This is a genomic window from Paenibacillus ehimensis NBRC 15659, assembly GCF_004000785.1.
In the GTDB taxonomy this organism is placed as follows: domain Bacteria; phylum Bacillota; class Bacilli; order Paenibacillales; family NBRC-103111; genus Paenibacillus_G; species Paenibacillus_G ehimensis.
The window spans coordinates 1-40,836 of record NZ_BILX01000060.1; the positions used below are offsets into that span (position 1 = coordinate 1).

Sequence of the window (40,836 nt, forward strand, 5' to 3'; positions counted from 1 at the left end):
CAATCGACAAAAGCCGCGCCGTTAGGCCATTCAACTTTGTCGGTTGTTGTCACCTCGTTTAGCGGCGACTTTTATAATATATCACATTCGCCCAGTAGAGTGCAAGCATTTTTTTAGACTAATTTTTGGAGCCGGGGGTTACACCCCAACGACCCACAATTTCAGAGCCGCCAAAGCGGCAAGTCCGGGCAAGCCCAAAACGCTTACGGTCCCAACCGTCACAACGTTCAAAGGCAGCTCCAAATGCGTGTACGAACTGAACAGATTTAGAATATACAACAAAATCGAAGCAAATGCAATATGCAGGCAAATCATACCTAACCATTGGAACGCATACCGATTGCGCAGCATGACCAATCCTAACAATAAACCGGACCCGACAAGCACGCTCCACAACAAGTACGATTTCACGAAGACACCTCCATCGAACGGGCGGCGCAGGCTTCTCTGGCCGAGATATTCAGGTTTTTGGCCTGCTTCAGCAGCATTTCGAACCGCTTCTCCGCCGCTTCGAGGGCAAAGATGGCATAATCGATCTGTTCTTTTTCGACGACGTAATCAAAGCGTCTCTGCGCCACTTCCCATTCCATATGGGCTTTACGGATTTCTTCCACCAGCAGCAGACGGTCCAGCTCGACGGCTTCGCGCTGCCGGCGGTCTTTCTTATTTCCGATTTCCCAATTCCAAAGCTTCATTCCCGTCAACCTCCCGATTCAAGTCACCAGGGTTTGTCCTGCTACTTAAATATGTATAGGGAGCTTAGCCAGGTTAGAACCAAAAAGAAGCCTTCTCAAAGCATCCTCGCGGCGAACCGCGCAAACTATGCTTCGAGAGCTTACAGCCCCATTTGCGTAACCGCAAAATGGACGACTGCAAGCCGGCTTCTTGATGGTATGAAATCTATTTTATGATCATAGCTCTCTTCTGCCTTCCAGCGCCTTGGTTAAGGTTACCTCGTCCGCATACTCGAGATCTCCTCCGACAGGCAATCCGTGAGCAATCCGGGTCACCTTGAGGCCGAACGGGCGAACAAGCCTGGATAAATACATCGCTGTCGCTTCGCCTTCGATATTCGGGTTCGTTGCCAGAATCAGCTCCTGCACCCGCTCGTCGCTCAGCCGCTTCAGAAGATCGGCAATCCGGATTTCGTCCGGCCCGATGCCTTCCATCGGGGAAATCGCCCCGTGGAGAACATGATAGTACCCGTTAAATTCCTTGGTCCGCTCCATGGCAACCAGGTCTTTGGGCTCCTGGACGACGCAAATCACGGAAGCGTCCCGGCTTTTATCCTGACAGATGCGGCAGGGATCGGTATCGGTGATATTGCAGCATACCGAGCAATAGTGCAGATTGCGTTTGACATTCACCAGAGCTTTGGCAAAGTCGATGACATCGTCTTCCTTCATGCGCAGCACATGAAAAGCAAGACGCCCCGCCGTTTTGGGTCCGATCCCCGGCAGGCGGGAGAAGGAATCGATCAGTTTGGCTAGCGGTTCCGGATAAAACAAGCGATTGGCTCCTCACGCATTAAAGTTGAAAACCCCAGAGAAGGTTCTGGGGCTTGATCCGGCTTCGATTAGAACAATCCCGGGATATTCATACCGCCGGTTAATTTGGACATCTCTTTGCCGGCCATTTCTTCGGCTTTGGTCATCGCGTCGTTGATGGCGCTAAGCACCAGATCCTGCAGCATTTCCACGTCGTCCGGATCGACCGCTTCCGGCTTGATCACAACGGCCGTCACTTTCTTTTGGCCGTTCACCGTTACGCTGACGACGCCGCCTCCGGACGTACCTTCTACGGTCCGGTTCGCAAGATCCTCCTGAGCTTTGAGCATTTGCTCCTGCATTTTTTTCACTTGCTTCATCATCTGGTTCATGTTGTTCATGAATGACACGCTCCTCGTCAGCTTAATCTTCTTTAATTTTAACCAAATCTTCCCCAAACAATTGAATGGCCTCGTTGATCCATTCTTCCTTCACGCCGCCGGATGCCCCTTCGTCCTCCGGTACGAGCTGCAGCTCCTCCTTCGGTCCGTCGCCGGGCTTCGCTTGGTCGGCGGCAGCCTTCCAATCCTTCAGCATCATGGTAACGAGACGGTAGGGCTGACCGTAAACTTCGGCCAACGCCTGTTCGATCAGCTGCTTGTTGGCCGGCTTCTCGGTCGTCTCCCGGTGCATGGCGCTCTTGAAGGCTACGAGCACGTTGCCGTCGTGGACCGAAACGGGCTCCCCGTCCACAAGCCACGCATGAACGGTGATCTTCAGCTCTTTTACCCGCCCAAGCACCTGGCTCCACTGCTGGACGACGTTGCGGAAGGCCGGATCTTCCCTGCCCTGCAGGTAAGCGTCCAGCTTCTCGATCTTCTTGGTGACGGCGGGAGCAGGCGCCGGACGCGCGCTCGAACCGGATACAGGGCCCGCAGCTGCGGGGGCGACGCCCTGCTTCAGCAGCTGTGACAGCTGCTCCTCCAACCGTTGAATGCGGTTCATCAGCTGTCCGACTACCCCGTCCTGACGTTCCGAAACCGGTGAACCGCCTGCGCTCGTTCCGCCTGCCGGAGCGGACGACGCGCCCGCCTGACTGCAGAGCTTCATGAGCGCGACTTCCAGCAGCGTCTGCGGCTGAACGGAATATTTCATCTCCGTCTGATAATAGTTCAACGTATCGATCATGGCAATCAACGCCTCGGACGAAAACCGCTGCGCCACCTCGGCAAACCGTTTTACGTCGAGAATGCGCTCGGTGAGCGCCTGCGAGCCGGGAACCATTTTGACCATCAGCAGGTCGCGGAAATAATAGATCAGGCTCTCCATGCACTTGTCGGCGCTTTTGCCTTCCTGCATGAACGTATCGATTAACCGCAAAGCGGCGCCTACGTCCCGATCCTGGATAGCCCCCACCAGCCGCTCGAATTGATCCGAAGCCATCCCGCCCGTAATCGACAGGACATCGTCATACGTCACCCGGGCGCCTGAAAAAGCGATGATCTGATCGAGCAGGCTGAGCGCATCGCGCATGCCGCCATCGGATAGCCGCGCGATGAACGCCAGCGCGTCATCATCGCACTCGATCCGTTCGTCGGCGCACACTTGACGGAGCCGCTCCACCTGCTCCTCAAGCGACACACGGCGAAAATCGAACCGCTGACAGCGCGAAATAATGGTGGCAGGCAGCTTATGAGGCTCCGTCGTAGCCAAAATAAACATGACATGGGCCGGGGGCTCCTCCAACGTCTTAAGCAGCGCGTTGAACGCCTCCGTCGTCAGCATATGCACCTCGTCGATGATATACACCTTCTGGCGCACTTCGGTCGGCGCATACTTCACTTTATCCCGGATATCGCGGATTTCGTCCACGCCGCGGTTGGAGGCGGCATCAATCTCGACGACATCCATCACCGTGCCTTCGGTAATGCGCACGCATGCATCGCATTCATTGCAGGGTTCGACGCCCGGCCCGTTCAAGCAGTTGACGGCTTTGGCCAAAATTTTGGCCGTGGTCGTTTTCCCGGTCCCGCGGGGACCGCTGAATAAATAGGCGTGGCTGAATCGCCCTTCGCGAAGCGAGTTTTGTAAGGTTTGGACAATATGCTTTTGGCCGACCATATCGTGGAACGACTGCGGCCGCCACGTTCGATATAAGGCGATATGTGCCATCTTGCCCTCTCCAATGATTGTTTGTCGTCTATTATACTACACTTGGAGGGAGGATTGAAGCCGCGCCGCTTTAAGGAAACGGAATGCTGACGGTAAAGGTCGTGCCGTACCCTTTGGACGAGACCCGGATGTGCCCTCCGATATCGTGAATGATCCGCTGGCAAACCGACAGGCCCAGACCCGTTCCTTCGGCCTTCGTCGTAAAAAATGGATCGAAAATTTTATCGATCACATAGGCGGGGATGCCCGGACCGGTATCATGGATCTCGATATTGACCAAGCGTTCCTCCAAATCGACTTTCTCGCTTACCGTCAAAATACCCCCTTCTCCCATGGCTTCGATTCCGTTTTTGCTGATATTCAGAAACACCTGCTTCAGCATCTCACGGTCCGCTACCACATGCGGCAGTCCGTAGAGCGATTCATATTGAACGACGACCCGGTGAAGGATCGCTTCGTTATTGATAATAGGCAGAATGTCGCGCAGTACTTCGGAGATGTCCACTTCATCGTAGGTAACGTTCTTCGGCTTACCGAGCAGCAAAAATTCATTGACCAGCTCGTTGATCCGATTGATTTCTTTCAGCATGACCACGGTATACCCGTCTTCGCGTTCCATGCCCTGCTCCTGAAAGGTTTTGCGCAGAACCTGCAAAAAGCCCTTGATCGACGTGAGCGGGTTGCGGATTTCGTGGGCCGTGCCTGCGGCAATTTGGCCGATCATCGCCAGTCGGTCGCTGCGCTGCACCTGCTCCTCCAGGGACCGCAGGTTGGTGACGTCCTTGAAAATAAGATAAGCTCCGACGATCCGCTCATCTTCGTCCCGAAGCACACTGGAATCGACCAGCAGCTCGTATCGCTCCTGGTTATTGGTCCAAGACAAGGCATGGTTGCGTACGACCATCCCGTCCAATATGCTCCGCTGTACCAACCAGTGCTCGGCAGGCAGATCGGCAAAAATGGCATCCAACGATTGGTGGAGAACCTTTTCTCTTTCTAACCCCAGCACCCGGCAAGCCATGTCGCTGATATCGATCAGCTCAAATTCGGTATTGATCAGCATCACTCCCAGATTGACGTCCCTAAGGAATATGCCGGCAAAGCGTTGAAGCAAGGTCAGTTCGTGCCGCATCGTCTTCCTCCCCCCATTCATCAGCGGATAGCCGTGCGCAATGGGTGTATGATTATGGTTTACTTAGCCTGGTTAACTTTAGTATACAATTCTCCTATTTTTTTCATTTTCCTTCTTATCAAATACAAAAAAACACCAAGTTCGACAAGCTTTAAAAGCTCTTGATCTTGGTGTTCTTATTTTTATTATAAGGAAACCGCGCACCTACCTTGATATTACGATCCAAGTGGAATTTTTATCGTCAGCTCAAGTTAGGCCACCCTCCGGCACATGAAACTTCCTGCTTATGGCTGCTTCCTTCCGGACCTGACCAGATTCACAGGCATCCATTGCGGAGGACCCGACTCTCAACACCAACTTTAAAACCCAAACCTTACATCGCAATACCGCGAATAGGCGTTCGACCCCGCTGCAGCGGATTGCGGGTTACAGGGCACCGCTACCTCCCCGTCTAGCACGGCATACATAAGTATAGTCGATTCGTGTCCAAATAGCAACCTCAAGGGGTTATTTAGCAGTAACGGTAACGATAGCATTGTATCTGGGCGCGGCCGCGGCCAAACCTTCGGCGGCTCCCTGCCGGATTCGTTCCATTTCTTCCGGTGAAGTTTGGGCGGGAGCATTCAAACGAACGTAGGCGGTCGGTCCGTTCAAGCTGATGCTTGTGATGCCGACATTCGGAAACCGCTGGCTAATCGCATTCTGCATGACGCGCAGATCGTCGGGATACGTGCGGAAGCTGGCACTGAGCGGCATATTCGGGTTCGTCCCGGTAATCCCGAGTACGCCGTCCCGGGTATGCGTCGCGGAATTTTTGGTGAACTTCTGCTGCTGACAAGCCGCAAGCCCGGACAACGCCAAAGCTGCGCTCAGCAGAACGGCAAGCGATCTTAACAAATGAAAACACCTCCTGCGGCTCTAAGATCGGATGATCTTAGGATAGCCACAGGAGGCGCGCTTATGCCGTTATGCTGCTGGCAACAAATTACATGCCGTATTTCTTTTTGAATTTATCGACGCGACCGCCGGCATCCACAAATTTTTGCTTCCCGGTAAAGAACGGGTGGCAAGCGGAGCAAATCTCTACACGAAGATTTTGCTTAATGGATCCCGTTTCAAACGTGTTACCGCATGCGCAAGTAACCGTCGTTTGATGATAAGTCGGATGAATCGCTTCTTTCATTGCCCTTTCACCTCTTTTGCCCTGAAACACCATGTGAATCAGAGTTGTCATTTAAACACACATGAGCGATTATATCACGTTCATTAGCCGCGCTGCAACTGTTTCTTGCGCCGCTCCGCCAGCTCGTCCGGAATATGCGTATACGATCCGAGCACGACATCCGGCAGCTCCTCCCGGAATATGTCCAGCATCTGCTTCATGCCGTACCGTTCCCCCCGGGCCGCAGGAATGAGGCTCAAATAGCTCTCCGGATCGATGTTCAGGTTCCGCAGCTGGATCAGCTTCAAATCGGTCCGGCGGGCAAATTCGATCATCGCTTCGATCTCTTCTTCCCGATCGGTGACACCCGGGAAAATAAGATAGTTAATCGATGTGACAACCCCTTTGTCGGCCGCGTAGCGCAGCGATTTCTCGACATTGCGCAGCGTATAGCCGCGCGGCTTGTAATAGGCGTTGTAATGGTCGTCCAGCGCGCTGATCGTACTGACGCGCATCAAGTCGAGGCCGGCGTCCACGATGCCGCGGATATGATCGGTCAAGCCGGCGTTCGTGTTGATGTTAATGTAGCCCAAGTCGGTCCGGCGGCGCACTTCGCGGATCGCTTCGATGATCGTCTTGGCTTGGGTAGAGGGCTCGCCTTCGCAGCCTTGCCCGAAGCTGATGATGCTCTCGGGCGTCTTCAAATGCTCCAGCATCACCTGCACGACTTCTTCCGTCGAGGGCTTAAAGTTCATCCGGGTCTGCGGCGCCGGAAAGCCGCTATCGTCCGGTTGCTCGGAGATACAGCCGAAGCAGCCGGCATTACACGAAAATGAGACCGGAACCGCACCTTCCCAACGGTTCAAAAAGGTATTGGAGGCCGTCAGGCACTCGTATCCGAGGGCACAATTCGACAAATGCTGAAAGAGCCGGTTGTCCTTGTATTCCCCAAGAATCCGCTTTACGCCAAGCTCCAATTCGTCGGGATCGCAGTTTCGCGGGTTCCAGCGCTCCGGATCGTCGCAAGCCTCGGCTGCGACATAGAAGCCGCCGTCTTTCCAAACCACCGTGGTATAGCCAAATAAAGGCAGCACTTTGGATTTATCGGCCTTCACGTAACCGGGCAGCAGCAGGCGGGTAAAGCTCTGCGGAAGCAGGGCTCCGACCGCGGTGACGTCCCCCGGCACCACCTGCATCTCGCCCGTACGCTTATGAACGCCGACCGGCCGCGTATCCGGCAGGCTGACGAGAGTGGCTCCTTCGGGCAGCGGAATCAGCTCGTCTTCCATGATTTCCGTTACCATCTCGCCGCTGCGGCCAAGGCCCGTGTAGTCCGGATGGTCGAACAGGTTGCCGTCACGGTCCGCATAAACCAGATTCATAAGTGCCTCCTTCTACGAGACGGAGTGCTTGACCCGACGGGATGCGCCGCCGCTTCCGCCCGATTGCGGGCTGCCGCCGTTCGGATCGAGGGTGTCCAGAAACTCTTGGTTCGTTTTCGTCTCGGCAAATTTTTTGAGGAACGCATCGATATAATCGTGCGAATCGTTCATTCCTTTGCGGATCGCCCATACCTTGTCGAGCTCTTCTTTTGTCAGGAGCATCTCTTCGCGGCGCGTGCCCGAGCGGCGAATATCGATAGCCGGGAAAATGCGGCGTTCCGCAAGCTTGCGGTCCAGATGCAGCTCCAGGTTCCCGGTTCCTTTAAATTCTTCGTAGATGACGTCGTCCATCCGCGAGCCGGTTTCGATCAAGGCTGTGGCGAGAATCGTCAGGCTGCCGCCTTCTTCGATATTGCGCGCGGCGCCGAAGAAACGTTTCGGCCGATGGAAGGCCCCGGGATCGATCCCCCCGGACAGCGTCCGGCCCGTCGGCGGTACGACGAGGTTGTAAGCCCGCGCCAGACGCGTAATGCTGTCCAGCAAAATGACAACGTCCTTCTTATGCTCCACGAGACGCTGTGCGCGTTCCAGCACAAGCTCCGCCACCTTGATATGATTTTCCGGCACCTCGTCGAAGGTGGAAGCGATCACTTCCCCGTTGACGGAGCGCTGCATGTCGGTAACCTCCTCCGGACGTTCGTCGATTAAGAGAACGAACAGCTTGACATCCGGGTGATTGGTCGAGATGCTGTTGGCGATTTCCTTGAGCAGCAGCGTTTTTCCCGCTTTCGGCGGGGCTACGATCAAGCCGCGTTGGCCAAAGCCTACAGGAGCCAGAAGATCCATCAAGCGGGTGGACAGTTTCGTAGGAGAGGTTTCCAGAACCAGTTTCCTTTGCGGATAAAGAGGAGTAAGCGCTGCGAAGTGCAGCCGTTCCGAGGCCGTTTCCGGGTCTTCGCCGTTGACGGCTTCCACATGCAACAGCCCGAAGTAACGTTCGTTCTCCTTGGGAGGCCGGCATTTTCCGGAAACAACGTCGCCGGAACGCAGATCGAATCGGCGAATTTGCGAAGCGGAGATGTAAATGTCCTCCGAGCTCGGCAAATAGTTGATCGGCCGCAGAAAGCCGAAGCCCTCCTGCAGAACGTCCAGCACGCCCTCCATGAACATCAAGCCGCTCTGTTCGGCCTGGGCACGTAGAATGGCAAAGATGAGTTCCTTTTTCTTCATTTGGCCGTAGTACGGGATTTGATGTTTTTTAGCCAGCTTGTAAAGCTCTGTGAGCTTAAGCGCTTCAAGCTGAGCGAGATGCATATCCATAAATTTTCAACCACCAAACTATTAAATTTTCAAGCCAGCGCAAAATATACTCTAGCCTTACCCAATTTCGGAGCAATCTATACCGTTCTCAGTCATTCTTCCGCCAAACTTCCGCTCCTAAGTTCGATAGATTGGTTACCAGATGATCGTAGCCTCTGTCGATATATTCAACGCCGGTAATTTCCGTAACGCCATCGGCAACCGTCAGTCCGGCGATTACCAGAGATGCGCCTGCGCGAAGATCGGTCGCTTTGACCTTGGCCGCGCTAAGCGGGCTGCCTTCGATGATGGCGGAACGGCCTTCGACTTTGATCTTGGCCCCCATACGCGTCAGCTCCGGGACATGCTTGAACCGGTTGCTGTACACGTAGTCGCTCAAAATGCTGACTCCGCGGGTCTGCGTAAGCAGGCTGCTCATCGGAGACTGCAGATCGGTCGCAAATCCGGGATATACGAGCGCTTTCACGTCCACGCTTTCGTATTCCGGCTGGCCGACCACGCGGATCGATTCGTCCATTTCGTAAATATGTACACCCATTTCCTGCAATTTGGCGGTCAGGGCTTCCATATGCTTCGGGATGACATTATCGACAATGACGTCGCCGCGCGTCGCCGCTGCGGCAATCATATAAGTACCTGCTTGAATGCGGTCCGGTATGATCGAATGACGGCAGCCGTGCAGCGCATCGACGCCCTCGATCCGGATCGTTTCGGTTCCTGCGCCCTTGATTTTGGCGCCCATGGAGTTCAAAAGTGTGGCTACATCTATAATTTCAGGCTCTTTTGCCGCATTTTCAATGGTCGTGACGCCTTTGGCCCGCGAGGCCGCCAGCATGATGTTAATCGTCGCCCCTACGCTGACGACGTCCAGATAGATTTTCGCTCCGCGCAATTCCTTCGCTTGGATGTGAAGGGCGCCGTTTTCGTTCGTGATCCGTGCCCCCAATGCCTCAAAACCTTTGATATGCTGATCGATCGGCCGCGGTTCGAAGTTGCAGCCGCCGGGCAATCCTATCGTCGCTTCGCCGAAACGCCCGAGCAGGGCCCCCATCAAATAATAGGAAGCTCTGAGCTTCTTCACGTTCCCGTTAGGCATCGGCCGGGATAGCAGCCGGCTCGGATCGATCATCATCTGATCTTTGCTCCATTCTACCGAAGCGCCGAGTTCCTGAAGCAGCTCGGTATAAATCGCCACGTCGCTAAGCGCGGGCAAATTATCGAGCGTTACAGCCGTTTCCGATAAAATGGCGGCCGGAATAAGCGCAATCGCGCTATTCTTGGCCCCGCTGATTTGAACTGTTCCCCGCAGCGGGCGCCCACCGGCGATCATCAATTTCTCCATTCGTTGTTCTTCCTCCCACTTCACTGCTTTAACGCATTACCAGTCAGGTGCAAACTCGTCTAAGTTGGGTTCCGTGCCTACGTTTACAAAAGAAGAGAGGGAAATACACCGAAATCCGGTGTATTTCCCGCTGTGGTCGATTAAGCTTGGTTGGCGCTTCCGAACAGCTGGATTTTGGATTTCACCACTTCAACCATGGCTTTGCGGGCAGGAGTGAGGTATTTGCGAGGATCGTACACTTTCGCGTCTTTGTTAAGAACTTCGCGGATCGTTTGCGTACAAGCCACTTGATTCTCGGTGTTCACGTTGATTTTGCCTACGCCGGCTTCTATGGACTTGCGGATCATTTCGTCCGGTACGCCGGAGCCGCCATGCAGTACGACCGGAACCGGAATCGCTTTGGACACCTTCTCGATAATATCGAAACGGATGTTCGGTTCGCCGGCATACATGCCGTGTGCCGTACCTACGGCAATGGCCAAGCAGTCCACGCCTGTCTCTTCGTAGAAGCGGATCGCTTCTTCCGGCTTCGCCAGGCTGGCATCGGCCTCATCTACACTAATGTCGTCTTCCACGCCGCCGATCGTTCCAAGCTCGCCTTCGACGGATACACCCATCGCATGCGCAGTTTTCACGACCTCTTTCGTCAGACGAATATTTTCTTCAAAGGAATAATGGGAGCCGTCGAACATGACGGAGCTGAAGCCTGCGCGGATACATTTCATCGCGACTTCGAAGCTGCTGCCGTGGTCGAGATGCAAGGCGATCGGAAGGCCGGATTTCTTAGCGGCCGCTTCCGCGATCGCTACCGTAAACTCGATGCCCATATATTTCAGCGCGCCTTCGGATACGCCGAAAATAAACGGCGATTTTAATTCTTCCGCCGCTTCCGTAATGGCTTGGGCAAACTCCAGGTTATTCATATTAAACTGACCTACGGCGAACTTGTTCGCTTTTGCTTTAGGCAAAAATTCGTTCATCGAAACGAGTGGCATGGTGGTTCTCTCCTCCTATGTCGTTAATGACCGTGCCAGAGTGCTTGTACTGTACTCTTTTGTCATACTGGCCCATTATACCATAGATCACGACAAACGTTAATAATCTATCGCACACCCTGCCAAAGACGTAAAACCTCGGGAAACGCCCAGAAAAAAGAGGACCCTCGTCAGGATCCTACGGCGTAAGAGTTATTGTTAGGAGTTCGCAACTGCTGGTTGACGGCTTGGCGCAGCTCGTCGATGTCGAACGGCTTCGTGAAGTGCATGATCGCGCCCAGATCGGTCGCTTCCTTGATCATGTCCAGCTCGCCGTACGCCGTCATCATGATGACCTTGATCGACGCATCGATGCTTTTAATGTGCTTGAGGATATCGAGACCGTCCATGCCCGGTATCTTCATATCGAGCAAAACCAGATCGGGCGATACGTTTCTTACAATCTCGAGTGCGAGTTTTCCATTGGAAGCCTGATAGGTTTCGTAACCTTCGCTGCTGAAAACCTCCATCAACAGGATGCGGATGCCGTTTTGATCGTCAACTATGAGCAGCTTCTTTTTCATCGAGGTATCCTCCTATTCCGTTTCCCTGAGGTTGAGAATTCCGTTCTGCTATGCCCGCAATTACAGTATTCGCTGCCGTCCCCGCGATTCCTGCCGTATCTCCAAAAAAAGTTGAAAACTTTTACAAATTAAGCAGACATGCACAAACCCATTTGCTTATCGGGATGCAAAAAGCAGGAGGCGCGTCCGGTTCATACCGGATACGGCTCCTGCTCCAAGGGCTGCGCGGCTGCGGTTCGGCAACCGGGCTCGCACAGCGATTTATTTGGAATGATTGTATGCCGCTTGTACGAAATGCTTGAACAGCGGCTGCGGACGGTTCGGTCTCGAGGTGAATTCCGGGTGGAACTGCACGGCCAGGAACCACGGATGGTCCGGGCATTCGATAATCTCGACCAAACGGCCGTCCGGGCTTGTGCCGGAAATCTGCAAGCCGGCCGCTTCGATGCGGTCGCGGTATTCGTTGTTGAACTCGTACCGGTGGCGATGGCGCTCGTAAACGAGCTCGTCGTCGTAGCAGCGCATCGCGAGCGATCCTTCCTTGAGCTTGCAAGGATACAGGCCAAGGCGCATCGTTCCGCCGAGGTCTTCGATATCCTTCTGCTCCGGAAGCAGATCGATGACCGGATAAGGCGTCGTCGGATGGATCTCCGAGCTGTTCGCGCCTTCGAGTCCCACCACCGAGCGGGCGTATTCGACAACAGCCACCTGCATGCCGAGGCAAATGCCGAAGAACGGGATTCTATTCTCGCGCGCATAACGGATCGCCGTCACCTTGCCTTCGATGCCGCGGTCGCCGAAGCCGCCCGGCACCAGAATGCCCTGAACGCCGGAGAGCAGCTCGTCCACGTTATCGCCGGATACTTCCTCTGCGTTGACCCAACGGATTTTGACTTCGGTATTGCAGTCGATTCCGGCGTGTCCAAGCGCTTCGACAATGCTGAGATAAGCGTCGTGCAGGGCGACGTATTTGCCGACAATCGCAATTTCGGTCGTCGTCTTAAGCGACTTCACCCGGTGCACCAGGTTTTCCCACTCCGTCATGTCCGGCTCGTTCGTGGACAGCTTCAGGTGGTTGACGACGATGTCGTCAAGTCCCTGCTCGCGGAGCATCATCGGAACCTCGTAAAGCGTTTCGGCGTCGCGCGCTTCGATCACCGCGCCCGGATCGACGTCGCAGAATTGCGCCAGCTTGCGCTTCATGTCTTCGGCCAGCGGGTGCTCCGTCCGGCAAACGATGACATGCGGCTGGATGCCGATGCTGCGCAGCTCCTTGACGCTGTGCTGGGTCGGCTTCGTTTTCACTTCGCCGGCCGCTTTCAAATAAGGAATGAGCGTGACGTGAATATACATGACGTTTTCACGGCCGATGTCGCTCTTGATCTGACGAATCGCTTCAAGGAAAGGCAAACTCTCGATATCGCCCACGGTTCCGCCGATTTCGGTAATGACGACGTCCGAATGCGCTTCGCGTCCGGCGCGGAATACCCGCTCCTTGATTTCGTTCGTAATGTGCGGAATGACTTGAACGGTCCCGCCCAAATATTCGCCGCGGCGCTCTTTGGCAATGACGGAGGAGTACACTTTCCCCGTTGTGACATTGCTGTTTTTCGACAGGTTGATGTCGATAAAACGTTCGTAGTGTCCGAGGTCAAGATCCGTTTCCGCGCCGTCGTCGGTGACGAACACTTCCCCATGCTGGTAAGGGCTCATCGTTCCCGGGTCCACGTTAATGTAAGGATCGAACTTCTGGATCGTGACCTTCAGTCCGCGGTTTTTGAGCAGTCTTCCCAGCGATGCGGCCGTGATGCCTTTGCCTAAGGAGGAAACGACGCCCCCGGTCACGAAAATGTACTTTGTCATCTGTAATACCTCCCAAAAGTTTTGCATCCCGATCCAGGATAAACGGCTCCGGTGTCTCTATCTTAAAAGGATAAGCACGTTTATCAAGGTTGATACGAAGTGATAAGTTACGAAAACTTATAAAATTTTTCCAACAAAAAAAAGAAAAAGCCCCCCGTAAAATACGGGGCACTTTTTATCAAAAATCATCAAGGTTCGTAACGTTCCATCTAAAGCCCAGAAAATAGTTTACTCTGAACGATCCCGGCTGTCAAGGACAAGCCTGTTTTATTTCTTGTCGTCCTCGTCGTCCGCGCTGTCGTCGTCATCGCCCAAATCTTCCAGTTCGTCTCCGGACTCTTCCTCATCCAACACTTCGTCCAGTTCCTCGTCTTCGAGCTCTTCGTCTTCGAAAAACTCGGTTTCTTCCTCGACTTCTTCTTCCGCGTCAAAATCGTCGTCGCGAGGCGCATCGAACGAATCGTATTCTTCTTCTTCGATAAATACGTCTTCTTCCTCGGCGTACAGATCCTCGTCGTCCAGATCGTCGTCCTCGTCGTTGATGATGCGCGGACGCTTGCCGCTGCCCACCGAATCCTCGGACTTCTCGACAGGATACCAGCGTTTCAATCCCCACAGATTGGTGCCGACGCACGCAAAGCGGCCGTCGATATTAATCTCCGTATATAATTGCGCAATGACCTGCATGACTTCGTCATCGGACAGACCTTTGATTTTGGCAATCTCCGCCATCAAATCCCGATAGTAATACGGCGTATTGGCCGCTTTCAGAAGCTCAAAGGCGAGGTCAACCATAGGCATTTCCTTGGCTTGCTCTGCGCCGATTTTAAGCAGTAAGTTTTGAGCACTCATTTCGGGGCACATCCCTTCCAACGTCTTTAACTACCACTAAACTATCCACTATCACCAATAAGTAAACCTTATTTTATGTAAAAAAGCAACTGGCCGCACGGCATTTCCCCGAAATGGAAACAAGGACCGCACCGGCAGCTCCTTCGCGCTTGGCGCCGTCCGCTGCAGGCGTGATCCTTGTTCCGACTGTACCCGCAAAAGACAAGGAACCGACGCCCGCTGTCTTTTGCCCCTGCTGAATGAAAGACGGAGGAGTGCCAGACCCTCCCCTAATTATGGTATGTGCCCGCTTTCGCTTTGACACGGTCACGCACCTAATTATTTTGAATAAGGCTATGCGCTCATACGGAAGCTTTCGGTCCCTCATACGATACAAAAAGGAATTTCCGAGCCTGTGGGAGGGAACGACATGAATCCGTCGACGTTCGTGTCATGGCTTCACGAAGCCATGGAAGGCTCCGAGGATACCGACAAGCGGCATATTATCCGTTTTTTGAACGACCGGGATTACGCCGCTTTCGCCCGGCAAATCGGCCGGCAGCGGAAATCGCTGCCCCGGCTGCACCAGATTCAGCCGCTCCGTCTCATCCGCGCCATCTCCTGCACGCTTCGGACCGGCAGCGAAGCGGTTTCAGCCCCTTTTATCCGTTCGATCGAGCCGGACACGCGCATCAAGCTGCATGCCCTGGGTCATGCTTCGTCCGCTCTGCCGTCCGGCGAGGAAAAAAAATCACCCGTCAAGGCCGTCATCCCTTGGGGGATCCGCCATATTCGCGCTCCGCAAGCCTGGAGCAAATCGCGCGGGGAACGGGTCCGCATCGGCGTCATCGATACGGGCGCGGATTATACGCACCCCGACCTTCGCCATTGTTTGTCGCGGGGTATCAATATTTTGAACCGTCAGCTGCCCCCGATTGACGACAACGGCCACGGCACGCATATCGCGGGAACGATCGCGGCGTATACCAGGCACCGGGGCATTATCGGCGTGGCGCCGCAGGCCATTCTTCATCCGGTGAAGGCTTTCGATCAGCACGGCGGCGCGTTCGTCTCCGATATTATCGGAGGCATTGACTGGTGCGTCTCCAGCGGCGTCGATATCATCAATATGAGCTTCGGCATGAAAACGTACAGCAAAGCGCTGGAGGCGGCCGTGCTCAGCGCCTACCGGAGCGGCATCATCGTCGTAGCCTCCTCGGGGAACGAAGGCAATCAGGCCGAGGTCGACTATCCCGCCCGGCTGCGGCAAGTGATCGCCGTCGGTGCGACGACCCGCAAAGGCCGGATCGCCCCCTTCAGCAATATCGGGAAACAGATCAATATTTACGCGCCCGGGGAAAAGGTATACTCCACTTGGCTGCGGGGCAAATATCACGAGCTCAGCGGCACGTCCATGGCAACCTCCCACGTCACGGGGGTTATCGCGCTGATGCTTGCGAGAAAGCCCGGACTCAAGCCGCTGCGCATTAAAAATCTGCTGCGCAAGCATGCCCGCTACATCATAAAGTCCCGCAAAACGATGACCGGCGCCAAGGAAATCCACGCCTTTCGAAGCGTATCCGCCGTATCCAAATAACTGTTCAATCCGACACGGGCACGGCGGTCAGGCATATGCTGCAGCTCTCGGGCGTTTGTCCCATCACCGACAGCTCATAGCTCCAACGGACGGCAAGCGGCGCACCCGGTCCATCCGCGGCAACGTCCAGCGTTCGGGTGAACGTCTCGAGTTCAAGCCGCCCTTGAGAGGTTTGAAGATAGCCGTAATGCCGCCGGCCCGGAACGAACGTCTGCTCGAAGGAGACGTCTCCGTGCCGGACAATCCGCACTTCCCCCTGCTCCACCCGGACGGTCGTTACCGTACGGCCCATCTCCGCTTCCGGAGGCTCCGCATACCGAAGGTACGCGTGCCGTCCCTTCGAGAACCATTCGCCTGTCATCTGCCGCACGATCCGCTCCCCGCCGCTATCGCTTTCCAGCATAATGCGTACGGCCCGCTTCCCGGCGCCGGATTGCTGCTTTTCCGTCATCTTGCGTTCTCTCCCGTCCTGCTGTGATTCTCCTATTGTACAAAAAAAAGAAGTCCGCGGACAGGGCTTCTTCCGCTCCCGGACAAGCCCGGACTCGACGGGAGGCGGCGGTTTGCAAGACTGCTTATTCTTGTTAAGATGGGGTAGGAATAACAGGTTTCCCATATATGGAAACCAAATGAAGTCTTCATACGTCTGTTATAGTAAGCTTCGGCAGCTGTGAGAGAGCGCCTGCCAATCCATCCCGAGGAGATCGCTTATTCACATGGATTCCAACGAAAGCAACCGCAATCGAAAATTGTCGAGAAGATCATTTCTCAAAGCATTGTCGTTAACCGCTGCCGGACTCGTTGCCCTGCCCGGGGCCGCCTACGGATATGCCCGTTACACCGAGCCGAAATGGTTGGAAGTCATGGAATATACGCTGTCCTTCGCAAGGCTGCCCCAACAGATGGACGGAATAAAAATAGTGCAATTCAGCGACTTGCACCTCGGCTTTAATTTTGATACGAAGGACTTGTCGGAACTGGTCGGACTCATCCATCGAATCCAACCGGATATCGTCTGCTTTACCGGGGATCTGGTGGACGATGCCGTCGGTCCCGACGGCGACGCCTATACCCGCGTACTCTCGGAGCTTAGACCTCCATTGGGAAAATATGCGGTGCTGGGCAATCACGATTATAAAGACGCCCGGCAAGTCGGAGCTTTATTGAAAAACGCCGCGTTCGAGCTCCTGACCAATAAGATGGTCCGGATTCAACACCAGGGGAGCAGCTTCGTCATGGCGGGCGTAGACGATCAATGGAAAGGAAACCCCGATATCGACAAGGCGCTGGCCCGCGTTCAACCGGAGGACTTCGTCCTTTTGCTGTCGCATTGCCCCGATTTTGCCGATATCGCCGTACAGCATCCGGTTGACTTTCAACTGTCGGGACACAGCCACGGCGGTCAAGTGCGACTGCCGTTCTACGGGCATGTCGTTACGCCGAAATTCGGAAAGAAATATGTCCTCGGGCATTACGTACTGGGCGGCGGCAAGCTGCAATTGTACGTCAACCGGGGAATCGGCGTTTCGACGCACCCCGTCCGCTTTCTATGCCGTCCGGAGCTGACGGTATTCACTTTGCGAAAAGGTTGAGACGGCGCAGCAAAGCCCCAAGCCCCAAAACCGCCACAGCCCCGAACAGCTCGAGCTTCATATCGTGCTGCGCGTCCCACGGATCGCCTTGCGCTCCGAGAAACATGGTGCCCATCTCCGGGGCAACCAGCCCGGCGACCCACATCTCGATCAATTCGTAAAAAGCGCCGGTGGCCAGCACGACGGCGACGGCAAGCGCATCCGCCGCAAACCCTCTCAAGCCTGCAAGCCTCATGAGCGCCTCCCGGATCGGTCCGGCGAGCAGCACACCGTAAGCCAAATGCACCAGCCGGTCGTACGGCAGACGCCCCCCGCCGAACAGCAGCTGCAGCAGCGGATCGATCGGCGTCGCGCCGTAGGAGCCATGCGCCCCGTACGTATGAAGCGCCAAAAACAAAGCAAGCCCTACATATGAACCGTGGCTGAGCGAAAATAACCGGTAGGTTCCGATCAGCACCCCCACGCACAGAAAGATCAGCAAATTTTCCAGCAGCCAGTCGAACCGGTTTACCGGCGCTATCGCCATCCATGCCCAGAACACCCCATACGCCAGCAGGACCAAAACCGGAAACGCAGGTCTTCTGGTTGTTGCCAGTGATTTTGCCATATTCAAACGCAGGACCCCCTCTCTTTATGGCTCTATTGTAGAGTGCCTCTCACAGAGGGATAAGTACTAACTTCGCGTAGTACCGGGCGGGCGGCCAACGCAAAGAGCCGCCACGTCCCTATGAGAGGGAACATGGCGGCGGGTATTCCGCGCTATATGCTTATTTCACCAAGCCGAGCAGCATTTCGCGAATCAGCTTGCTGGCGACAATCTGGGTCTGCTCCGTCGGGTCGTAGGCCGGGGCCACTTCGACGAGATCGGCGCCGACGAAATTCAATTCGGAAGCGGCCATCGCATGAATCGCTGCAAGCAATTCCTTGGACGTGATGCCGCCCGCCTCGGCGGTACCGGTGCCCGGAGCGCACATCGGATCGAGCACGTCGATGTCGATCGTCAAATAAACCGGGCGTCCGGCCAGCTCCGGCAGCACCTTCTTGAGCGGCTCCAGCACTTCGAACGGGTAGAAGTTGATGTTCTCGCGTCCGAACTTGAACTCCTCGCGGGAGCCGGAACGGATGCCGAATTGGTACACGTTCTTGCCGCCCATGAGCAGCGCCGCTTTGCGGACCGGCGTCGAGTGGGACAGCGGCTCGCCTTCGTACTGCTCGCGCAGATCGGCATGCGCGTCGATGTGGATCAATGCCAGATCCGGGTATTTCTTGTATACCTCCTGGATAACCGGCCACGATACGAGATGCTCGCCGCCAAGACCCAATGGGAACTTGCCGTCGGCCAGCAGGCCACGCACGTATTCGCCGATGATGTCGAGGCTGCGGCCCGGGTTGCCGAACGGCAGCAGCAGATCGCCTGCGTCGAAATAGGTGATGTCTTCCAGGCTTTTATCCAAGTACGGGCTGTATTCCTCCAGACCGATCGACACCTCGCGGATGCGCGAAGGGCCGAACCGCGAGCCGGGACGGAAGCTGACGGTATAATCCATCGGCATGCCGTAAATGACGGCGCGGGACGCCGCATAGTCGTCCGAGCTCAGAATGAACACATTGCCGGAATATTTTTGATCGAGTTTCATCTGTCGTTGGTCTCCTCCGCTTACTTCGTCAAATCTTCCACGAATTTCGGCAGTACGAAAGCCGCCTTATGCAGACGCGGCGAGTAGTACTTCGTGTCGATCTCCGGAATTTTCGTTTCGTCGACGGCGAGCGGATCGTGCTTTTTGCTGCCCATGGTGAAGGTCCAGAGGCCGCTCGGATACGTCGGAATGTTCGCGCAGTAGACGCGGACGATCGGGAAAATTTGCTTCACGTCACGGTTGACGTTTTGGATCAGGTCCGCTTTGAACCACGGGTTGTCCGTTTGGGCCACGAAAATGCCGTCTTCCTTCAGCGCGTCGTAGATGCCTTTATAGAAGCCCTGCGTGAACAGGTTCACCGCCGGACCGACCGGTTCGGTGGAATCGACCATGATCACGTCGTACGTGTTCTTATGATCGTGGATATGCATGTAGCCGTCGTTCACGAGCACTTCCACGCGCGGGTTGTCCAGTTCGCCTGCGATGGTCGGCAAGTACTTTTTGGAGTATTCGATGACTTTGCCGTCGATGTCGACCAGCACCGCTTTTTCCACTTCCGGGTGCTTCATGACTTCGCGGATCACGCCGCCGTCGCCGCCGCCGACCACGAGCACGTGCTTCGGATTCGGGTGCGTATACAGCGCCGGATGCGCCACCATCTCATGATAGACGAACTCGTCCTTTACGGTCGTCATGACCATACCGTCGAGCACGAGCATCGTGCCCCATTCTTCCGTCTCGATCATCGCGAGATCCTGGAAGTCGGTTTTTTCGGTGACGTACGTTTTGCTGATTTTTGCCGTAATGCCGAAGTTATCGGTCTGTTTCTCCGTGTACCACAATTCCATATGTAATTCCACCTTTCGTTCGGTTCGTTAGGGCCGGCCGCACAAGGGCCGGAAGACGGGCGGACATCTGCTTTTTTCCAAGGATTCAGCTTGTCTCTGGCATGTCAAATTGTATTATAGAGTATCTCCCCGAAATTGCAAATACAAAGAGGGTCGTTCCGTCCGTTTTTCAAAAAAAATTAACGTTTCCGTCTGTCCCGCGTGAATAGGCGATGCTATGTTTTTCCATACTGGGAATAGAGAGAGAAAGGATCGGCGGAAGGAGCTGACGGAACGTGTCGGACATGCCCAAAAAACAGCCTGCGCCGGAAGACGGGGGAGCGCTCCGCTTCGCCCGGCGGCTCAAAGCGTGGCTGTCGTTTTCGTTGACGTGCCTGCTGCTTGGCGCCGGGATTATGATCGTGCTGCTGCTGTTCATGCGCTCGCAGGCGCTTCCCGTGTCCAAGACGGAGGCGGCGTCGGAGATGTACGACGTGCACGGCGAGCTGATCGAAGCGTACGGCGCGGTGAAAAACCGGCAGAGCGTATCGCTGCGGGACATTTCCCCGAAGCTGCTCGAAGCGACGCTGGCGGTGGAGGACCGCACGTTCTACCAGCACTACGGGTTCGATCCGAAGGGGATCGTCCGGGCGGCCTGGGTCAACCTGCAGCATATGTCCAAAGTGCAGGGGGCCGGCACGATCACGCAGCAGCTCGCGCGCAACCTGTATTTGTCGCACGAGCGGACGTGGAGCCGCAAAATCAAGGAAACGTATTACGCCGTGCAGATGGAATTGCAAATGAGTAAGGACCAGATTCTGGAGCAGTATTTGAATCAAATTTATTACGGGCATTCGACGTACGGCATCGGGGCGGCGGCGAAGCTCTTCTTCGGGAAAGAGGCCCGGGACCTGACGCTGGCCGAAAGCGCGCTGCTCGCCGGCATCCCGAAAGGACCGCGTTATTATTCGCCTTATTACGATATGGACAATGCGCTCGATCGGCAAAAGACGGTGCTGCAGACCATGGTGGAAGCCGGCTACATCTCGCAAAGCGAGGCAGACCAGGCAGCGAGGGAAAAGCTGCACATTTTGCCGCTGGAGGAGCACAAAAAAGCGGTAACGGCCCCCTACTTTCGCGATTATGTACGGGGCGCGGCGGCCGATCTGCTCGGCCTCGAAGACAAGGAATTCGTCGAAAGCGGCCTGCGGATTTATACGACGCTGGACTTAAAAGCGCAGGCCGTCGCCGAGGAGGTCGTGGCGAAGGAGCTGGAAAAATATCCGGAGCTGCAGGCGGCGCTCGTCGCCATCGATCCGCGTAACGGTTACGTCAAAGCGATGGTCGGCGGACGCAATTACGCCCAGAACCAGTACAACCGCGCGCTGTCCAGCACGCGGCAGCCGGGATCGTCGTTCAAGCCGATCGTGTATTTGACGGCGCTGAAGGAAAAGGGCTTCACTCCGCTCACCCGCTACAAAAGCGAGCCGACGACGTTCACCTACGATCAGGGGCGGCAAACCTATACGCCGAACAACTTCGGCAACGCCTATTTCGACTGGATCGATATGCGGACGGCCATCGCCAAGTCGGACAACATCTACGCCGTGCATACGGTGCTGGAAACCGGGCCGGACCGCGTCATTGAAATGGCCCGCCGGATGGGCATCACGAGCCCGATGAAGCCGCTGCCTTCGCTCGCGCTGGGCACGTACCCCGTCAGCCCTTACGAGATGGCTTCGGCCTTCGGCATCCTCGCCAATCAGGGCGTGCGGGTCGAGCCGACAGCCATCGTGCGCATCGAGGACCGCCGCGGACGGGTGCTGTACGAGGCGAACCCGAAGCAGGAAACGGTCATCGAGCCGGCGTACACCTACGTGCTGACGCAGCTGATGGAAAGCGTCTTCGACCAAGGCGGCACGGGCAGCCGCGTGTCCAGCGTGATCAAGCGTCCCGTAGCGGGCAAAACCGGCACGACGGACACGGACGCCTGGCTCGTCGGTTACACGCCCGAGCTGTCGACCGCCGTATGGGTCGGCTATGACAAAGGGCGCGGCATCGGCAACGTCGAATCGCACCTGGCCGCTCCGCTCTTCGCGGAGTTTACGGAGCGGACGCTGGAATCGGTACCCCCGAAGCTGTTCCCGGTACCGGACGGCGTCGTGAGCGTCTATATCGACCCGGCGACCGGCAAGCTGGCGAACGACGACTGCCCGGGCTCGCGGCTGGAAACGTTCATTCAAGGGACGGAGCCGGCGGAATACTGCACGCAGCAGCCCGGGAAGAACGACGCGGGCAAAGCCGGCAAAGGAAAGCAGAACCGCTCCTGGTGGGAAGATCTGAAGCGCTGGTGGAGCAGCTAAGCAGGGGATGAAAAGGAAGCCACGGGGAGAAAAGCGCATTGATAGCGGAAACACAAAAAGGCAGACCTATGGTCTGCCTTTTTGCTGTCCTAGTATATGATGCATATACTAGCCATTAGTATACATCGTTAAGGCTAACGGTACAAGACCGTCACATAATGTACAAAAAATGTACAAAAATTTAATCGGCCAGCGCTTCATGCAGCGCAGCCTCGGAACGCTGCCACATGTCCGGGTCATTGTCGACCAGCAATTGCTTTAGCGCCGCCTTTTGCTCCGGCCCGAGATTATCCAGCATAATGCGGCGTTTGAGCGCATAATCCATCCGGTTCACATGGTCGGCGAGCAGCTTCCAGCCCTTGCGCGCTTCGGTATCGATCCGCATCTCGCAGGAGGTAACGCCGGCATAATATTTGCCTTCTTCTTTAAAATCGACCGCAACCCATACGATCCAGCACGGACGGCCGTTGGGCACTTCCTCCGCGTTGACGGTAAACTTGATGCCTTTCTCCACCTTGCTCTTCGCGTGCAGCGCGCCCAGATCGAGATACGCCTCCGTTCCGTCGATAATGACGCTGGAGAGCTGGCTCAAATCGATGGAGCCCTGCCCGAAGCCGCGGTGCTTCGTCTCCTTGGCGTTGACGATGTTCAAGGTCGGCAGCTTCTTCTTCGTTTCCCCCGCCTGCGCGTTTTGTTCATTTATATCCATCCGGCACCACCTATTTCACGTGATAACAAGCTGTTTCAACAAACTCCCGATCCGCTGCAGCCAAGCGGCAGCCTGAAACTGCGGATATCAAAATTGTACTAAAAAGCGGCTCCCCGGGCAAGTTCGGCGCATGCGGAAAGCCGCCGATTCTTTTTCGGAACGGTAGAAATAATCCTCGTCCCCCCCACATATACATGCTGTAGATGCTTGTCAACGGGGTGAATATTGGATGAAAATACGACTCGGCTACCGAACCGCAACATGGGGCTCGATCTTTGCTCTTACCTTCACGGCCACGCTGCTGACGAACGTCCTGCCGGAATCCGGTCCGCAGCCGGCAACATCGGCCGCAGGGTGGATGCTGCCTGCAGATGCCGCCATTCCTTCCGTTTTTCCTGTAGACGAACCGGCGAACCCGCTGACGATGCTCAAGCCCGTCCCCTCGACGACGGGGCGCGCCGTCGTCGCCGCGCCCCGCTGGCCTGCCGCCAAAGGACAAGCGGACGGCTCGTCTACGGGGATCTTCCTGCCTTCCGGCGGGGCGCGCCCGGCCAGCGCGCGTCTGAACGAACCGGCCGCGCCTCCGCCCGCGCCGCCCAGCCTGCCGGCACGCCCGGCGGAGAAGCCGGCTCCGAAGCCGCTTAGCGAGCGAATCGTGGAATATCATCTGAGCGCGGAGCTGGACGCGCAGGGCAAATCGATTCGCGGCACGTCGGCGCTCACCTGGAAAAACCCTGGAAGCGTGCCCGTTCAGGAATTGTATTTTCATTTATATCCGAACGCCTTCGAATCGAAGAAAACGACCTTCATGAAGGAGTCCGGCGGGAAGCTGCGGCAGGACGCGAGCAAGGATGGCAGCTTCGGAGGCATGACCGTCAGCTCGATCAAGACGCTCGACGGCAACGAAATCGAGCTCGGCGACCGGATTGAATACGTCCAGCCGGACGACGGAAACAAGGATGACCGAACGCTGATCAAGGTGCCGCTGCCCAAAGCGGTCGGACCCGGCGAGCGGGTAACGCTTCGCACCGATTTTTCGGTCAAGCTGCCGCAGGTGTTCGCCCGGATGGGGTATGCCGGAGATTTTGTCATGGCCGGCCAATGGTTTCCAAAGGTTGCCGTCTATGAGCCCAAAGGGGTCCGCGGGCGGGCGGACGAAGGCTGGAACCTGCACCAGTATCACGGCAACTCGGAATTTTATTCGGACTTCGGCATCTTCGACGTCAAGCTGAAGGTTCCCTCCACTTATACCGTAGCGGCCACCGGCTTTCCCACCAAACCGGTCGCCGACGACGGCAAAACCAGAACCTACACCTTCTACGCCGACGACGTGCATGATTTCGCCTGGTCGGCCTCGCCGCATTTCGTTTATTTCGAAGAGCCTTACGCGACTCCCCATCTGCCGGGCGTCCGCATCAAGCTGTATCTCGATCCGAAGCACGAGCCTCTCAAGGCCCGCTACATGACCGCCGCCAAAAAAGCGCTGGCCCGCTATTCCCAGTGGTACGGCAGCTACCCGTACTCGACCTTGTCGATCGTCGTGCCGCCAGCTGAGGGCAACGGCGCCGGAGGCATGGAATATCCGACGCTCATTACCGCCTGGGGCGCTAATGAAGAGAATCCTACGCTGGAGCTTGAACGGGTCGTCGTGCATGAGATCGGCCATCAGTTCTGGTACGGCATGGTGGCCAGCAACGAATTCGAGGAAGCCTGGCTCGACGAAGGCTTCACCTCGTATGCCGAGGACCGGATCATGGAGGCGGAATACGGCGTTCGCCCGAACCTGCTCGTCGAATCGAGCTACATTACGAATCCGGCGGCGCTCAAGCTGAACTCGTGGAGCTACGGCGGACACAATCAATACGCCGAGAACGTCTATACCCGCGCCAAGCTCGTGCTCAAGGCGATGGAACGACAGGCCGGAGTGGAGACGATGGATAAAATCATGCGCACCTATTTCCAGCGCTGGAAGTTCAAGCATCCGGGCACGGCCGATTTTCAAAGGACGGTCGAGGACGTGACGAAAACAAGCTGGCAGGATTTTTTCAATCAATACATCTATAACGGCATGATGGTCGACTATGCGGTAACCGGAATCAAGGTCCGGAGAGCGGCCGAAAACGGGCAGCCCGTCTATGAGAACAGCGTGCAGCTGCGCAAGCTGGGCGGGACCTACCACAATGTGCCGATCCGCTTTCGCTTCGCCGACGGCTCGGAGCTTGAGAAGACGTGGGACGGCGTCGACAGCGAAGTGATCATGAAGCTGAATCACGCCTCGCCGCTCGCTTGGGTATCGCTTGATCCGCAGCATTCGATCGTTCTGGAAAACAAGCGGATCAACAGCTTTATGAAAACGGAGGTCGATACCAAGCTGTCCATTCGATGGAACATGGGGATCGTCAAATTTTTGGAGACCTTGTTCGGCTGGGTCGTCTGGTGAGGTGAAGAACATGTGGAATCGGATCAAAAAGGGCTGGGCAATCGCCTGGCATCAGCCGTTCGCCGTCTTCGCGCTATTCTTCTACAATCTGCTCTGGGGCGTCGTCTTGTATAAGCTCGTTCAGTCGGTCGTGCTCCCCCTCCTTCACCGGTATCCCGGCGGAGCGCTTTCCGGCGAGTCGGTACGGCTGTTTTGGGTGGAGGGCCAGTTTCAGCTGATGAAAACCGACCTGCTCGTACCGTACCTATGGACGGGGCTCGGGCTGCTCGGGCTCCGGATGCTGCTGCATCCCGCGCTGAACGCTGGGGTCTTCTACTCCCTTCGGCACCGGGAGCTGAATGCAGGCTACCGGTTTGTGGCCGGCGCCCGCAAGCTGTTCTTCCCGTTCCTCGGGCTGTATGCGCTCCAGCTCGTCCTGTCGCTTGGCCCGCTTTACTGGCTTGCGCCTCACGCCGCGAAGCAATTCGCCGTACAGGCCTCCTACGCTTCGCTGGGGCAAGCGCTGCTGCCCGCCTTGGCCTTGTACGCCGTCTACCTGTTTCTGCTGCAGCTGCTGTTTCTGTTCCTGCAGATCGGCAAAACCGACGGAAGGTCCACGCTGTACACGCTGCTGTTCGCCTTCCGGCATCTGCCGGCCATCGCGCTGGCGGCGCTGGCCGTCGCCGCTCTGTCGCTTGTGCTGTCCGCCGCCGTGGTCGTGTCGTCTTTCTGGTGGGCGGGTTTCGCAGCGCTCGTTCTCATGCAGGCGTACCGGCTGGTGCAGATGTTCTTCAAGGTATGGGCGATCGGCACGCAGTATGCGCTTTGGGCGGAAAAGGCCTAACCCGGAGCTTCACTTCAACGTAAAAATAATGCCAAAATACGAGAACGCCGTCTTCCGGAACTGCCGGGAGATGACGTTCTTTTTGGCTTCTAAACAAAAAGTTTCATAAATAAACATTGATTTTGTGACAATTATGTGACAAAGGGAGGAAAACGTCATGTTTGCTCGAATATATGTACTCGGATTAAAAAAAGAAAATTTTGCCGAATTTCTGTTCGCAGAAAACGGGGGATCCATTTTTGGGTGAATTGATCTCGCAGTAGAGTGATCATAGGGTACCTTCAACCGAACCCTCAAGCTAACCTCGTAGGCACCGGAAGGGGAAACTTCTTTGAAAAAGCTTGTAGGTTTTGCATTTTCTTTGACCCTGTTTTGCAGCATTTCGGTCGGTAGCGTCTTTGCTGAAACCCCACTAAGCTCAGCGGTTAACGAGGCTATGGGTACGCCCTACAAGTACGCGGGCACCACGACCAAAGGCTTCGATTGCTCGGGCTATACTTCGTGGGTATTCGACAAATTCGGCGTCGATCTGCCGCATACGTCCAAAGGCCAAGCCGAGCTTGGTACCGAGGTGGCCAAAGACCAGCTTCGTCCCGGCGACCTGGTGTTCTTCAACACCGACGGTAAAGGGATCTCCCACGTAGGCGTATACGTAGGCGAAGGCAAGTTCTATCACTCCGCTACGGATCAAGGCGTCACCGTCACGAAACTCAGTGACTCCTACTACGCCAAGCGTTACGTCACGGCGCGGCGCGTCCTGTCGGACGAGCAGTACAAGCAAGTGATGACGGACAAGTAAATTTGCTATCTCAACGGAAGTTTCCCGTACCTTCGAAAGCCCTCAGCGTTTGTCTGCTCTGCGTTCGTTCCAACGAACAGCCGGCCGGACAAGCCTGCAGGGCTTTCTGTCTTTTAGCGGATGAAAGCGCTCCTCCCTTGGTACGGCAGTTGGGCCGGTGGTTCACGGAGCGACATCGCGGGTAAACAAGGGTGAGGTGATGGACATGGAAAATCCATTGGTGAAATGCAGCATTGCCAACTGCGAATATTGGGAGCAGGGCAATAACTGCAGTGCGGAGGTCATTATGATTGAAGTGAACAAGCATGCGGATAGGCCGCAGCCTCAGACGAAGGACGGCGCAGCCTACGATTCCCGCCATCAGGATTCGGCCTCGGGCATCACGGACACCTGTTGTCAGACGTTTGCGGAACGAAAACATTGAATGAACGCCAAAAAAACAGAGCTGCCTGACGTCATTCGACGGAGACAGCTCTGTTCGGGTCATACGCCTGCCGGCAGCCCGCTCCAGGTTGCCTACGATTACGGCAAATTAGAGAGTATAGCTGCGAGGCGCTTCCTCATAGGGCGTGGCATAATTCTGGTTCTTCAATTCCTCATAGAAAGCAGCCACCGCCGCATAGATGTACGGATGCACCCAAAGCAAGCCGATGCCGAACGGAATCATCCCGAGCAGAATCCACCCGATAAAGCTCAAGTAAAGCATGAACAGCCGGCTCTTGTGTCCCCTCATCATTTCCTTGCTTTGACGCAGGGCTTCGAGGGCCGGCATTCCCGGATTATCGCGCATAATGAAATACGCCAGCGAATAGCTCAGAGCCGCAATAATCCCCGGTACAAAAAGAAGCAGCGACCACAAAAAAATGAAGATGCTCGATACGATGTTTAAAACTAAGGCATTTCCGAACTGGTTGTTATTGAACCCGTCGAACAAATTGCTGACCGACGTCAATTCGCCGCGAACCGTGCCCAGGAAATAACCGTACAGGCCGAACGTCAAGGGTCCGGTAATCACAATAGCGCCGATCCATCCGATCAACGGAATGTTAACCAGCACGGAAAGAATCACCCCATAAATGAAAAAGCCAAGAACCGCGTTCACCCAGTTCCCTTGCAAGCTTTCCCTCGCCATCCGGCGAAGCTCTGAATTTGTCAGCATACCAAAACTTCCTCTCCCGTTAAAAAATATATACGCGCATACAACGGTTTTCCCGTCCATTCGGCATGTACTCTATGATATCTGGTAAAAGCAGGGCATTTCAATGTGATTTTCGACACAATTTGTCAAAATTTCTGGTAAATTAGACCTATTTCTTCTTCGCCTTGCCAGCGCCTTTCCCCCGGTTGCAGGCCTCCGTTCGCTATTTTCCGAAGAGGACCCAAAAGATTTCCGGATATCGTCCATGGCTCTGCAGAGGGGCCGTGCTTTATAATTTGGGACATGATCGTCCTTGGCGGGAAATTTTATTGAATCCGAAATGTAGAATCAGGGAGGAAGGAATACGGTGGTCGACCAAACAAGGGAATCATCCGCCACAGAGGGAAAGACTGCCGCCGGAGGCTTAGTGACCCTTCCTCGAACAGAACAGCGCATGATGCGCTCGCGGGCGGAAAATCGCGAGTATCGCATTTTCGTAGCCAAGCCGGACGTCGAGCCGCCTCCTTCGGGATACCCGGTCATCTATTTGCTCGATGCGAATTCCGTATTCGGTACGATGGCCGAGGCGATCCGATTGCAGTCGAGACGGCCGGAGAAGACCGGAGTCGCACCTGCCGTAATCGTCGGCATCGGCTACGATACGGAAGGGCCGTTTTCGAACGCCCGCTATTACGATTTCACGATGCCCGTACCCGCAGCGGAGCTGCCTCAAAGTCCGCGCGGAACGGCATGGCCGGAGCTGGGCGGAGCGGAGGCTTTCTTGAATTTCATCGAAGAGGACCTGAAGCCGGAGATCGAACGCGAGTTCAGCATCGACCGCGGCAGGCAAACGATTTTCGGCCATTCGCTTGGCGGCCTCTTCGCGCTGCATGCGCTTTTTACAAGGCCGGGGACGTTCCAGACGTACGTCGCAGGAAGTCCTTCCATTCATTGGGGCAAAAGCGCCCTGCTGGAAGAAGAAAGGCAGTTCGCCTCCCGCATGGAGAGCGAGCCCTGCAGTGTCGGTGTGCTGCTGGCGGTTGGGGAACACGAGAAACATCATCACAGCCATATGAACGACAATGCGAAGGAGCTGGCGGAACGGCTGTCTGCGCTGGCGAGCCGGGGAGTGCGCGTGAAGTTCCATGAGTTCGAGGGCGAGGGGCATGTCTCGGTGCTCCCGGTGCTGATCAGCCGCGCCCTGCGGTTCGCCTCGGAAGGCAGGTCGGGGGCTGGGCATCCGTAATCCTGTAATTTGTCGCTATGGGAGCCAGGAATAAGTGCCGGAAAAAAGAGCTGCGCAGACGCCCGACGGCAGCCTGCTGCAGCTCTTCAATCCGCGTCACCCGCGGATTTTCCCCATGTCTCTTAGCTCTCGATAACGATGCTGTTTAATTTAAGACTGACCGGGTTGGCGATGGTATCTCCGACCGGACATTTGCTCTCGATGAATCGGATAAATTCCTCCACCTTGTCCTTCGGCGAATCGGTTTTAATCCGAAACGTATAGCGGATTTCGGAGTAACCCGGACGAACGTCCGACCGGTTGAAAAAACCGTCGAGATCAAGATCGCCCTCCACCTCTACTTGGAAATCGTCGAGCTTGACTCCAAACTTGGGCGCATAGACTCTGGCTACGATCGATTGGCAAGCCCCTAACGAGGCCAAGAGCGCCTCTACCGGATTCATTCCGGTATCCGTTCCGCCCAAGCTTTTTGGCTCGTCGATGGTCAGCTCGAACTGTCTGGAACGGGCCTTTACTTTCACTCCGTCTTGCAAATGTGCTGTTGCTTTGAAGGTTTGAACCGCGGCCATGGAATACTCTCCTTTGATTATCGGGTGCGTTCCGCTTTCCCCTTAAAACCAACTTATTAACTAGGTATTGTGGGTATTATAGGATGATTTTGGCATTCTGTCAATGCTGCCCGTCAGCGATTGTCCCCGGAACGAGCGTGTTTTGGGATGCATCCCAGCGCCATGGGATCGAACGGCCCTGCAGATGTACGCCGCCGTACCATTCGTCGATTCCGTTTAAAGCAATCCAATCCTCTTCCCCGTCCAGTACTTTTCTGCCCGCTTCCGTCAATGCAACCGTACTCTGACGTAATGGCGACGCCGGGTCCTTATAGCCTGGAAATGCGCTCAAGCCTTCGAGCTTCAACAAGGAGTGCGGACCTTGCGATAGTTTAGCCAAGCGATGCCAATATTGAAGATCCCCCATGCCCAGCCCATGAAGCTGATTTCCTATATGTCCGAACAAATCCAGCGGCGAAGTCGTCCCGTCGCGAACCATCTCCAGCGTGGTTTGTTCTACAATGCCAAGTCCGTTCCGGGTCGAGGGAAACCGCGATAAATGAAGCCGAAAAGCGTCGCGCACATAGGGCAGCCCGGAGGTATCGCCCTCTTCAAGCAGTTGAACTAACTTGCCCGGGTCCGGAGCGCAGTAAGCCTCCCAGACGATTGTGCCCAATTCGAGCTGCTCCTTGCCGATCGCTTGCCAGGTGCCGGACAAGGTCGCCATTTGATTCACAGACAGCTGCCCCAATCCCCGAAAAAGCTCAATTCCCGGGAAGGCCCCGATGCACAGCAAGCTTAGCTTTGTTGCGCCTAACGACTGCTGCGCGAACCAATGAAGCAAACAGCACAGCATCGTCTGATCGAACAGATCATGCTCGAACCACAGCACAATTTCCTCGTATTTCCGAAAGTCTGCGCGAACCTTCTCCTGCTCTTCGCTTAGACGTACAAATTCCGCACTCGGAATTCCCATCGCCTGCTCCAAATAACGCGCCCGAACCGAACGATTGGTTTCCTCGGCAGAATCGATAAATACCGGTCCTTCGGGATATACCTCTCTCCAGACAAGAATGTCGCCTTGGACAACGCCCTGCCGCAGCTTCTCCGCGACGGTATCGCCATTGACAATGTGCAGCATTCGTTTCCCTCCTTCGTACAATTGATGAAACACGGAGACGAAATCGGCCACGGGAAGCTTTCCTTTCAGCTTCGCGCGGGCGTCGAAGAGCCGCTTTTTCAACACCGGAACAGGCGTACCCAAATAAGCGGAAATCTCTGGCAGAGAGTAGCCGTGAAAATAAAACAGTTGGACCGTGACGCGCAAGTTGGACGATAAAGCGGCTATGGAATCATGAAGGCATTGCTGCATTTCTTTTCTTTCGACAATCTCCGGTACGCTTGGCTGTCTCCCGATCGTTTGGGCCAATTGATCGAACGGCACCGTTGGATGCCGCTTCCTCCGCACAAGACGATGACATTGACGAATCACGATCGTTTTGAACCATCCGGGAAAAGCATCCGCTTCCTTGAGCTTGCGCAAATGGATAAAAGCTTCCGCAAACGCCTCCTGCACGGCATCCTCCGCCAAATGGGAATCACGCAGCCTCTCGTACGCAACCGCATAAGCCATCGCTTCGAAACGCCGGACGATCAGGTCAAAAGCTTCCCGGTTTCCCTGTTTTGCCCGTTCAATCCACTGCTGCATGGGAGTTTCGCCCCCTTTCATCACCACTCCAGGATAAGGTGCCGAAGGAGCGCACAAAGGTTACAAAAACTTAAGCCCTGCCTCCCGGAATTTCTTGAATGCGGCAATTGTGGAACGCTGTAATTTTCCACACTCCGTTTCGTTTGACCACCACGTTCGTATTGATGGATCCCCGGTCCATGGAGTCCTGCGCCGGATCAGCCAATTTCGCCTCCCCGATTCCATGGACAATCGCCACGTCCGGGGTGACAAACCGCGGCCGTAATTCGGCGGCAGCACTGGATTCCAAGGTTGACCCTTGGAGCGGACCGTTAAATAACCACTGATGGACCTCCGCGATCTGCTTCCTCCCTTTTAAATGCTGCCCCATAAACGTCACGTAATCCGCGTCCTCCGTGAAGCATTCGCCAAATGCGGCTCCGTCGCCCCGATTCCAGGCATCGCTTAACGCCGTAAATAATTCCTGCATCGCTTGTATATCTTTTTGGTGATTATCCATTTCCGGTTCCGTCCTCTCGATCATTGGATTTTTGGCTGCGCCTTCCGATTGTGATATACTGTTGACCAGATAAATACTTAATGTATAAATTTTCTTAATAAAATTTATATCTTAATCAATTAAGATATTTTCATCTTATACCGGAGGTCTCCTTATGTCAAGCGATCAACGCAATCATGCTGTCCCGCAGCTTACTCCCTTGCAGCAGGAACTGCTCCTCGAATTGCGCCAAAATAGCGCGCGGGCCGTCATGTTCCACCAGCTCATCTCCGAGAAGCTCGGACTGAACGCCACGGATCACAAGTGCCTCGACTTTCTGAACAGCGCCGGACCGGTAACCGCCGGGCGATTGGCCGAGTTAACCGGTTTGACCACGGGGGCGGTCACGAACGTCATCGACCGGCTGGAACAGGCGGGATATGTAGTGAGGGACAAGGACCCGAACGACCGCAGGCGCGTTGTCGTCAAGCCTACCGGCCGGGAATCCGAAACGATTCCCCCGCTATTCGACTCGGTCTTTCAGGCAACGCACAACATTTTATTGGGCTATAGCGAACAGGAGCTGCGCGTGATCCTCGATTTTATCAAACAGTGCAACGCGATGACTCTGGAAGAGATGAACAAGCTGAAGCAGGATTAATTAACTTTGGGAAAAAAGAAAAAGCCAGCCCATGCCGGTCTTATAAAACTTTCAAGCCGTCTTCTATATCTGAACCTCTGTCAAGAAAGTAGACACAATGGGTATGAGAGCTCAACATACGAAGGTTGCTGGCATATTTGGCAGCCACGCTTAAGGAACGGGTACGATAGCTCCTAGAGAACAGGCTGCCGCAAAATCAGCAGCCTGTTCCGTAATTATAATAGCGAGGTTACGAACTTCACCTCCGGAAAGCGGCTATCCGGTCCTTTCATTAAGTTTCCGCCTTGATTTTTCAAATACATATCGAAGAAATCCAGCATATAGGAATTGATAACGGAGTTCGCTCTTTCGGGCGCAATCTTTCCTGTCATGCCGAGCATTTTGAAAATCGGAGAAATGAACTGTACGTCGGCAAAATTCAAATGCTCCGTATTGTCGATATAGAGGACTTGTCCGCCTGCAGCAACCGTTTCGCGCATCCGTTCAAGCTCCAACTTTTTGTCTTCCGTTTCTTGATCCACCCACTCTCTTGTTACGCCCATACGTTTAAGCTCTGCATCCGTGTAGACCCGGTTATCCATCACCATTTTTAATCTTTCGAATCCGCTTTCCGAGTTCATGAACAAAAACGGCTTTCGCAGACCCTCTCTGTCACGCAGTCGATAAAGCCCTCCATCAATGTCGATTCCAACCGCGATTCGCGGATCGTAAGCAGCGTCATAGGCCGTCGCTCCGCCGATGGAATGACCGAACACCCCGACATGGCCGAGATCAATCCTCCCTTTTAGCTGGCTTGGAATGTGCCCCGATTGGATGAGCTCGAATTGGTCCAGCGCAAACGACACATCGACGGTTAACACTTTTCCCAACTTGTCGCGGTTTCCGATTTCCGTCCGGTAATCATGGTCGGGCGAGAATAAGTCGTTGGTTGTGCTGGTCGTGATTCGACCGTCCGGAAACTCGGTTGCAAATGTATTGTAGGCGTGGTCGATCACGGCCACGATATATCCGTGACTCGCGAGATTTTCGGCTTGCGACGTGTGAAGGAACCTGGAGGAACCGAAGCCGGGATTGCCAAGGATCAGCGGGTATGAAGTCTGTGCCGAAGAGACTTCGGCCCCCGAATAAGCATGACTGGATATGTACTTCAGGTGTTGAAAAGTAAACCCGGGAAGGCCATAGTTCGCCGCCATATAACGTAAAATCCGGGTATCGGGGATAAAGGGAGCGTACTTGCCGGTGCCAGCTTGAGCCGGATACCATACCTGAACCATCAATTCTCTCTTGCCTGTCGCGGTTTTGCCAAATGTCTCCTCCCGGCTTGGATCGACGAAATGAAAGACTTGCGTGCCTACCTTCAACTCGCCGACTGGCGCCGGAAGGTCGAATACAGGAAACACATAAAGGAAGCACGCCGTTGCGATTAGCCCAATCACGATAAAAAGGCGGCCCAGCACCTTACGGATTCGCGAGGCAGTCCGAACGGCTTCCTGCGTTAGGAAAACGTCTATAAGCGAAAGTATAAGCATCAGGATCGTAAATCCGTATAAAAATAAAAGCTGAACCCTGTATCCTTCGACAAGCAAATGTATCACTAAAAAAATGGAGCCGGCTCCGCTTGTCAGGAGCAAAGCTGACCTTCGGATACGTTGATTGAAAACGAACAGGATCGCCAACAAACAAGCGCTTGAAAAGAATAGCAGCATTTCAAAAAGCCTCACGCCAACTCCCCCTAAAAACTAATCCCATCGATGGATAGGATTAGTTTACAGGAGCAACTAGATTGATACCATTGATCTAGATGACATTGCCTTACACTCTTGTAAGGTTGCGCGACGATGGCGCGAAAAACGGCATGTGATGTGCTGGCTCCTGCCCTTCGGCCGGGGTTGTTTGTTTCACAATTGAGAAGACAGCTCGAGTCTTTGCGAAATATCATAGACGGACCCTCCTGGCTCGCTTAGAAAGTTTCCAGTTGGGCATGCTATCCTGCCGGACTGTGGTTGGCTCAAGGCCGCTTGCGGCTTCTCTTTTTGTAAGCTGTTGAACGAGAATGCCAAAGAGGGCCGCAACAGGTCACTTACTCATAACCTGTCACAGCCCTCCACCCCGCGTCGGACGCGGTCTTTCGGCTCTTACTCTTCTCCCGTCGCGATCGGATTCTCGCTATACGAAATCCAGTCGCTCCAGCTTCCGGGGTACAGCTTCACATTGTTCAGCCCCGCTTCGCTCAGCGCGATCACATTCGGGCAGGCCGTAACGCCGGAGCCGCAGTAGACGATGATCTCCTCCGCCTGACGGAGCCCGTCGAAACGCTCGGCCAGCGCAGCTTCGTTCTTCCAAGCGCCGGTCTCGTCCAAGGCGTCCTTCCAAAAATACGACTTCGCGCCGGGAATATGTCCGGCTATCCGGTCGATCGGCTCCTCAATGCCGAGGTAGCGCTTCGTTTCGCGGGAGTCGATCAAAGTCACACCGGGCTTACTCAGCCGTTCCTTGACCTGCTCGACGCTGACAGCCATGTCTTCACGCACGCGGGGCGTAAATACGGCCTCTCGCAGCAACGGCGGCTCGTCGGTGACGGGGTAGCCCGCTTCCTTCCACTTGCTGTAGCCTCCGTCCAAAAGATACACCTTGTCGTGGCCAAGGTAGGTGAGCAGCCACCACAAGCGCGAAGCCATCGCTCCGCCTTGATCGTCGTAAGCGACGACGGTGGAGCCGGCATGGATGCCCGCTTGCCCCAGCTTCGCCGCAAGCTCCTGCACGTCAGGGAGCGGATGGCGCCCGCCGTGCTTCGTGATGGGACCCGACAGGTCGCGCTCCAGATCAAAATAAACCGCGCCGGGAATGTGATCGATGTCGTAGCTTTGCTTCCCCGATTCCGGCTTCCCCAGCGTGAACCGGCAGTCCGCGATGACGATGTGATCGTCCGTTCCATGCTCGAAGAGCCACGGTTGACTTACAATATGCTTCAAACCAATCACTTCCTTAGATGGGATGAAATACGGTATAGTTATCAGTATACAACGGAAAAATGCCCGGCGGAAGCGCAATCGTCGGCGCAAAACAGGAGGAACGATGCATAACGAAACGAAAAGCTTCCGTCTCGTTCCGATGCGGGAAGATCACGGACGCGACATCTGTACGTGGAGGTATCCTTCCCCTTACGATTTGTACCATTGGGACCCGTGGGAGCAGATGGTAGCGCGCGGCGAGGAATTCGGCGATCCGCGCATCCGCGAGGCGCAGTACCGGGCCGTGCTTGACGAATCCGGCGAGCTGTGCGGCTTTGTGCAGTTTTTTCCGATGGTCGGCGTCACGCGTCTGGGGCTCGGACTGCGGCCGGACTTGTGCGGCCAAGGCAGCGGCGCGGCGTTTGTCCGCGCCATCGTTCAAGAGGCCAGGCGCAGCGCACCGGGCAACGAAATCGATCTGGAAGTGCTCACGTGGAATCAACGGGCCATCCGGACTTACGAGCGGGCCGGCTTTGTCATCACGGATACGTATGAACGCCCGACGCCGGAAGGGTCCGGAGAGTTTCACTGCATGGTATGGACGGGCACGATTGACGAGGAGGAGAAGATTGTGGGGAATAACGAACGATCGAAGGCCGAGCTGCTTCCCGAGTTTCGCGGGCTGCTCGCTTTTGCGGAAGAAATCCGCAGCGTGGATGCGCGGACGTGGGACGAGCCTCTGGGGCCCGGCAAGTGGACGATGAAGGAAGTGGTCGGGCACCTGCTGCTGTGGGACCAGTATTTCTACGAGTCGGCCATCGGCAAAATCGCGGAAGGCAAGCCGCTGACGCTGAAGCAACTGGATTTCGACGCGTTTAATGCCCGGGCGGCACAATACGGGCGGACCCAAACCAGCGGCAAGCTCGTAGAAGAGCTCGTCTTATGGCGCAGCCGGCTTGCGGATGCGCTGGAAGGATTGTCCGAGACGGAATTTTGCCGCTCGTTTCCGGACCTGGATGGCAAGCCGTTCGTCATCTCGGAGTACATCCCGGATTTCGTCTGGCATGACCGTCATCATATCGCGCAACTTCGCGAATTTTTGAGCCGGTCGAGCTAAGGAGAGGGGGCGATCGCATGAACAAAGAAGCGCTGCTCCGGATCGCGGACATGCTGAACCGGAATGCCGTCGACTGGGGGCTTGGAGGCTCGTCCATGCTCTGGTTTCACGGGCTCGTCGACCGCCCCAACGACATCGACCTGCTCGTCGCTGAGCACGATGCGCTGCGGGCGCACGAGCTGCTGAGCCGTCTCGGAACGCACGAGGCCGTGAAGCCGAAGGAGCCTTTCTGTACCAAGCATTTCACCCAGTACACCATACTCGGCACGGAGGTCGATGTCATAGGCTTGTTCGGCATCCGTCACGCGGAAGGCGTATACCGGTTGGATTGGCGCAGGGACGAAAGCACGCGGGTCGAACTGCTGGAGGGCGTGTCCATTCCGCTGACGCCGCTGGAAGATTGGTTCGTGCTATACCTGCTCATGTCCGGACGAGGCGGCAAAGCCGATCTCATCGAAGCCTGCCTGAAGCGGCAGGGCGTCCGGCGGGACCGGCTGGAGGCCGCCTTGCGGCAGCCGCTGCCGACCGAAGTGCGCGCGCGCGTGCTTGCCGCTATGGCAGCAGCGGAAGGTTAAGGCAAGCGCTACGGCGTGCGTTCGTCCGCGCTTCCGGCATAAGCCTCGTCATACCGGGCTACGCTCGCACAATCGAGCTCCGTCAATCCGCCCGCATGCCACGACGTCAAGCGAAGCGTCACCACCCGATAATCGATGGCGATCATCGGGTGATGGTTCATAGCCTCCGCGATGTCCGCGATCCGGTTTACAAACGCGATGCTGCCCGCGAAGGCGGGGAAGCGGTATTTTTTTACCAGCCACTTCCCCTCTTCCATCGACCAGCCCTCGAGGCCGGACAGCCTCGCCTTCACTTCTTCCGCCGTCAGCCTGCTCCCCATGCCCTGCCGCCCCCTTATACCAAGTGTATGACCCTTGTTAGCGCTTCCCCTTGATCGATGCGGATGACATGCCGTTTCGGATCGTGCGTAACGGTACAGTCGCCGACGCTCATCTGCGCTTCCGTCCCGAGCCCGTAAAACAAGTCGTCGGCCAGCGTCTTGATGCACTCCTTCCGCTCGCCTTCGTTCAATTCGCCCCAGTCCTCGGCCGACATTTCCAGAAACTCGTGACACCGCTCGATTCCCTGCAGCGCATCCGTGAAATCTTCGATAATGTCGCGGTATTCCCTGCCGAATTTAATGCCCATGGTTCTCCGCCTTTCCCGTTGCCGCCGTCGTCGTGTCCGCGTATCTGCTTCGCCCTTGTCCTTAGGTCCATGCTCTCTGAAGAGACGGCGGCTCGCGGCCGGGCGGACGGCAGCTGCAATCATTTTTGGCAATCCTTTTGACTCATTGTACTCGGAAACCGGACCTCCCGCAACCGCGCCGCCCCTGCAACAAAGCGTCCTGAAAGCAGCGCTTTTGCGAGAAAAAAAGTCATATTTTCGGCTTGGATCCGGCACGCATTTCGATGCAAAATCTGGTACACTATAAGGATAGACAAAAAGGGCGGTGGGCGAAACATGCTGAAGCTGCAGATTCCGAAAAATCGAATGAATGAACTGATCGGTCATCTGCGCGACAATTTCGACCCGGCCAGGCTTGAGCGCGGATGGGCTTATTACCACAAGGGGCAAGTGGCGGAGCTGGAACTGAAGGATGGCGTGGAAGTGCATGCTTTGGTGCGCGGCACGAAGCGCTACGAAGTGATTCTCGATCTGGACCAGTTCGGCAAAAGCGAATGCAGCTGCCCGGACGGGGACAACTGCAAGCACATGGCCGCAGTCGCTTTCGCTCTGTACGCGCCCTTCGGCCGTCCGGAGCTGCTTCTGCAGCAGCTCAAGCAGGCGATCGCCGTGCGCTCGCGGCAGCAGGCCAAGCAGACGGCGGTCTCCAAGGCTGCGGAGAAGCGGCAGGACCGTTTCGAGCCTCCGGCCTCCGATCAGGCGCCGGCCCAGTGGCAGAAGTTTTTCGACCAGCAGTTTTACGGCTTCTCCCTGGGCCAGCAGCAGTCGATCGAGCTGTTCTACAGCGCGGTCAAGGAAAAGCTGCTGCCCTACGGCGAAGGCTGGGAGCAGCCGCTGCGGGACCTGTATACGCTCCATGTGCTGCTCTTCGTGATGCGGAAAATCGAACAGTTTTATCAGGAGACGAAAACGTCCTACCTTTCCTATTATATTGAAACGGGCTGCCGGACGGTCGGCCGCCAATGTCTGGAGGAGCTGCTGCGGCTTGTGCCCCGGCTCGATGTCGCCCTTCTGGCCGAAAAAGCTTCGGCCCCCTGGAAGGAGACGCTCGGTCTGCTGGCGGAGGCGGCGCTGTCGGGGAAGGAATCGCCGTTGTCGTGGTCTACCGTATACCGCAGCGTCTGGTGGCGCATGACAACCTTTCCCGCATGGATGGCGGAGGAACGCGCCCGGCTGCGGCGCATGCTGGATGCGCCGGATCTGATGCCGAGACGGCGGGATGCGCTGCTGCTCGCGGAGGCGCATTTTGCCGTGATCGAAGGCGACGACGACGCGGCGCGGCAGAAGCTCGAAGGGCTGTCCAAGCGGGAAGCGCGGGACTACTTCCTCTATCTGCACCGCTGCTATGAGGAAGAAGCATGGGACCGGATGCTGGCTTGGCTGCGCTGGCTGCTGCCGGTCGTGCAGCGGGCCCAGCAGGAGGAGCTGCGGCAGTTTTGCCAGTATTGGATGGAAGCGGTGCAGCGACAGACCGACGATGGCGAGTGGGTATCGGTCATGATCGCGCTGCTGCCGCGGACGTATCATTTCTATACGGCTTACTTGATGAAGGCGCAGCGCTATAAGGCTTGGATCGATTTGCAGCTCTCGAACCGCGTCTCGCCGCTGGATTTGTATTCGCTGGATTTGCAAACGGTCGAGAAACATGACCCGTCGCTGATGCTGCCGCTGTTTCACCAGGCGGTCGAGCGTTGCATCGCCGAGAAAAACCGGACGGCCTACAAAAACGCCGTACGCCTGCTGAAAAAGCTGCACACCTTGTATAAAAAACTGAACCGGTCGAACGACTGGGACGACTTCATATATCGGCTGGCGATGAAATATTCGCGCCTGCGCGCGCTGCAGGAAGAGCTGAGGAAAGGAAAATGGATTCCATGACCGATACGGGCCTCATCCACGTCCATGTGCGCTGGGCGCCGCAGGACGGCTTCTTCCTGTGGGGCGCCCGCTATAACGGAGGCGTATGCGACGCTTATGATCTGCGGGACTGGCTGTTCGCTTGGCACGAGCCTTCCTTCTACGGAACGTTCATCGAGGTCGTCGAGTCGCAGAACGTCGAAGGGGTGCTGCTCCCTGCGCTGGAAGCGCTGGACTATTTGGCGGCGCCGGGCGTCGTCCGGCACCAACGGCTCGCCTTCGGCCGCGAGCTGAAGGAGCTGACGCAGCTTGCGCCCCATGTCAAGGAAGCGCTGACGCACGGCCGTTTCATGCCGGATTTCGCCAAGTGGAAGGCCGGAGAGCTCGGCTGGAAGCTGCAGCTGCCCGAGGCGGCAGCGGCCTGGTCCGCCTTGCCGGTCGCGCAGTATTGGCTGGACCGGCTCATCCCGGCGTGGATTCAGGAGGACGGCGTCATGCGCCAGAGTCTGGAGCAGCTGGAGCGCTCGTTTCCGCTGCTTGGACGCGGCGGCGGCCAGGCGGCCGAGCTGTGGATGGACGAGGAGGACTGGCTCATCTCCATCGGCTGGCAGTCGGACGGCACGCCGTTCCGCACGTGCCTGAAGCTCGAAGAGCCCGCGGAGTCCGGCGGCGCATGGCCGCTGCGCGTCGTGCTGCAGGACCGCAGCGATAAGGACGTGCAGCACGAGGTGGCCCCGTCCGCCGTCGCCGGTTGGGCCGCGGCGGAGCCGGAAGCCGGCGGGACGGCCGCGGACGAGGCTGCAAGCGATGCGGCAGGCGGCATCACGGCGCAAGCGGAAGCGCCCGCGGGCAGC

The 40,836-nt window shown here is 56.0% G+C and carries 39 protein-coding genes, 1 other RNA gene, 3 pseudogenes and 1 riboswitch; of the genes and pseudogenes, 14 read left to right on the forward strand and 29 right to left on the reverse strand.

What is annotated here, in order from left to right; genetic code table 11:
* Positions 1 to 138: 138 nt before the first annotated feature.
* From PEH01S_RS25490 to rpoE, 16 genes are all read right to left on the reverse strand, one after another.
* Positions 139 to 411, reverse strand: coding sequence for a pro-sigmaK processing inhibitor BofA family protein (locus PEH01S_RS25490; RefSeq protein ID WP_127488817.1), 273 nt, complete (start codon positions 409 to 411; stop codon positions 139 to 141).
* Positions 408 to 695 (reverse strand): DUF2508 family protein, encoded by a 288-nt coding sequence (locus PEH01S_RS25495; RefSeq protein WP_051570560.1) that lies wholly within the window; start codon positions 693 to 695, stop codon positions 408 to 410. The genes PEH01S_RS25490 and PEH01S_RS25495 overlap by 4 nt, the downstream gene beginning before the upstream one ends.
* A gap of 216 nt (positions 696 to 911) precedes the next feature.
* Positions 912 to 1,508 (reverse strand): recombination mediator RecR, encoded by a 597-nt coding sequence (gene recR, locus PEH01S_RS25500; protein WP_025851924.1) that lies wholly within the window; start codon positions 1,506 to 1,508, stop codon positions 912 to 914.
* Positions 1,509 to 1,576: 68 nt separating this feature from the next.
* The gene (locus PEH01S_RS25505; protein WP_025851926.1) at positions 1,577 to 1,888 is read right to left on the reverse strand and encodes a YbaB/EbfC family nucleoid-associated protein; all 312 of its coding nucleotides are present in this window, start codon (positions 1,886 to 1,888) and stop codon (positions 1,577 to 1,579) included.
* Positions 1,889 to 1,910: 22 nt separating this feature from the next.
* Positions 1,911 to 3,659, reverse strand: a complete 1,749-nt coding sequence (gene dnaX / locus PEH01S_RS25510) for a DNA polymerase III subunit gamma/tau (protein ID WP_127488819.1) — start codon at positions 3,657 to 3,659, stop codon at positions 1,911 to 1,913.
* A gap of 70 nt (positions 3,660 to 3,729) precedes the next feature.
* Positions 3,730 to 4,791, reverse strand: coding sequence for an ATP-binding protein (locus tag PEH01S_RS25515; RefSeq protein WP_127488821.1), 1,062 nt, complete (start codon positions 4,789 to 4,791; stop codon positions 3,730 to 3,732).
* Positions 4,792 to 4,987: 196 nt separating this feature from the next.
* Positions 4,988 to 5,251, reverse strand: an RNA gene (ffs, locus tag PEH01S_RS25520) — signal recognition particle sRNA large type.
* A gap of 47 nt (positions 5,252 to 5,298) precedes the next feature.
* On the reverse strand, positions 5,299 to 5,688 hold the full coding sequence (locus PEH01S_RS25525) for a hypothetical protein (RefSeq protein WP_025851931.1): 390 nt from the start codon (positions 5,686 to 5,688) through the stop codon (positions 5,299 to 5,301).
* An 88-nt stretch (positions 5,689 to 5,776) separates the two neighbouring features.
* Positions 5,777 to 5,974: a 50S ribosomal protein L31 gene (gene rpmE / locus PEH01S_RS25530; RefSeq protein WP_025851932.1), complete on the reverse strand. Its 198-nt coding sequence runs from the start codon at positions 5,972 to 5,974 to the stop codon at positions 5,777 to 5,779.
* Positions 5,975 to 6,057: 83 nt separating this feature from the next.
* Positions 6,058 to 7,335: a radical SAM protein gene (locus PEH01S_RS25535; protein WP_127488823.1), complete on the reverse strand. Its 1,278-nt coding sequence runs from the start codon at positions 7,333 to 7,335 to the stop codon at positions 6,058 to 6,060.
* 12 nt (positions 7,336 to 7,347) lie between these two features.
* The gene (gene rho, locus PEH01S_RS25540; RefSeq protein ID WP_025851935.1) at positions 7,348 to 8,655 is read right to left on the reverse strand and encodes a transcription termination factor Rho; all 1,308 of its coding nucleotides are present in this window, start codon (positions 8,653 to 8,655) and stop codon (positions 7,348 to 7,350) included.
* A gap of 88 nt (positions 8,656 to 8,743) precedes the next feature.
* A complete protein-coding gene (locus PEH01S_RS25545) occupies positions 8,744 to 9,997 on the reverse strand; it encodes a UDP-N-acetylglucosamine 1-carboxyvinyltransferase (protein WP_025851936.1) in 1,254 nt (417 codons plus the stop codon).
* 140 nt (positions 9,998 to 10,137) lie between these two features.
* Positions 10,138 to 10,992 carry a class II fructose-1,6-bisphosphate aldolase gene (fba, locus tag PEH01S_RS25550; protein ID WP_025851937.1) on the reverse strand — a complete coding sequence of 285 codons (855 nt, stop codon included), beginning with the start codon at positions 10,990 to 10,992 and terminating at the stop codon, positions 10,138 to 10,140.
* 170 nt (positions 10,993 to 11,162) lie between these two features.
* Entirely contained in the window at positions 11,163 to 11,555 is a 393-nt protein-coding gene (locus tag PEH01S_RS25555; RefSeq protein ID WP_010500317.1) for a response regulator, read from the reverse strand.
* 261 nt (positions 11,556 to 11,816) lie between these two features.
* Complete coding sequence (locus PEH01S_RS25560; protein ID WP_025851938.1) at positions 11,817 to 13,418, reverse strand: CTP synthase; 1,602 nt, start codon at positions 13,416 to 13,418, stop codon at positions 11,817 to 11,819.
* Between the two features lie 267 nt (positions 13,419 to 13,685).
* Complete coding sequence (gene rpoE / locus PEH01S_RS25565; protein ID WP_025851939.1) at positions 13,686 to 14,270, reverse strand: DNA-directed RNA polymerase subunit delta; 585 nt, start codon at positions 14,268 to 14,270, stop codon at positions 13,686 to 13,688.
* 409 nt (positions 14,271 to 14,679) lie between these two features.
* On the opposite strand from rpoE, the gene PEH01S_RS25570 reads away from it, so the two are divergent.
* Positions 14,680 to 15,846, forward strand: coding sequence for a S8 family peptidase (locus PEH01S_RS25570; protein WP_025851941.1), 1,167 nt, complete (start codon positions 14,680 to 14,682; stop codon positions 15,844 to 15,846).
* A gap of 4 nt (positions 15,847 to 15,850) precedes the next feature.
* Here PEH01S_RS25570 and PEH01S_RS25575 read toward each other — a convergent pair whose 3' ends face one another.
* Positions 15,851 to 16,297: a DUF1934 domain-containing protein gene (locus tag PEH01S_RS25575; RefSeq protein WP_127488825.1), complete on the reverse strand. Its 447-nt coding sequence runs from the start codon at positions 16,295 to 16,297 to the stop codon at positions 15,851 to 15,853.
* Positions 16,298 to 16,562: 265 nt separating this feature from the next.
* Between PEH01S_RS25575 and PEH01S_RS25580 the strand changes: the two genes are divergently transcribed.
* Positions 16,563 to 17,438, forward strand: coding sequence for a metallophosphoesterase (locus PEH01S_RS25580; RefSeq protein ID WP_127488828.1), 876 nt, complete (start codon positions 16,563 to 16,565; stop codon positions 17,436 to 17,438).
* Here PEH01S_RS25580 and PEH01S_RS25585 read toward each other — a convergent pair.
* The 3 genes from PEH01S_RS25585 to speE form a co-directional block, all read right to left on the reverse strand.
* The gene (locus tag PEH01S_RS25585; protein ID WP_127488830.1) at positions 17,419 to 18,045 is read right to left on the reverse strand and encodes a DUF2238 domain-containing protein; all 627 of its coding nucleotides are present in this window, start codon (positions 18,043 to 18,045) and stop codon (positions 17,419 to 17,421) included. The two genes, PEH01S_RS25580 and PEH01S_RS25585, sit on opposite strands and share 20 nt — an antisense overlap.
* 160 nt (positions 18,046 to 18,205) lie before the next feature.
* On the reverse strand, positions 18,206 to 19,075 hold the full coding sequence (gene speB / locus PEH01S_RS25590) for an agmatinase (RefSeq protein WP_025851945.1): 870 nt from the start codon (positions 19,073 to 19,075) through the stop codon (positions 18,206 to 18,208).
* Positions 19,076 to 19,095: 20 nt separating this feature from the next.
* A complete protein-coding gene (gene speE, locus PEH01S_RS25595) occupies positions 19,096 to 19,923 on the reverse strand; it encodes a polyamine aminopropyltransferase (RefSeq protein ID WP_025851946.1) in 828 nt (275 codons plus the stop codon).
* A gap of 284 nt (positions 19,924 to 20,207) precedes the next feature.
* Here speE and PEH01S_RS25600 point away from each other — a divergent pair, with 284 nt between their 5' ends.
* The gene (locus PEH01S_RS25600) at positions 20,208 to 22,265 is read left to right on the forward strand and encodes a transglycosylase domain-containing protein (protein WP_036714985.1); all 2,058 of its coding nucleotides are present in this window, start codon (positions 20,208 to 20,210) and stop codon (positions 22,263 to 22,265) included.
* A 181-nt stretch (positions 22,266 to 22,446) separates the two neighbouring features.
* On the opposite strand, the gene PEH01S_RS25605 is transcribed toward PEH01S_RS25600, so the two are convergent.
* On the reverse strand, positions 22,447 to 22,974 hold the full coding sequence (locus tag PEH01S_RS25605) for a YwhD family protein (RefSeq protein ID WP_127488832.1): 528 nt from the start codon (positions 22,972 to 22,974) through the stop codon (positions 22,447 to 22,449).
* A 229-nt stretch (positions 22,975 to 23,203) separates the two neighbouring features.
* Here PEH01S_RS25605 and PEH01S_RS25610 point away from each other — a divergent pair, with 229 nt between their 5' ends.
* The 4 genes from PEH01S_RS25610 to PEH01S_RS25625 all read left to right on the forward strand — a co-directional run bounded on the left by PEH01S_RS25610 (position 23,204) and on the right by PEH01S_RS25625 (position 27,460).
* Positions 23,204 to 25,414 carry a M1 family metallopeptidase gene (locus PEH01S_RS25610; RefSeq protein WP_127488834.1) on the forward strand — a complete coding sequence of 737 codons (2,211 nt, stop codon included), beginning with the start codon at positions 23,204 to 23,206 and terminating at the stop codon, positions 25,412 to 25,414.
* A gap of 10 nt (positions 25,415 to 25,424) precedes the next feature.
* A complete protein-coding gene (locus PEH01S_RS25615) occupies positions 25,425 to 26,237 on the forward strand; it encodes a hypothetical protein (RefSeq protein WP_174807172.1) in 813 nt (270 codons plus the stop codon).
* A 191-nt stretch (positions 26,238 to 26,428) separates the two neighbouring features.
* A riboswitch (cyclic di-AMP (ydaO/yuaA leader) is annotated at positions 26,429 to 26,565 on the forward strand.
* Between the two features lie 3 nt (positions 26,566 to 26,568).
* Positions 26,569 to 27,036, forward strand: coding sequence for a C40 family peptidase (locus PEH01S_RS25620; protein ID WP_127488838.1), 468 nt, complete (start codon positions 26,569 to 26,571; stop codon positions 27,034 to 27,036).
* 205 nt (positions 27,037 to 27,241) lie between these two features.
* Positions 27,242 to 27,460, forward strand: coding sequence for a DUF1540 domain-containing protein (locus PEH01S_RS25625; protein WP_025851957.1), 219 nt, complete (start codon positions 27,242 to 27,244; stop codon positions 27,458 to 27,460).
* Positions 27,461 to 27,568: 108 nt separating this feature from the next.
* Here PEH01S_RS25625 and PEH01S_RS25630 read toward each other — a convergent pair whose 3' ends face one another.
* Positions 27,569 to 28,195, reverse strand: a complete 627-nt coding sequence (locus PEH01S_RS25630) for a DUF975 family protein (protein ID WP_025851958.1) — start codon at positions 28,193 to 28,195, stop codon at positions 27,569 to 27,571.
* Positions 28,196 to 28,601: 406 nt separating this feature from the next.
* Between PEH01S_RS25630 and PEH01S_RS25635 the strand changes: the two genes are divergently transcribed.
* Complete coding sequence (locus PEH01S_RS25635) at positions 28,602 to 29,420, forward strand: alpha/beta hydrolase (protein ID WP_127488856.1); 819 nt, start codon at positions 28,602 to 28,604, stop codon at positions 29,418 to 29,420.
* 122 nt (positions 29,421 to 29,542) lie between these two features.
* On the opposite strand, the gene PEH01S_RS25640 is transcribed toward PEH01S_RS25635, so the two are convergent.
* From PEH01S_RS25640 to PEH01S_RS25650, 3 genes are all read right to left on the reverse strand, one after another.
* The gene (locus PEH01S_RS25640) at positions 29,543 to 29,989 is read right to left on the reverse strand and encodes an OsmC family protein (protein WP_025851960.1); all 447 of its coding nucleotides are present in this window, start codon (positions 29,987 to 29,989) and stop codon (positions 29,543 to 29,545) included.
* A 100-nt stretch (positions 29,990 to 30,089) separates the two neighbouring features.
* Positions 30,090 to 31,676, reverse strand: a complete 1,587-nt coding sequence (locus tag PEH01S_RS25645; RefSeq protein ID WP_127488840.1) for a sigma-70 family RNA polymerase sigma factor — start codon at positions 31,674 to 31,676, stop codon at positions 30,090 to 30,092.
* A gap of 70 nt (positions 31,677 to 31,746) precedes the next feature.
* On the reverse strand, positions 31,747 to 32,175 hold the full coding sequence (locus PEH01S_RS25650) for an SgcJ/EcaC family oxidoreductase (protein ID WP_127488842.1): 429 nt from the start codon (positions 32,173 to 32,175) through the stop codon (positions 31,747 to 31,749).
* 154 nt (positions 32,176 to 32,329) lie between these two features.
* Here PEH01S_RS25650 and PEH01S_RS25655 point away from each other — a divergent pair, with 154 nt between their 5' ends.
* Complete coding sequence (locus PEH01S_RS25655) at positions 32,330 to 32,815, forward strand: MarR family transcriptional regulator (protein ID WP_127488844.1); 486 nt, start codon at positions 32,330 to 32,332, stop codon at positions 32,813 to 32,815.
* 215 nt (positions 32,816 to 33,030) lie between these two features.
* Here PEH01S_RS25655 and PEH01S_RS25660 read toward each other — a convergent pair whose 3' ends face one another.
* Both PEH01S_RS25660 and PEH01S_RS25665 read right to left on the reverse strand, forming a co-directional pair.
* Positions 33,031 to 34,536, reverse strand: a complete 1,506-nt coding sequence (locus PEH01S_RS25660; RefSeq protein ID WP_127488846.1) for an alpha/beta hydrolase family protein — start codon at positions 34,534 to 34,536, stop codon at positions 33,031 to 33,033.
* Between the two features lie 414 nt (positions 34,537 to 34,950).
* A complete protein-coding gene (locus PEH01S_RS25665; RefSeq protein ID WP_127488848.1) occupies positions 34,951 to 35,787 on the reverse strand; it encodes a sulfurtransferase in 837 nt (278 codons plus the stop codon).
* Positions 35,788 to 35,890: 103 nt separating this feature from the next.
* Here PEH01S_RS25665 and PEH01S_RS35570 point away from each other — a divergent pair.
* From PEH01S_RS35570 to PEH01S_RS25675, 3 genes and pseudogenes are all read left to right on the forward strand, one after another.
* Positions 35,891 to 36,373, forward strand: a pseudogene (locus tag PEH01S_RS35570) (GNAT family N-acetyltransferase); the annotation flags it as partial.
* 93 nt (positions 36,374 to 36,466) lie between these two features.
* Positions 36,467 to 36,883: pseudogene (locus PEH01S_RS35575) on the forward strand (DinB family protein); the annotation flags it as partial.
* 17 nt (positions 36,884 to 36,900) lie between these two features.
* A complete protein-coding gene (locus tag PEH01S_RS25675) occupies positions 36,901 to 37,458 on the forward strand; it encodes a nucleotidyltransferase family protein (RefSeq protein ID WP_127488850.1) in 558 nt (185 codons plus the stop codon).
* A gap of 8 nt (positions 37,459 to 37,466) precedes the next feature.
* Here the strand turns inward: PEH01S_RS25675 and PEH01S_RS25680 are convergent, their stop codons facing one another.
* A complete protein-coding gene (locus PEH01S_RS25680) occupies positions 37,467 to 37,778 on the reverse strand; it encodes a 4a-hydroxytetrahydrobiopterin dehydratase (RefSeq protein ID WP_127488852.1) in 312 nt (103 codons plus the stop codon).
* Between the two features lie 14 nt (positions 37,779 to 37,792).
* Positions 37,793 to 38,086 (reverse strand): hypothetical protein, encoded by a 294-nt coding sequence (locus PEH01S_RS25685; RefSeq protein ID WP_025851971.1) that lies wholly within the window; start codon positions 38,084 to 38,086, stop codon positions 37,793 to 37,795.
* Positions 38,087 to 38,401: 315 nt separating this feature from the next.
* On the opposite strand from PEH01S_RS25685, the gene PEH01S_RS25690 reads away from it, so the two are divergent.
* Both PEH01S_RS25690 and PEH01S_RS25695 read left to right on the forward strand, forming a co-directional pair.
* Positions 38,402 to 40,003 carry an SWIM zinc finger family protein gene (locus PEH01S_RS25690; protein ID WP_127488854.1) on the forward strand — a complete coding sequence of 534 codons (1,602 nt, stop codon included), beginning with the start codon at positions 38,402 to 38,404 and terminating at the stop codon, positions 40,001 to 40,003.
* A pseudogene (locus tag PEH01S_RS25695) lies at positions 40,000 to 40,836 on the forward strand (DEAD/DEAH box helicase); the annotation flags it as partial. The gene PEH01S_RS25690 and the pseudogene PEH01S_RS25695, both read left to right, overlap by 4 nt.

Excerpts from the sequence above, each read along its gene's own strand:
- fba (WP_025851937.1), bottom strand. The coding sequence starts at position 10,992 with ATGCCACTCGTTTCGATGAACGAATTTTTGCCTAAAGCAAAAGCGAAC.
- PEH01S_RS25580 (WP_127488828.1), top strand. The coding sequence starts at position 16,563 with ATGGATTCCAACGAAAGCAACCGCAATCGAAAATTGTCGAGAAGATCA.
- rpmE (WP_025851932.1), bottom strand. The coding sequence starts at position 5,974 with ATGAAAGAAGCGATTCATCCGACTTATCATCAAACGACGGTTACTTGC.
- speB (WP_025851945.1), bottom strand. The coding sequence starts at position 19,075 with ATGAAACTCGATCAAAAATATTCCGGCAATGTGTTCATTCTGAGCTCG.
- PEH01S_RS25680 (WP_127488852.1), bottom strand. The coding sequence starts at position 37,778 with ATGGGGAGCAGGCTGACGGCGGAAGAAGTGAAGGCGAGGCTGTCCGGC.
- PEH01S_RS25690 (WP_127488854.1), top strand. The coding sequence starts at position 38,402 with ATGCTGAAGCTGCAGATTCCGAAAAATCGAATGAATGAACTGATCGGT.
- PEH01S_RS25655 (WP_127488844.1), top strand. The coding sequence starts at position 32,330 with ATGTCAAGCGATCAACGCAATCATGCTGTCCCGCAGCTTACTCCCTTG.
- PEH01S_RS25535 (WP_127488823.1), bottom strand. The coding sequence starts at position 7,335 with ATGAATCTGGTTTATGCGGACCGTGACGGCAACCTGTTCGACCATCCG.
- PEH01S_RS25625 (WP_025851957.1), top strand. The coding sequence starts at position 27,242 with ATGGAAAATCCATTGGTGAAATGCAGCATTGCCAACTGCGAATATTGG.
- PEH01S_RS25505 (WP_025851926.1), bottom strand. The coding sequence starts at position 1,888 with ATGAACAACATGAACCAGATGATGAAGCAAGTGAAAAAAATGCAGGAG.
- PEH01S_RS25555 (WP_010500317.1), bottom strand. The coding sequence starts at position 11,555 with ATGAAAAAGAAGCTGCTCATAGTTGACGATCAAAACGGCATCCGCATC.
- rho (WP_025851935.1), bottom strand. The coding sequence starts at position 8,655 with ATGGATATGCATCTCGCTCAGCTTGAAGCGCTTAAGCTCACAGAGCTT.
- PEH01S_RS25560 (WP_025851938.1), bottom strand. The coding sequence starts at position 13,418 with ATGACAAAGTACATTTTCGTGACCGGGGGCGTCGTTTCCTCCTTAGGC.
- PEH01S_RS25545 (WP_025851936.1), bottom strand. The coding sequence starts at position 9,997 with ATGGAGAAATTGATGATCGCCGGTGGGCGCCCGCTGCGGGGAACAGTT.
- rpoE (WP_025851939.1), bottom strand. The coding sequence starts at position 14,270 with ATGAGTGCTCAAAACTTACTGCTTAAAATCGGCGCAGAGCAAGCCAAG.
- PEH01S_RS25630 (WP_025851958.1), bottom strand. The coding sequence starts at position 28,195 with ATGCTGACAAATTCAGAGCTTCGCCGGATGGCGAGGGAAAGCTTGCAA.
- PEH01S_RS25605 (WP_127488832.1), bottom strand. The coding sequence starts at position 22,974 with ATGGATATAAATGAACAAAACGCGCAGGCGGGGGAAACGAAGAAGAAG.
- PEH01S_RS25615 (WP_174807172.1), top strand. The coding sequence starts at position 25,425 with ATGTGGAATCGGATCAAAAAGGGCTGGGCAATCGCCTGGCATCAGCCG.
- PEH01S_RS25675 (WP_127488850.1), top strand. The coding sequence starts at position 36,901 with ATGAACAAAGAAGCGCTGCTCCGGATCGCGGACATGCTGAACCGGAAT.
- PEH01S_RS25685 (WP_025851971.1), bottom strand. The coding sequence starts at position 38,086 with ATGGGCATTAAATTCGGCAGGGAATACCGCGACATTATCGAAGATTTC.
- PEH01S_RS25650 (WP_127488842.1), bottom strand. The coding sequence starts at position 32,175 with ATGGATAATCACCAAAAAGATATACAAGCGATGCAGGAATTATTTACG.
- PEH01S_RS25610 (WP_127488834.1), top strand. The coding sequence starts at position 23,204 with ATGAAAATACGACTCGGCTACCGAACCGCAACATGGGGCTCGATCTTT.
- PEH01S_RS25640 (WP_025851960.1), bottom strand. The coding sequence starts at position 29,989 with ATGGCCGCGGTTCAAACCTTCAAAGCAACAGCACATTTGCAAGACGGA.
- PEH01S_RS25515 (WP_127488821.1), bottom strand. The coding sequence starts at position 4,791 with ATGCGGCACGAACTGACCTTGCTTCAACGCTTTGCCGGCATATTCCTT.
- PEH01S_RS25645 (WP_127488840.1), bottom strand. The coding sequence starts at position 31,676 with ATGCAGCAGTGGATTGAACGGGCAAAACAGGGAAACCGGGAAGCTTTT.
- PEH01S_RS25600 (WP_036714985.1), top strand. The coding sequence starts at position 20,208 with ATGCCCAAAAAACAGCCTGCGCCGGAAGACGGGGGAGCGCTCCGCTTC.
- speE (WP_025851946.1), bottom strand. The coding sequence starts at position 19,923 with ATGGAATTGTGGTACACGGAGAAACAGACCGATAACTTCGGCATTACG.
- PEH01S_RS25495 (WP_051570560.1), bottom strand. The coding sequence starts at position 695 with ATGAAGCTTTGGAATTGGGAAATCGGAAATAAGAAAGACCGCCGGCAG.
- PEH01S_RS25575 (WP_127488825.1), bottom strand. The coding sequence starts at position 16,297 with ATGACGGAAAAGCAGCAATCCGGCGCCGGGAAGCGGGCCGTACGCATT.
- dnaX (WP_127488819.1), bottom strand. The coding sequence starts at position 3,659 with ATGGCACATATCGCCTTATATCGAACGTGGCGGCCGCAGTCGTTCCAC.
- PEH01S_RS25585 (WP_127488830.1), bottom strand. The coding sequence starts at position 18,045 with ATGGCAAAATCACTGGCAACAACCAGAAGACCTGCGTTTCCGGTTTTG.
- PEH01S_RS25570 (WP_025851941.1), top strand. The coding sequence starts at position 14,680 with ATGAATCCGTCGACGTTCGTGTCATGGCTTCACGAAGCCATGGAAGGC.